Source organism: Streptomyces sp. NPDC056738, assembly GCF_042790435.1.
Lineage (GTDB): Bacteria > Actinomycetota > Actinomycetes > Streptomycetales > Streptomycetaceae > Streptomyces.
Window position 1 is genome coordinate 1 of record NZ_JBHTZF010000021.1, and the last position, 55,793, is coordinate 55,793.

Annotated in this window: 53 protein-coding genes and 2 pseudogenes (1 of these 55 running past the window's edge); 33 read left to right on the plus strand and 22 right to left on the minus strand. The window is 71.3% G+C overall.

Annotation, left to right across the window (positions count from 1 at the left end):
• The first annotated feature begins 181 nt into the window (after positions 1–181).
• Positions 182–916, plus strand: a complete 735-nt coding sequence (locus tag ACFRIC_RS37195) for a hypothetical protein (protein ID WP_382795719.1) — start codon at positions 182–184, stop codon at positions 914–916.
• Here ACFRIC_RS37195 and ACFRIC_RS37200 read toward each other — a convergent pair.
• Positions 837–1,691: a DUF4184 family protein gene (locus tag ACFRIC_RS37200; protein ID WP_382795722.1), complete on the minus strand. Its 855-nt coding sequence runs from the start codon at positions 1,689–1,691 to the stop codon at positions 837–839. The genes ACFRIC_RS37195 and ACFRIC_RS37200 overlap by 80 nt on opposite strands.
• 243 nt (positions 1,692–1,934) lie before the next feature.
• Here ACFRIC_RS37200 and ACFRIC_RS37205 point away from each other — a divergent pair, with 243 nt between their 5' ends.
• The 3 genes from ACFRIC_RS37205 to ACFRIC_RS37215 all read left to right on the plus strand — a co-directional run bounded on the left by ACFRIC_RS37205 (position 1,935) and on the right by ACFRIC_RS37215 (position 4,985).
• The gene (locus ACFRIC_RS37205; protein ID WP_382795724.1) at positions 1,935–3,665 is read left to right on the plus strand and encodes a lytic transglycosylase domain-containing protein; all 1,731 of its coding nucleotides are present in this window, start codon (positions 1,935–1,937) and stop codon (positions 3,663–3,665) included.
• Between the two features lie 167 nt (positions 3,666–3,832).
• Positions 3,833–3,967 carry an SPW_0924 family protein gene (locus tag ACFRIC_RS37210; RefSeq protein ID WP_382795727.1) on the plus strand — a complete coding sequence of 45 codons (135 nt, stop codon included), beginning with the start codon at positions 3,833–3,835 and terminating at the stop codon, positions 3,965–3,967.
• Positions 3,968–3,992: 25 nt separating this feature from the next.
• Positions 3,993–4,985 (plus strand): DUF3068 domain-containing protein, encoded by a 993-nt coding sequence (locus tag ACFRIC_RS37215; RefSeq protein ID WP_382795730.1) that lies wholly within the window; start codon positions 3,993–3,995, stop codon positions 4,983–4,985.
• Here ACFRIC_RS37215 and ACFRIC_RS37220 read toward each other — a convergent pair.
• Positions 4,975–7,692: an ATP-dependent RNA helicase gene (locus ACFRIC_RS37220; RefSeq protein WP_382795734.1), complete on the minus strand. Its 2,718-nt coding sequence runs from the start codon at positions 7,690–7,692 to the stop codon at positions 4,975–4,977. The two genes, ACFRIC_RS37215 and ACFRIC_RS37220, sit on opposite strands and share 11 nt — an antisense overlap.
• A gap of 36 nt (positions 7,693–7,728) precedes the next feature.
• On the minus strand, positions 7,729–8,589 hold the full coding sequence (locus ACFRIC_RS37225) for a class I SAM-dependent methyltransferase (RefSeq protein ID WP_382795736.1): 861 nt from the start codon (positions 8,587–8,589) through the stop codon (positions 7,729–7,731).
• 320 nt (positions 8,590–8,909) lie between these two features.
• Here ACFRIC_RS37225 and rpsA point away from each other — a divergent pair, with 320 nt between their 5' ends.
• A complete protein-coding gene (gene rpsA / locus ACFRIC_RS37230; RefSeq protein WP_382795739.1) occupies positions 8,910–10,412 on the plus strand; it encodes a 30S ribosomal protein S1 in 1,503 nt (500 codons plus the stop codon).
• A gap of 288 nt (positions 10,413–10,700) precedes the next feature.
• Here rpsA and ACFRIC_RS37235 read toward each other — a convergent pair whose 3' ends face one another.
• The gene (locus tag ACFRIC_RS37235; RefSeq protein ID WP_382795742.1) at positions 10,701–11,663 is read right to left on the minus strand and encodes a right-handed parallel beta-helix repeat-containing protein; all 963 of its coding nucleotides are present in this window, start codon (positions 11,661–11,663) and stop codon (positions 10,701–10,703) included.
• A gap of 298 nt (positions 11,664–11,961) precedes the next feature.
• Here ACFRIC_RS37235 and ACFRIC_RS37240 point away from each other — a divergent pair, with 298 nt between their 5' ends.
• From ACFRIC_RS37240 to ACFRIC_RS37255, 4 genes are all read left to right on the plus strand, one after another.
• Positions 11,962–13,488 carry a flavin monoamine oxidase family protein gene (locus tag ACFRIC_RS37240; RefSeq protein ID WP_382795984.1) on the plus strand — a complete coding sequence of 509 codons (1,527 nt, stop codon included), beginning with the start codon at positions 11,962–11,964 and terminating at the stop codon, positions 13,486–13,488.
• 177 nt (positions 13,489–13,665) lie between these two features.
• Positions 13,666–14,604, plus strand: a complete 939-nt coding sequence (locus ACFRIC_RS37245; RefSeq protein WP_382795745.1) for a PAC2 family protein — start codon at positions 13,666–13,668, stop codon at positions 14,602–14,604.
• A 77-nt stretch (positions 14,605–14,681) separates the two neighbouring features.
• Entirely contained in the window at positions 14,682–15,290 is a 609-nt protein-coding gene (coaE, locus tag ACFRIC_RS37250; protein ID WP_382795748.1) for a dephospho-CoA kinase, read from the plus strand.
• Positions 15,291–15,340: 50 nt separating this feature from the next.
• Positions 15,341–15,721 (plus strand): tetratricopeptide repeat protein, encoded by a 381-nt coding sequence (locus ACFRIC_RS37255; RefSeq protein ID WP_382795751.1) that lies wholly within the window; start codon positions 15,341–15,343, stop codon positions 15,719–15,721.
• A gap of 108 nt (positions 15,722–15,829) precedes the next feature.
• On the opposite strand, the gene ACFRIC_RS37260 is transcribed toward ACFRIC_RS37255, so the two are convergent.
• Positions 15,830–16,141 (minus strand): DUF6343 family protein, encoded by a 312-nt coding sequence (locus ACFRIC_RS37260; protein WP_382795754.1) that lies wholly within the window; start codon positions 16,139–16,141, stop codon positions 15,830–15,832.
• Between the two features lie 92 nt (positions 16,142–16,233).
• Here ACFRIC_RS37260 and ACFRIC_RS37265 point away from each other — a divergent pair, with 92 nt between their 5' ends.
• The 3 genes from ACFRIC_RS37265 to ACFRIC_RS37275 all read left to right on the plus strand — a co-directional run bounded on the left by ACFRIC_RS37265 (position 16,234) and on the right by ACFRIC_RS37275 (position 18,790).
• A complete protein-coding gene (locus tag ACFRIC_RS37265; RefSeq protein WP_382795757.1) occupies positions 16,234–17,220 on the plus strand; it encodes an acyltransferase domain-containing protein in 987 nt (328 codons plus the stop codon).
• A gap of 127 nt (positions 17,221–17,347) precedes the next feature.
• Positions 17,348–18,025, plus strand: a complete 678-nt coding sequence (locus ACFRIC_RS37270) for a class I SAM-dependent methyltransferase (protein ID WP_382795760.1) — start codon at positions 17,348–17,350, stop codon at positions 18,023–18,025.
• A 315-nt stretch (positions 18,026–18,340) separates the two neighbouring features.
• Complete coding sequence (locus ACFRIC_RS37275) at positions 18,341–18,790, plus strand: DoxX family protein (protein WP_382795762.1); 450 nt, start codon at positions 18,341–18,343, stop codon at positions 18,788–18,790.
• Between the two features lie 172 nt (positions 18,791–18,962).
• Here the strand turns inward: ACFRIC_RS37275 and ACFRIC_RS37280 are convergent, their stop codons facing one another.
• Positions 18,963–19,718, minus strand: coding sequence for an RNA-binding S4 domain-containing protein (locus tag ACFRIC_RS37280; protein WP_382795987.1), 756 nt, complete (start codon positions 19,716–19,718; stop codon positions 18,963–18,965).
• A gap of 266 nt (positions 19,719–19,984) precedes the next feature.
• On the opposite strand from ACFRIC_RS37280, the gene ACFRIC_RS37285 reads away from it, so the two are divergent.
• The 4 genes and pseudogenes from ACFRIC_RS37285 to ACFRIC_RS37300 all read left to right on the plus strand — a co-directional run.
• A complete protein-coding gene (locus ACFRIC_RS37285) occupies positions 19,985–21,343 on the plus strand; it encodes a M20/M25/M40 family metallo-hydrolase (RefSeq protein WP_382795764.1) in 1,359 nt (452 codons plus the stop codon).
• A gap of 19 nt (positions 21,344–21,362) precedes the next feature.
• Positions 21,363–22,895 carry a YfcC family protein gene (locus tag ACFRIC_RS37290; RefSeq protein ID WP_382795767.1) on the plus strand — a complete coding sequence of 511 codons (1,533 nt, stop codon included), beginning with the start codon at positions 21,363–21,365 and terminating at the stop codon, positions 22,893–22,895.
• A 65-nt stretch (positions 22,896–22,960) separates the two neighbouring features.
• Positions 22,961–23,560 (plus strand): annotated as a pseudogene (locus tag ACFRIC_RS37295) (uracil-DNA glycosylase); the annotation flags it as partial.
• A gap of 234 nt (positions 23,561–23,794) precedes the next feature.
• Positions 23,795–23,923: pseudogene (locus ACFRIC_RS37300) on the plus strand (uracil-DNA glycosylase); the annotation flags it as partial.
• A 14-nt stretch (positions 23,924–23,937) separates the two neighbouring features.
• Here the strand turns inward: ACFRIC_RS37300 and ACFRIC_RS37305 are convergent.
• Positions 23,938–24,375, minus strand: coding sequence for a RidA family protein (locus ACFRIC_RS37305; protein ID WP_382795770.1), 438 nt, complete (start codon positions 24,373–24,375; stop codon positions 23,938–23,940).
• Positions 24,376–24,532: 157 nt separating this feature from the next.
• Between ACFRIC_RS37305 and ACFRIC_RS37310 the strand changes: the two genes are divergently transcribed.
• The 3 genes from ACFRIC_RS37310 to ACFRIC_RS37320 all read left to right on the plus strand — a co-directional run bounded on the left by ACFRIC_RS37310 (position 24,533) and on the right by ACFRIC_RS37320 (position 28,057).
• A complete protein-coding gene (locus tag ACFRIC_RS37310; protein ID WP_382795773.1) occupies positions 24,533–25,270 on the plus strand; it encodes a hypothetical protein in 738 nt (245 codons plus the stop codon).
• Positions 25,271–25,866: 596 nt separating this feature from the next.
• Positions 25,867–27,753 (plus strand): FUSC family protein, encoded by a 1,887-nt coding sequence (locus ACFRIC_RS37315; RefSeq protein WP_382795775.1) that lies wholly within the window; start codon positions 25,867–25,869, stop codon positions 27,751–27,753.
• 130 nt (positions 27,754–27,883) lie between these two features.
• Entirely contained in the window at positions 27,884–28,057 is a 174-nt protein-coding gene (locus ACFRIC_RS37320; RefSeq protein WP_355765291.1) for a hypothetical protein, read from the plus strand.
• Between the two features lie 57 nt (positions 28,058–28,114).
• Here the strand turns inward: ACFRIC_RS37320 and ACFRIC_RS37325 are convergent, their stop codons facing one another.
• Positions 28,115–28,561: a hypothetical protein gene (locus ACFRIC_RS37325; RefSeq protein WP_382795779.1), complete on the minus strand. Its 447-nt coding sequence runs from the start codon at positions 28,559–28,561 to the stop codon at positions 28,115–28,117.
• Complete coding sequence (locus ACFRIC_RS37330; protein WP_382795782.1) at positions 28,558–29,217, minus strand: ATP-binding protein; 660 nt, start codon at positions 29,215–29,217, stop codon at positions 28,558–28,560. The genes ACFRIC_RS37325 and ACFRIC_RS37330 overlap by 4 nt, the downstream gene beginning before the upstream one ends.
• A 260-nt stretch (positions 29,218–29,477) precedes the next feature.
• Between ACFRIC_RS37330 and ACFRIC_RS37335 the strand changes: the two genes are divergently transcribed.
• Genes ACFRIC_RS37335 through ACFRIC_RS37345 form a run of 3 tightly spaced genes read left to right on the plus strand, consistent with a single transcriptional unit; the run spans position 29,478 to position 30,766 of the window.
• Positions 29,478–30,338: a helix-turn-helix transcriptional regulator gene (locus tag ACFRIC_RS37335; protein ID WP_382795784.1), complete on the plus strand. Its 861-nt coding sequence runs from the start codon at positions 29,478–29,480 to the stop codon at positions 30,336–30,338.
• Positions 30,339–30,617 (plus strand): DUF397 domain-containing protein, encoded by a 279-nt coding sequence (locus ACFRIC_RS37340; protein ID WP_355765303.1) that lies wholly within the window; start codon positions 30,339–30,341, stop codon positions 30,615–30,617.
• A 47-nt stretch (positions 30,618–30,664) separates the two neighbouring features.
• Positions 30,665–30,766 carry a pentapeptide repeat-containing protein gene (locus ACFRIC_RS37345; protein WP_382795990.1) on the plus strand — a complete coding sequence of 34 codons (102 nt, stop codon included), beginning with the start codon at positions 30,665–30,667 and terminating at the stop codon, positions 30,764–30,766.
• An 18-nt stretch (positions 30,767–30,784) separates the two neighbouring features.
• Here ACFRIC_RS37345 and ACFRIC_RS37350 read toward each other — a convergent pair whose 3' ends face one another.
• From ACFRIC_RS37350 to ACFRIC_RS37360, 3 genes are all read right to left on the minus strand, one after another.
• Entirely contained in the window at positions 30,785–32,278 is a 1,494-nt protein-coding gene (locus tag ACFRIC_RS37350; RefSeq protein ID WP_382795787.1) for a glutamate synthase subunit beta, read from the minus strand.
• 190 nt (positions 32,279–32,468) lie between these two features.
• Positions 32,469–32,948, minus strand: coding sequence for a DUF1772 domain-containing protein (locus ACFRIC_RS37355; RefSeq protein WP_382795992.1), 480 nt, complete (start codon positions 32,946–32,948; stop codon positions 32,469–32,471).
• 342 nt (positions 32,949–33,290) lie between these two features.
• Positions 33,291–33,986 (minus strand): DUF2293 domain-containing protein, encoded by a 696-nt coding sequence (locus tag ACFRIC_RS37360; RefSeq protein WP_382795789.1) that lies wholly within the window; start codon positions 33,984–33,986, stop codon positions 33,291–33,293.
• 141 nt (positions 33,987–34,127) lie between these two features.
• Here ACFRIC_RS37360 and ACFRIC_RS37365 point away from each other — a divergent pair, with 141 nt between their 5' ends.
• Positions 34,128–34,769 carry a uridine kinase gene (locus ACFRIC_RS37365; protein WP_382795995.1) on the plus strand — a complete coding sequence of 214 codons (642 nt, stop codon included), beginning with the start codon at positions 34,128–34,130 and terminating at the stop codon, positions 34,767–34,769.
• A gap of 123 nt (positions 34,770–34,892) precedes the next feature.
• Positions 34,893–35,333 (plus strand): CBS domain-containing protein, encoded by a 441-nt coding sequence (locus tag ACFRIC_RS37370; RefSeq protein ID WP_382795791.1) that lies wholly within the window; start codon positions 34,893–34,895, stop codon positions 35,331–35,333.
• 29 nt (positions 35,334–35,362) lie between these two features.
• Here the strand turns inward: ACFRIC_RS37370 and ACFRIC_RS37375 are convergent, their stop codons facing one another.
• On the minus strand, positions 35,363–36,490 hold the full coding sequence (locus tag ACFRIC_RS37375) for a magnesium and cobalt transport protein CorA (RefSeq protein ID WP_382795794.1): 1,128 nt from the start codon (positions 36,488–36,490) through the stop codon (positions 35,363–35,365).
• A gap of 224 nt (positions 36,491–36,714) precedes the next feature.
• On the opposite strand from ACFRIC_RS37375, the gene ACFRIC_RS37380 reads away from it, so the two are divergent.
• Positions 36,715–37,509, plus strand: a complete 795-nt coding sequence (locus tag ACFRIC_RS37380; protein WP_382795797.1) for a methyltransferase domain-containing protein — start codon at positions 36,715–36,717, stop codon at positions 37,507–37,509.
• 117 nt (positions 37,510–37,626) lie between these two features.
• Here ACFRIC_RS37380 and ACFRIC_RS37385 read toward each other — a convergent pair whose 3' ends face one another.
• Positions 37,627–38,526, minus strand: coding sequence for a carbohydrate kinase family protein (locus ACFRIC_RS37385; RefSeq protein ID WP_382795998.1), 900 nt, complete (start codon positions 38,524–38,526; stop codon positions 37,627–37,629).
• 86 nt (positions 38,527–38,612) lie between these two features.
• Complete coding sequence (locus ACFRIC_RS37390) at positions 38,613–39,518, minus strand: pseudouridine-5'-phosphate glycosidase (protein ID WP_382795800.1); 906 nt, start codon at positions 39,516–39,518, stop codon at positions 38,613–38,615.
• 151 nt (positions 39,519–39,669) lie between these two features.
• Between ACFRIC_RS37390 and ACFRIC_RS37395 the strand changes: the two genes are divergently transcribed.
• Entirely contained in the window at positions 39,670–40,032 is a 363-nt protein-coding gene (locus tag ACFRIC_RS37395) for a cupin domain-containing protein (protein WP_382795802.1), read from the plus strand.
• A 115-nt stretch (positions 40,033–40,147) separates the two neighbouring features.
• Here ACFRIC_RS37395 and ACFRIC_RS37400 read toward each other — a convergent pair whose 3' ends face one another.
• The gene (locus tag ACFRIC_RS37400; RefSeq protein ID WP_382795805.1) at positions 40,148–40,702 is read right to left on the minus strand and encodes a methylated-DNA--[protein]-cysteine S-methyltransferase; all 555 of its coding nucleotides are present in this window, start codon (positions 40,700–40,702) and stop codon (positions 40,148–40,150) included.
• Positions 40,703–40,777: 75 nt separating this feature from the next.
• Entirely contained in the window at positions 40,778–41,644 is an 867-nt protein-coding gene (locus ACFRIC_RS37405) for a glycerophosphodiester phosphodiesterase (RefSeq protein WP_382795807.1), read from the minus strand.
• A 278-nt stretch (positions 41,645–41,922) separates the two neighbouring features.
• Here ACFRIC_RS37405 and ACFRIC_RS37410 point away from each other — a divergent pair, with 278 nt between their 5' ends.
• The 6 genes from ACFRIC_RS37410 to ACFRIC_RS37435 all read left to right on the plus strand — a co-directional run bounded on the left by ACFRIC_RS37410 (position 41,923) and on the right by ACFRIC_RS37435 (position 50,508).
• The gene (locus ACFRIC_RS37410; protein WP_382795810.1) at positions 41,923–42,795 is read left to right on the plus strand and encodes an MHYT domain-containing protein; all 873 of its coding nucleotides are present in this window, start codon (positions 41,923–41,925) and stop codon (positions 42,793–42,795) included.
• A 39-nt stretch (positions 42,796–42,834) separates the two neighbouring features.
• On the plus strand, positions 42,835–44,967 hold the full coding sequence (uvrB, locus tag ACFRIC_RS37415) for an excinuclease ABC subunit UvrB (protein ID WP_382795813.1): 2,133 nt from the start codon (positions 42,835–42,837) through the stop codon (positions 44,965–44,967).
• Positions 44,968–45,128: 161 nt separating this feature from the next.
• On the plus strand, positions 45,129–45,707 hold the full coding sequence (locus ACFRIC_RS37420; protein ID WP_328453674.1) for a TerD family protein: 579 nt from the start codon (positions 45,129–45,131) through the stop codon (positions 45,705–45,707).
• 44 nt (positions 45,708–45,751) lie between these two features.
• Positions 45,752–47,776 carry a TerD family protein gene (locus tag ACFRIC_RS37425; RefSeq protein ID WP_382795817.1) on the plus strand — a complete coding sequence of 675 codons (2,025 nt, stop codon included), beginning with the start codon at positions 45,752–45,754 and terminating at the stop codon, positions 47,774–47,776.
• Between the two features lie 329 nt (positions 47,777–48,105).
• Positions 48,106–49,095 carry a TerC/Alx family metal homeostasis membrane protein gene (locus ACFRIC_RS37430; RefSeq protein WP_382795820.1) on the plus strand — a complete coding sequence of 330 codons (990 nt, stop codon included), beginning with the start codon at positions 48,106–48,108 and terminating at the stop codon, positions 49,093–49,095.
• Between the two features lie 312 nt (positions 49,096–49,407).
• Positions 49,408–50,508 carry a calcium:proton antiporter gene (locus ACFRIC_RS37435; RefSeq protein ID WP_382795823.1) on the plus strand — a complete coding sequence of 367 codons (1,101 nt, stop codon included), beginning with the start codon at positions 49,408–49,410 and terminating at the stop codon, positions 50,506–50,508.
• A 6-nt stretch (positions 50,509–50,514) separates the two neighbouring features.
• Here the strand turns inward: ACFRIC_RS37435 and ACFRIC_RS37440 are convergent, their stop codons facing one another.
• Complete coding sequence (locus tag ACFRIC_RS37440; RefSeq protein WP_382795825.1) at positions 50,515–51,816, minus strand: MFS transporter; 1,302 nt, start codon at positions 51,814–51,816, stop codon at positions 50,515–50,517.
• A 60-nt stretch (positions 51,817–51,876) separates the two neighbouring features.
• The gene (locus tag ACFRIC_RS37445; protein ID WP_382795828.1) at positions 51,877–52,923 is read right to left on the minus strand and encodes a S66 peptidase family protein; all 1,047 of its coding nucleotides are present in this window, start codon (positions 52,921–52,923) and stop codon (positions 51,877–51,879) included.
• A 101-nt stretch (positions 52,924–53,024) separates the two neighbouring features.
• Between ACFRIC_RS37445 and aroQ the strand changes: the two genes are divergently transcribed.
• The gene (gene aroQ / locus ACFRIC_RS37450) at positions 53,025–53,498 is read left to right on the plus strand and encodes a type II 3-dehydroquinate dehydratase (protein ID WP_382795831.1); all 474 of its coding nucleotides are present in this window, start codon (positions 53,025–53,027) and stop codon (positions 53,496–53,498) included.
• 79 nt (positions 53,499–53,577) lie between these two features.
• On the opposite strand, the gene ACFRIC_RS37455 is transcribed toward aroQ, so the two are convergent.
• The 3 genes from ACFRIC_RS37455 to ACFRIC_RS37465 form a co-directional block, all read right to left on the minus strand.
• Entirely contained in the window at positions 53,578–54,345 is a 768-nt protein-coding gene (locus ACFRIC_RS37455) for an amino acid ABC transporter ATP-binding protein (protein WP_382795834.1), read from the minus strand.
• Complete coding sequence (locus tag ACFRIC_RS37460) at positions 54,342–55,220, minus strand: amino acid ABC transporter permease (protein ID WP_382795837.1); 879 nt, start codon at positions 55,218–55,220, stop codon at positions 54,342–54,344. The genes ACFRIC_RS37455 and ACFRIC_RS37460 overlap by 4 nt, the downstream gene beginning before the upstream one ends.
• Before the next feature lie 119 nt (positions 55,221–55,339).
• A protein-coding gene (locus tag ACFRIC_RS37465) for an ABC transporter substrate-binding protein (RefSeq protein ID WP_382795839.1) crosses the window boundary here: on the minus strand, positions 55,340–55,793 show its 3' portion. 431 nt of this gene lie beyond the right edge of the window; the window shows 454 of its 885 coding nt (coding positions 432–885); its start codon lies off the right edge, out of view; its stop codon occupies positions 55,340–55,342.

Consider the following 55,793-nt stretch of genomic DNA (forward strand, 5'->3'; position numbering starts at 1 on the left):
CACCACGAGGTGCGGGACCCGCGGCCCTCGGGCGTCTCCGGCCTTGGCGCGGGCGGGCTCGGTGCGCCTGCCCGGGCGGCTCGGCATGCGTGTGCGGGCGGCTCGTGCGCCCGCGTGGGCTCGTCACTCGCGTGGCTCTCACAGGGAGCCCCGGGGCGGAGGGCGACGTAAGGATGCGGGCATGGGTATACGCACGCTGCACCGCCGTACGGCCATGGCCACGACCCTGGTGGTGGCGACCGCGACGGTGGCCGCGGCCGTCGTCCCGGTGCTGCTCGCGCCGGTGCCCGCGGTCGCGGCCGGAGCGGGCACCGCCCAGCTCCTGGGGTCGGGCGGTGCCTACCTGGAGGAGGATTTCGGGGCCCGGCTGTCCCGTGATCTCCAGGCGGCACTGTCGGCGCGTCCGGGCACGGTCCTGGTGTCGGTCCGCGACGACGACGCAGGCGGCCGTGGCCCCGGCACGGCCGGCGACCGGTCGTGGCGGTGGCCGGCGGTGGTGTCCGGCTCCCGCGCGTTCCTGCGGGCCGGCGCGCGGCGCCTGCGGGAGTTCACCCGGCTCCCTGACGGCCGGCCTCGCCGCGCGTTCCCCGACCTGACGCGCGCTGTGGGGGCGCACATCTCGACCGGCCTGCTGCCCCGGGCCGCGAACGGCGGCCGAGTCCACGGCATCGGTTCCTTCACCGGCCCGGCCCGCAGCTACCGGGTCATCGTCCTGTCGTACGACCATCCGACGACGCCGTACCGCGCCCGTGTCGTCGAGCGGGTCGCCCGAGCCGTGCACCGGGGACTTCGCCGGGGGCGCGGGCTGCTCGGGGGTCTCTCGGCGGGCGGGGTGGTCAGCGGGCCGCGGGCCGGCTCGGCTCCGTACGCGCCGCCTCGGGGCCGGGACGAGCCGGAGCGGGACGCCAGATCCTGACCGCCAGGACGTACAGGAACAGGCCGAGGACCAGTCCGGCGCCCCCGCCGAAGCACAGCGGCGGAATGAGCTCCCACGGCTTCGCGACGGACTTCCAGTACGCCCACCAGCGCACCGCCCGCTGCACCGCCGCCGCCAGCGCGAGGCCGCCGATCACCGTCGCGGCCAGCCACCGGTCGGCGGTGGACAGGACGGGCACGGCGACGACGGGGCCGTCCGGGGCGCGGCGCAGCGCGCGCACCACCCACGTCACGATCACGACGGCCGCGACCGCCGAAGTGCCGTACTGGACGTACCAGTAGAGCGGCGAGCCCGCGAGGGTGTGGCCGAGGACGGGGAAGAGCTCCACGCCCCACCGGTCGTGATGGGTGAACGCGTCCCAGACGACATGCGTCAGCGCGCCGAGCACGGCGGAGGCGTACCAGCGCAGAACGGTCGGCGCGCACACCGGCTCACGCGCGGCCCCGCAGCGCAGAAGCCGCGCCGTGCGCCCCTGTCGTGCCGTGGGCATCAAGGCCACCAGGGGTTCGCGCAGCACCAGCCAGGCACCCACCAGCACCCATGCGATGACCACATCGACCGTGAACACGCCGGTGAACGAGTGGGTGAAGGTGCCGAACTCCATCGCCCCGGGTACGACGCTCGCCGCGTAGTAGGTCATGTCGGGAGCGAAGGAACCCGCCACGAGAACGGCGGGAATCAGTCGCCCGCGGCCGTTTCCGTTCCCGCGGATCGCGGGCAGCACGGCGGCCGCGTGGCTGAGAGTGAAGGGCAAATCGTCCCCCTGCGTCTCCTGTTGACCGGCTATGTTCCGCCGGTTGATCACCGAAGGTCAGTATGCGGGACGACGGCTCATGGCCAACTGGTGAATATCGGGCGCGAACAGGTCTCTGGGCGACGGAAGTTGTCGTAGGGTCGCTTGGGTTGCCGTGCGGGGGAGCACGGCCGGAGACAGCGGCGGCGCAGGACTGAGAGGCGACGGGGTCACACCGGTCGTCCGTAGGAGGGGTTTCACTCGATGGCGGCGCAATTCGGCAGGAGGCTGCGCAAGGGCGCGGCAACCACCGCTGTGGCCGCGCTCGCGGTCGCGGCTCTGTCCGCCTCCCAGGGCCCGGGAGCGGTCACCGACGACCACGGCCGGCAGTCGGCGGGCGCCGATCTCGGCCTGGGCACCGGTGAGTCGGGCGACGGCGGCTCCGCGACCGGCAACGGGCGCTACTACACGGACCTTCCGCCGCTGCAGAGCCCCAACCCAGCGCCGACCACGGGAAGCGAGACGCCCGCCGCCACGGGCCCCGCCGAGGCGGGCATCCCCGCCACCGTGCTGGCCGCCTACAAGCAGGCCGAGGCGTCGCTGCGCGAGTCCAAGCCGACCTGCAACCTGCCCTGGCAGCTCCTCGCCGCCATCGGCAAGGTCGAGTCGGGCCAGGCCCGCGGCGGCCGTGTCGACGCGAAGGGCACGACGCTGTCGCCCATCCTCGGCCCGGTCCTGAACGGCTACGGATTCGCCAACATCAAGGACACCGACAACGGCGCGTACGACGGTGACAGCACCTTCGACCGCGCGGTCGGGCCCATGCAGTTCATCCCCTCCACCTGGGAGTGGGCGGGCCGCGACGGCAACGGCGACGGCAAGAAGGACCCGAACAACATCTACGACGCCGCCCTGGCGGCCGGGCATTACCTGTGCCGCTTCGACCACGACATGGCCGTCCAGGCGCAGATGAACGCGGCGATCCTCAGCTACAACAACTCGACGGCGTACCTCAACACCGTCCTGTCGTGGCTGGAGTACTACCGCAAGGGCACGCACGAGGTGCCGGACGGCACCGGCGCGCTGCCCTCGCACAACAGCGACGAGCCCGCCTCGCAGAGCCCCACTCCCACGGAGCCGTCCTCGCCGGGCACGCACGGCCCGGGCGGCGGCCCGTCGAGCCCCGCTCCGGAGCCGACCCCTCCCGCCACCCCGACCCCGCCGGCCACACAGCCCCCGACGACCCCGCCCACGTCCACGCCGACGCCCACCGAGACGGTGGACCACCTGACGAACGTGGGCGCGGGCAAGCTCACGGCGACCGCCGGGGACACGTTCGCGCAGAAGATCGCCGTGCGCACCGACGACAAGGCCGGCAAGGCCGTGGCGAAGGTCCGGGTCCGGTTCACCATCGTCGGCGACACCGACGCCACCTTCACCGGCGGCGAGAGCGTCGCCACCCAGGTCACCGACAAGCTCGGCATGGCCACCGCGCCCGCGCTCGTGGCCGGCGAGAAGACGGGCGACTTCACCGTCCGTGTCACCGTCGTGGGCCGCGTCGTGGCCGGCCTCGACTACACGGCGAGCGTCGCCGCGCGTCAGGCCGACGCCCTGGCCCGCACCACCGACACCGCGCTGACCTGCGTCCCGGGCGGCGAGTTCGCCGACCAGGTCGAGGTGAAGGCCACCTACAAGGGCGCCGTGGCGGGCAAGGTCGCCGCGACCGCCACCCTGGTCAAGTCCGCCGACGACGCAGGCGAGAACGACAAGGGCCCCTACTTCAAGGACGCGGACGGCAAGCCCGTACGCACCCTCGGCGCCCTGACCACCGACGCGGACGGCCTGCTCAAGCTGCCGAAGCTGTACGCCGACGACACCACCGGCACCTTCCTGCTCCGCATCACCACCACCGGCGGAGCGACCCTGACCGTCGAACTGACGGTGGCCGCCGCGCCCGCCACCGCCACCCCCACGGCCTCTCCCAGCGCCTCCTAGGACGCGGCCGCCACCGCGCGGCACCAGCCCGGCCTCCAGGGCGCCTCCCGGCTCACGCCGCGGGGGCGCCCTGATCCGTTGTGTGCGCGACGTGTTCTCATCTCGCCCCGCCGTTGCTACGGTGCCGGACCTGACGATGTATCAGCTCCTGGCCCCGGGAGGCCCGCATGCGTGCCCTCATCGCCGCAGCTATCGGTCTCGCCGCGGCACTCGCGCTGGTCCTGACCGTCACGGCCATGGGCTCGCCGGCCGGACACACCTCGCCGAAGCCGCTGCTCACCACCGTCCCCAAGCACCCCTGACGCACGCACCGGGAGGGCCGTCGAGATGCGCCGCAAGGCAAGCCTGATCCTGCTCGCGCTCGCCGTGTTCTTCGCGGCGCTGTCCCCGCTGCTGCGCTGGTACGCCTTCCCGCGCCTGGCCAAGATCCCCGCCGGCCAGTACCAGGACATGGTCCTCGAGGCGAAGGACGCGACCCTCCTCGACTACGGCACCATGACGGCCAAGAAGGTCTCCAAGGTCACCGTCGTCCAGACCCTCAAGGGCAACGTCGAGGCCTCCGAGAGGATCGAGCGGACCGCGGGCCGTGACGTCGTCGTCTGGGACTCCCTCTCCTACGTCCAGGGACCCGACGGGAAGATGGTCTCCAAGCTCCCCGAGCGCTACATCTTCGACGCGCACAGCCAGGAACCCGTCCACGCCACCGGCGAGTCCGTCGACGGCGACCCCGTCACCCGCCAGGGCATCGAGTTCAAGTGGCCCTTCAGGACCGAGAAACGCGATTACGAGTACTTCGACGCGCAGACCCGCACCTCGGCGCCCATCCACTACAAGCGCACCACGACCTTCAGGGGCGTCAAGGTCTACTACTTCGAGCAGACCATCCCCTGGACCAAGGTGCAGTTCCCCAAGGTCATGCCCGTCCAGGGCGTCACCCCCGAGTCCCTCGCCAAGACCGGCACCACCCGCTGGTACACCACCGTCCGCAAGTTCTGGGTGGAACCGGTCACCGGGGCACCCGTCTTCGGCGAGGAGATCCACAAGGAGGAACTGCGCGGCGGCACACTCCTCGGCGGCAGGGACAAGGTGACCGCCTTCTCCGGGGACGTGAAGATGCGCGAGGACTACATCCGGCACACCGTCGACCTCATCAAGGCCAACCGCACCCTCGTCCTGATGATGACCTCGTACCTCCCCTGGGGCTTCCTGCTCCTGGGCGCGGTCCTGCTGTCGCTCTCGCTGTACCTGGAGGCCAGAGGCCGCAGGCCGGGCGAACCCGCGCCCGCACCCGCCGCCGACCCCGAGCCCGTCAGCGCCTGAGCCGCGCGTTCGTGTGACGCGTCGCCTCGGCGGTCGCCGGGTCCTCGGGCCACGGGTGCTTGGGATAGCGGCCGCGCAGCTCGGCCCGGACACCCTTGTAGCCGTCCTTCCAGAACGACGCGAGATCGGCGGTCACCGCTGCGGGCCGCCCCGCGGGAGACAGGAGATGCACGAGTACGGGCACACCGGCCACTGCGGGAGACGCCTGGAGCCCGAACATCTCCTGCAGCTTCACGGCGAGCACCGGCTGCCCCGGATCGGTGTAGTCGACCCGGATCCTCGACCCGCTCGGCACCTCGATCCGCTCGGGCGCCAGCTCGTCCAGCCGGGCCGCCTCCCCGGTGGCCCAGGGCAGCAGCCGGTTCAGCGCCTGCCCGGCGTCGATCCGCGCCAGGTCCGCGCGCCGCCGCGCACGGCTCAGCTCCGGCTCCAGCCATTCGCCCACGCGCGCGTGGAGGGCGTCCGCGGATACGTCCGGCCACGGGTCGCCGAGCCGCCGGCGCAGGAACGCGAGCCGCTGCCGCAGCACCTCGGCGTCCGCCGACCACCGCAGCAGACCGAAGCCCTCCTCCCGCAGCCCTTCGAGCAGCGCCTCCCGTACGAGACCGGGGTCCGCGTCGCGCAGCGGCCGCACCGCCAGCTCCACCGCTCCCAGCCGTTCCACCCGCCGCGCGACGACGTCGCCCCCGGCCCAGTGGACCTCCTCGCCCTCGTCGTACAGGCCGGCGGCGGCCCGCCGCGCCGTCGGTTCGTCGATCACCGCCGCGAGCCGCACGCGTGCGTGCCCCCTGCCGACGGGACGGTCGGCGACGGCGACCGCGAGCCAGGGAGCACCGCGCAGGACGGAACCCTCACCGGCCTCGGCGCGGGTCCCGCCGACCATGAGATGGGAGCCGCCCCGCAGCTGCGCGACCCGCTCGGGGAACGCCAGAGCGGCGACCAGCCCGACCACCCGATCGTCCCCGAGCTCAGGGCCACCGGCACGCCCGCCCGGAGAAGAGGGAGAGGCGGGGGAGGCGGACGAGGCGGAGGTGACGGGGGAGTTGGAGGAGGAGCCGGGCGAAGGGGATCCCGAAGGGGACGCGGTCCCGGTGCCGGATGCGGAGGCCGAAGCCGAAGCGGCGGAGGTCGGACCCGAGGAGTCAGAGGTGTCCGTGACGGCGCCGGAGTCCGTACCGGGGGAGACCGCGGTGTCCGAGACCGCGGGTGCCGACGAGCGCAGGCGGCGGGACTCGGCGCGCCAGCGGGCCGCGTAGGCGTCGCCGCCGCGCCGGGCGGTGCGCCAGGCCGCGGCCAGGTCGTCGCCGTACTCGCGCGGAGGCTCCTCGCTCAGCAGGGCGACCACGTCGGCGGCCCGGGCCGCGCCCACGAGCGGGGTCGCGTCCAGCAGGGCGCGCGCCAGCCGGGGGTGCAGGCCGAGGCGGGACATGCGCACACCGCGTTCCGTGGCCCGCCCCGCGGCGTCGACCGCGCCCACGGCCGCGAGGACGGTCCGCGCCGCCGCCATCGCACCCGCCGGCGGCGGATCCAGCAGGGCGAGCCCCGTCGCCCCGGGATCGCCCCAGCAGGCCGCCTGGAGCGCGAACGCCGTCAGGTCGGCCACCTTGATCTCGGGGTCCGGGAACCGGATCAGACGTCCGTCCTCCGCCTCCGTCCAGCAGCGGTAGACCGCGCCCGGCGCCTCACGGCCCGCGCGCCCCGCCCGCTGCCGGCCGGCCGCCTGCGAGGCCCGTACGGTCGCCAGGGCGCTCAGCCCGCGCGCGTGGTCGACCCTCGGCTCCCGCGCGAGCCCTGAGTCCACGACCACCCGCACTCCCGGAACGGTCAGCGACGACTCGGCGACCGAGGTCGCCAGGACCACCCGGCGCCGCGTACCGGCCGTGAGCACCGCGTCCTGCACGGCGGCCGGAGCCCGTCCGTGCACCTGAAGGACGTCGACGTCCCCGATGCCGCCGATTTGTCCGGCGACCCGCGCGATCTCCCCGACCCCGGGAAGGAAGCACAGGACGTCACCCGGGCGCTCGGCCAGCGCCCGCCGCACGGTGGACGCCACGTGCGTCAGCAGGGCCGGATCGACCCGCATCCCGTGCGGGGGCCGTACGGGGCGCGCGGGCGGCGCCCAGACCGTCTCGACCGGATACGAGACCCCCGCCGCCTCGACGACCGGCGCGTCGCCCAGGAGCCGGGCCCAGCCCCCGGCGTCCGTCGTCGCGGACGCGGCGACGAGCCGCAGTTCAGGACGGAGCGCGGCCCGCACGTCGAGCAGGAACGCGGCCACCGTGTCGGCGTCCAGGTGCCGCTCGTGACATTCGTCGAGCACGACCACGTCGACGCCCGCGAGCTCCTGGTCCCGCTGGAGCCGCTGGAGCAGGACCCCGGTCGTGACGACCTCCACGCGCGCGTGCGGGCCGACCACGCGTTCCCCGCGCACGGTGAAGCCGACGCTCTCCCCGACCTTCTCGCCCAGCAGCCACGCCATCCGCCGGGCGGCCGCCCGCGCGGCGATCCGGCGCGGCTCGGCCACCACCACCCGGCGCGCCTGGCGCCCGTCGTCCAGAAGACCGGCCAGGGCCAGCGGCACCAGCGTCGTCTTGCCGGTGCCGGGCGGCGCCACCAGCACCGCGGCGCCGTGTCCCTCCAGGGCGTCGTCCACGGAGGGCAGGGCACCGCGCACGGGCAGCGCGTCCAGGGCTTCGTAACGGATCACGACCCCAGTCTCGTACGAGCGCCGAACGGGCGTACGTCAGTCCCGTTCGCAGACGAAGATCGCCGTACCCGGGATGAGGTTCCCGCGCAGCGGGGACCAGCCGCCCCACTCCTGGGTGTTCCAGGCGGGCCACTCGGGCTCGACGACGTCCAGCAGGCGGAAGCCGCCGGCCACCACGTCACGCACCCGGTCGCCGAGCGTCCTGTGGTGCTCGACGTAGACCGCGCGGCCCTCCTCGTCCTGCTCCACGTACGGGGTGCGGTCGAAGTAGGACGCGGACAGCGACAGGCCCTCGGGGCCCGGCTCGTCCGGGAACGCCCAGCGGACCGGGTGCGTGACGGAGAAGACGAACCGGCCGCCGGGGCGCAGCACGCGGTGGATCTCCCTCAGCACCAGCACCGGGTCGGCGACGAACGGCAGCGCGCCGTACGCCGAGCACGCGAGGTCGAAGGAGCCGTCCGCGAAGGGCAGCGCGCTCGCGTCCGCCTCCACGAGGGGGACGGAGCCCCCGATGCGCAGCGCGTGCTGGAGCTGGCGGTGGGAGAGGTCGAGGGCCACGGGGCGGGCGCCCTGTCCGGCCAGCCAGCGCGAGCACTGGGCCGCGCCGGCGCCGATCTCCAGGACGTCCTTGTCCTTGAGGTCTTCGGCGGGGCCCAGCAGCTCGGCCTCCACCTCGTCGAGACCCTCGGGACACCACACGAACCGGTCGTCGCCGAGGAACGTGCCGTGCTCGATCTGGTAGTCGTCCGCGTTCCGGTCCCACCAGCCCCGATTCGCCCGCGAACTCTCGATGAGGTCAGCGTCACGCCGGGTGGCTTCCGGTTCGAACGGTTCGGGCTCTTGGATGATCGGCTCCCTCGTCGTACTCTTCCGTCCAACCCGTCTCGGGCGTGTCACGACAGAGGCGTCCTACTGCCCGCGTGGCCTTGTGAGACAGGTCTTGTGCCGGGATTGCGGCGATCCGCCCCGGGTGTGCGCCTTCGCGCATTGACCCTGCCCGGCTGCCCCCGTATGCTACAAGTTGCGCTGCGGGCCTGCGCTCCTCAGACATAGCAGGCTGTGCTCGCATCTGTATGTATGTCCCCTCGGTTTTCGAGGCGCCTTCCGGCTTGGCCGGGTCGGGCGCTTCCTTGGCTGTCCGGCTTCTACAGGGCGAAACGGGCTCCCGGCGTAAGCAGTACCTACGACTCACTGTCCGTACCGGAGCCCTTTCCCACATGACGAGCAGCACCGAGACCACCGCCACCACCCCGCAGGTTGCGGTCAACGACATCGGTAACGAGGAAGCTTTCCTCGCCGCGATCGACGAGACGATCAAGTACTTCAACGACGGCGACATCGTCGACGGCGTCATCGTGAAGGTCGACCGGGACGAGGTCCTGCTCGACATCGGTTACAAGACCGAAGGTGTCATCCCGAGCCGCGAGCTCTCGATCAAGCACGACGTCGACCCGAACGAGGTCGTCAAGGTCGGCGACGAGATCGAGGCCCTGGTCCTCCAGAAGGAGGACAAGGAAGGCCGCCTGATCCTCTCGAAGAAGCGCGCCCAGTACGAGCGCGCCTGGGGCACCATCGAGAAGATCAAGGAAGAGGACGGCATCGTCACCGGCACCGTCATCGAGGTCGTCAAGGGTGGTCTCATCCTCGACATCGGCCTCCGTGGCTTCCTGCCGGCTTCCCTCGTCGAGATGCGCCGTGTCCGCGACCTCCAGCCCTACGTGGGCAAGGAGCTCGAGGCCAAGATCATCGAGCTGGACAAGAACCGCAACAACGTGGTCCTGTCCCGCCGCGCCTGGCTGGAGCAGACCCAGTCCGAGGTTCGCCAGACGTTCCTCACGACCCTCCAGAAGGGTCAGGTCCGCTCCGGCGTCGTCTCCTCGATCGTCAACTTCGGTGCCTTCGTGGACCTGGGTGGCGTCGACGGTCTGGTGCACGTCTCCGAGCTTTCCTGGAAGCACATCGACCACCCCTCCGAGGTTGTCGAGGTCGGCCAGGAAGTCACCGTCGAGGTCCTCGACGTCGACATGGACCGCGAGCGCGTCTCCCTGTCGCTCAAGGCGACGCAGGAAGACCCGTGGCAGCAGTTCGCCCGTACGCACCAGATCGGTCAGGTCGTCCCGGGTAAGGTCACCAAGCTCGTTCCGTTCGGTGCGTTCGTCCGCGTGGACGAGGGCATCGAGGGTCTGGTCCACATCTCCGAGCTGGCCGAGCGCCACGTGGAGATCCCGGAGCAGGTCGTCCAGGTCAACGACGAGATCTTCGTCAAGGTCATCGACATCGACCTCGAGCGTCGTCGCATCAGCCTCTCGCTGAAGCAGGCCAACGAGTCCTTCGGTGCCGACCCGGCCTCGGTCGAGTTCGACCCGACCCTGTACGGCATGGCCGCGTCGTACGACGACCAGGGCAACTACATCTACCCCGAGGGCTTCGACCCCGAGACCAACGACTGGCTCGAGGGCTTCGAATCCCAGCGTGAGGTGTGGGAGAACCAGTACGCCGAGGCGCAGCAGCGCTTCGAGCAGCACCAGGCTCAGGTCATCAAGTCCCGCGAGGCCGACGCGCAGGCCGAGGCTGAGGGTGCCAGCACCTCCAGCGCGGCTCCGGCTGCCTCCGGTGGCGGCGGTTCGTACTCCTCGGAGTCGGACGACAACTCCGGCGCCCTGGCGTCGGACGAGGCGCTCGCCGCCCTCCGCGAGAAGCTCGCCGGCGGCCAGAGCTGAAAGCTCACCGCTAGCAAGTAGCTGACAGAAGTGGGGGCGCCCCCCGGGGGGGGGGGGGCCCCGAGGGTGGGCGCAGCGGGGCGGGGGGGGGGGGCGGTGCGCGTGCTGGGGCGGCTGCACCTGCGGGGCGTGGGGGGGGGGGTGCGGGATCCGGGGTCGGTGCCCGCCTGCGCGGGGGGCGCCCCGGCCTCGGCGGGGGTGCGCCGGCCGGGGGGCTGCCCGCGCCCGCCCCCCCCCCCGGGGGGGGGCCCCCCCCACTTCCATGGGGGGTCGTTCTCCGGGAGGGAGTCAGGGCGTCACCGGGATGTTGGTGAGCCCCTTGCCGCCCGTCCTCGTGTTCGAGGCGTACACGGTGGTCCGGCAGTCGGTGCCGTAGTTGGTGACGTTGACCGCCAGTTGCTTGTCGCCCGAGGCGCCCCGCAGGTCGGAGGTGTTGCCCCGGAACACCGTGCCGCAGCCCCAGCCGGACTGCTGGGTGTGGGTCTCGTAGCCGTTGTTCGTCGTGGCCGTGCCCTTGTTGTTCTCCACGAGGACGTCGTTGCCCTTCACGTCGACCCAGGAGTCGTCGTAGTTGGCGCCGGTCAGGCCGCTGCCGTCGAAGGTGTTGCCGGTGATGCGCGCCCCCGTCGTGCCCTCCTTGATGTCGACGTTCTCGCCGCCCACGTCCGGTCCGATCGTGTTGCCGGTGATCTGGACGCGGTCGCTCCTGTCCGAGGTCCCGCCGGCCGAGCCCACGTACACGCCCTCGCCCATGCCGCGGCCGTCGTTGCCGGTGTCGTAGATCTTCGAGTTGCTGATCACGCCGTCCGTGCTGGAGTTGCGGAAGTGGACGCCCTCCATGTCGAGGCCGTGGACGGTGACCCTGTCGACGACGACACCCTTCGCCGAGTCGATCATGATGCCCTTCTGGCCGCCGGTGACGGTGAGGCCCTGCACCGTCCAGTACGAGGCGCCGTCGAGGTGCAGCCCGTAGCCGCCGCCCGCCGTGAGGACGGCCTTCGAGGAGCCGCTGAGGGTGATGCGGGAGCCCGCGCCCGCGGCCTTCGTCGTTTTGAAGTTGCCGGTGTACGTGCCGTCCGCGAGGTGGATCGTGTCGCCGGGGGCGGCCGAGGCGAGGGCGGACTTCAACTGGGCGGCGGTGGATACCTCGATGACCTGCGCCGCGTTCGCCGTGAGGGCCGCCGCAGGCGCCACGACCGTGACCGCCGTCGCGCCGAGCAGGGGGATGAGAAGCGTGCGATGGATGCGCATGTGGGGGGTGACCTTCCCGTCGGTTCGCAAGAATTGTTCTTGTACATGAACTTCGGGTGCCCATCTGAACGTAGAGAGGTTGCGGGTACGCGTCAAGGTCTGGACCGGAGCGGTGTGCGGGGAGAGAAACGTGCCGGATACACGAGTAATTGCGTGGCCGTAACGGGCCGTTGCCAGGATCCCCGGGTCATTCAAGATCGTGAGGGGAGTCGAAGGCATGGCAGCACACGAGCGATCGACGGCGGCGAGCCGGCGGGCATTTCTGCGCAACGTCGGTCTGACCGGCGGCGCGGGCGCGATGTTCGCCACCATGGGGGCCCTCGGCCTTGCGCCCACCGCGCAGGCCGCCCAGCGCGAACACCCCTTCCGCGCACCGAAGCCGGGCGATTTCACGCTCTCCGGGAAAGGGGCCGCGAAGGTCGTGATCGTAGGCGGCGGCATCGCGGGTCTCGCCTCCGCCTACGAGCTCGGCAAGGCGGGCTACGACTGTACGGTCCTGGAGGCGAGAGACCGCACCGGCGGCCGCAACTTCACCGTGCGCGGCGGTGACAGGACCACCGACCTGTACGGCAACACGCAGACGGCCCGCTTCAGCGAGGGCCAGTACATGAACGCGGGTCCGGCCCGCCTCCCGCAGTGGATGGTCACCCTCGACTACTGCCGGGAGCTCGGCGTCCCCGTCGAGGTGTTCACGAATACGAACGCCGACGCGTACATGTACAACGAGTCGGCCGGTATGACCAAGCCGATGCGCCACCGGACCGCGAAGGCCGATGTCTACGGCTACGTCTCCGAGTTGCTGGCCAAGGTCACCGACAAGGGTGCCCTGGACAAGGAACTGACAGCCGCCGACCAGGAGAGGCTCGTCGAGTTCCTCAAGGACTTCGGCGAACTCGGCGACAAGCTCACCTACGAGGGAGGTCCGCGCCGCGGCTACACCACCGTCCCCGCCGCCGCCGGGACCCCGGGCGTGCTCCTCGGCGACGTCCCGAGCGCATCCGAGGTCTTCGCCTCCGGAGTCGGCCGCTACTTCTCCTTCGAGTTCGAATTCGACCAGGCGATGCTGATGTTCCAGCCGGTCGGCGGCATGGACCAGATACCCAAGGCGCTCACCAGGGCCATCGGGGCCCACCGCATCCGTACCGGAGCGGCGGTCTCCCGGATCACCGACAAGGGAAACGGCGTCACCGTCACGTACACCCAGGGCGGCCGCACCAGGACCCTGGACGCCGACTTCTGCATCGGCGCCCTGCCGCCCAACATCCTCGCCAAGATCCCGCACAACCTCGGCTCCGGAGTCCAGAGCGCCCTGGAGGCGATCACCCCGCAGTCCGCGGGCAAGATCGGCCTCGAATACCGGTCCCGCTGGTGGGAGCTGGACCACCGGATCTACGGCGGCATCACCGAGACCGACATGGACGTCACCCACATCTGGCACCCCTCGTACGGCTTCCACGGCCGACGCGGAGTCATGATCGGCTACTACAACTACGGCTCCGACGCGGACTCGTACGCGAAGCTCACCCCCAAGGAGCGCGAGAAGCGCGCGGTGGCCGCCGGCGTGAAGATCTACGGCGAGAAGTACCGCACCGAACTCGACTCGTCCTTCTCCCACCACTGGCGCCAGACGCCGCACCTCGAAGGAGCCTGGCACAACACCCCCGGCGGGCCCGACGACGTCCGGTACAAGCCCCTGAACCGGCCCACCGGGCGGGTCTACTTCGCGGGCGACTGGCTCAGCTACGCCGACGCCTGGCAGCACGGCGCCTTCACGTCGGCCCGCAACGCCGTCACCGCGCTCCACGCACGCGTGCTGTCCTCGTAACGCCCGTGTGCTGTGCTGGTGGCGGTCCGCCGAGGGTGCCCTCACCCTCCCCTGAACGCCTCCGGCCGCCGGCGGCGGCCGACGGACCGGCATGAGGCGGTGGTGCGGAGCACGGGACGGGAATGTCCGTGCTCCGCACCACGTTGTGCAGTACGAACACGAGGAGGAGCGGTCACAGTGCTTGATCCGCAGGGTTTGTACGCATGGGAGCCGAAGGGGCTGGCCGTGGTCGACATGGCGCTCGCCCAGGAGTCGGCCGGTCTTGTCATGCTCTACCACTTCGACGGATACATCGACGCGGGCGAGACCGGCGAGCAGATCGTCGACCGGGTGCTCGACTCGCTGCCCCACCAGGTCGTGGCCCGTTTCGACCACGACCGGCTCGTGGACTACCGCGCCCGCCGTCCGCTGCTGACGTTCAAGCGCGACCGCTGGGCCGACTACGAGGAGCCGACCCTGGAGGTACGGCTCGTCCAGGACGCCACCGGCGCCCCCTTCCTGCTGCTGTCGGGCCCCGAGCCGGACACCGAGTGGGAGCGCTTCGCCGCCGCCGTCCAGCAGATCGTGGAACGGCTCGGGGTCCGCCTCCTGGTCAACTTCCACGGCATCCCCATGGGCGTCCCGCACACCCGCCCGGTGGGCCTCACCCCCCACGGCAACCGCACCGACCTGGTACCCGGCCACCGCAGCCCCTTCGACGAGGCGCAGGTCCCCGGAAGCGCCGAGTCGCTCATCGAGTACCGCCTCATGGAGGCCGGCCACGACGTCCTCGGCGTCGCCGCCCATGTGCCGCACTACATCGCGCGCTCCGCTTACCCGGACGCGGCGCTGACCGTCCTGGAGTCCATCACGGCCGCGACCGGCCTGGTCCTTCCCGGGATAGCGCACGCCCTGCGGACCGAGGCGCACCGCACCCAGACCGAGATCGACCGCCAGATCCAGGAGGGCGACGAGGAACTCGTCGCGCTCGTCCAGGGCCTTGAGCACCAGTACGACGCCGCCGCGGGCGCCGAGAGCCGCGGCAACATGCTCGCGGAACCGGTGGACATCCCCTCGGCGGACGAGATCGGCCAGGAGTTCGAGCGGTTCCTGGCGGAACGCGAAGGCGAGGCCTGATCCCTCCTCACCGGACCTGGGAGCTCGCGGGCTCCCGGCCGGAGGGGTTGTCGGTGGCAGGGCCTAAGCTGCGAGGCATGCTGAAGGTGGGCCTGACCGGTGGTATCGGCGCCGGCAAGAGCGAAGTGTCGCGGCTGCTCGTCGAGCACGGCGCAGTGCTGATCGACGCGGACAGGATCGCGCGGGAGGTCGTCGCGCCCGGAACTCCCGGGCTGGCGGCGGTCGTCGACGCCTTCGGCGAGGACGTCCTAGCCGCCGACGGCGCCCTGGACCGGCCCAGGCTCGGCTCGATCGTCTTCGCCGACCCGCAGAGGCTCGCCGTCCTGAACGCGATCGTGCACCCCCTGGTCGGCGCCCGCTCGCGCGACCTGGAGGAGGCCGCCCCCAAGGACGCAGTCGTCGTCCACGACGTGCCCCTGCTCGCGGAGAACGGCCTGGCCGCGCTGTACGACCTCGTGATCGTCGTCGACGCCCGCCCCGAGACCCAGCTCGACCGCCTCGTCCGCCTGCGCGGCATGACCGAGGAGGACGCCGGCGCCCGCATGGCCGCGCAGGCCTCGCGCGACAAGCGTCTGGCGATCGCGGACATCGTCATCGACAACGACGTGCCCCTGGACGCGCTGGAGCGCCGCGTGGCGGACGTATGGGCCGATCTCACCCACAGGGCCCGCACGCCCCAGGAATAGGGCCCCTCCCGAGGGGCGTTGAACCCTTGCAGCGAGGGAAGGACTCTGCCGTGCCCGAGACCAGCGGATCGATCGGACGAACTCCCGAGACGCACGTCATCGACTTCCGCGCCGCCGAGCAACTGCTCGCCGCGCGCGACCCGAGGGGTGCGGTGAAGCTGCTCGACCCCGTCATCGCCGCCCACCCGGAGAACACGGCGGCCCGGCTGCTGCGCGCGCGTGCCTTCTTCGCCGCCGCGCAACTACGGCCCGCCGAGCTGGAGTTCACCATCGTCCTGGAGCGCGAGCCGGACAACGCGTTCGCGCATTTCGCGCTCGCCCGCACCTACGAGCGCCAGCGGCGCCCCGAGCAGGCGAAGCGGCACTTCAGACTGGCGGCCGCGCTCGACCCGAAGCCGCAGTATCTGCAAGCCGCACGGTTCGACCTGTAGCGGCGGCTCGCCGGGCGCCGTACCTCGCGGGGCGCTGCATGGATGGTGTGAGAGGACGGGGCCTCGACGGCCGGGGACCAGAGGTCTGAGGATCTCGACGGCCGCGCATCAAGGGTGTGACGGTCTCGACGGCCGGGGGCGCTCCGGCGGACGGTAGGCGCGCCGGTCGTCCACGGGCTCGTACGGCGGGACGTCACGGCCCGGCTGGTAGTGCGGGCCCTGCCTGATGTGCCGAAGGATCATGGTCATGTCGACCGTGACGACCACCCACAGCGCGGCGCACGCCGCGGCCCAGCCCGGCCGCCCGACCAGGATGAACGCGACCGTCCCGAAAATGGCCCAGATCAGGCCCCAGACGCTCAGGCACAAGCGCATCCGCAGAGCACTGCGCGCTGTCACCGGTTCACTGCCCGTACGCATCAGGATCACCACTCCTACGAGGAAACGTACTCTTCGTGGTGCACGTTCACCAAGGGAGAGCGGTCGGACCACGGCCGCCGGGGGAGGCGACGGTGCTGCTGACAGCGCTGCGGGCGGACGCGAGGACCGCCGAGTGGCTCAGGGACCTGGAGAGCGAGTCCTCCGGCCTGCGCGAAGCCGCGCTCCCGGACGCCGACGAGCTGCCCGACATCCTGCTCGACCTGTCCGTGCCCCACGAACACATCAACGAACTCGTCGCACTGCGCGCCCGGTTGGCCGCCGACCCCGAGGCCATGACCCTCCTCGCGCGCTGCGTCACCCGCTTCGTGCGGGACATGGGAGACATAGGGAAGGGCTGGGAGCCCCCCGCCTTCCCCGAGACGACGGGACTTCTCGGACGCTGCTTCCACCTGTACGTCTTCATCGCCGCGCTTCCCCACGTCCGCGCCCATCACCGGGAGCGCGGAGTGCCCGAGGATGTGTCGCGGCGCACGCTCGCCGACCTCGGCCGTCATGTGTCCGTGCACCACAGACGAGCGGGCGGCCCCGGACTGCTGTTCCCCTGGTGGATCGCCCTGCACTTCCACGGCGAGCTGTTCCAGCTCGGCCGGCTCCAGTTCCAGCGGGCCCTGCTGGGGCGGCGCACGGCCGAGGCCGCCGAGGCGGCGGGGTGGGCCCTGGAACCCGGCACGCCGTGTCTGAGCCTGCACATCACCGACTTCCGCGGCCCGCTCTCCCCAGCCGCCTGCGACCGTTCGCTCGACGCGGCGCGGGACTTCTTCGCCCGCCACTACCCCGAGGAGCGCCACGGGATCGCCGTCTGCGACTCCTGGCTGCTCGACCCGCAGCTCAAGCGGTATCTGCCGGCCGACTCCAACATCATCCGCTTCCAGGACCGCTTCCACCTGGTCCCCGAGGACAGGATCCCGGACGACACGATGCCTGTCGGCTTCGTCTTCGGCGACCCGGAGCTCCCGCTCGGCGAACTGCCGCGGCGCAACAGCGTCGAGCGCGCGGTGGTCGATCATCTGCACGGGGGCGGGCACTGGTACGGAGGGCGGGGCTGGTTCGCGCTGTAGCCGCCCGCAGCCGGGCCCGCCGGATCCGCACTCTGACGCACGCCCCTGGAGCACATCACTCGAACGAGTGATGGGGGAGGGGAACGGGCTTGCGAAGGCCGTCCGTTGGACGGGCATGAGGATCGAAATGCGTCAGGGATACGAGGGCACGGGACCGGGTGCGATCACGCCGGACGGCTGCGCGGTCGAGCTCTACACCCGTCTGCCCGTCGGAACGGAACCGGACATCATCAACGCGGCCGTGCCCGCCGCCGCGCAGATCCTGGAGCTGGGCAGCGGGGTCGGGCGGATGACCCATCCGCTCCTGGAGCTCGGCTTCGCGGTCACGGCGGTGGACGAGTCCGCCGAGATGCTGGAGCACGTCCGAGGAGCGCGCCGGATACGCAGCAGCATCGAGGACCTCGACCTCGGTGAGACGTTCGACGTCGTGCTGCTGGCGTCGTTCCTGGTGCACGCCGGGGACGTCCGGGTGCGGCGGGCGCTCCTGGACACCTGCGCCCGCCATGTCGCCGACGACGGGTGCGTGTTGATCCAGCGCGAGGGCGAGAACTACCACACCGATGTGCCCCGCGAGCGCACCGACCCTTCGGGCTTCGTCGTGCGCATCCTGTCCGCCGAGCCGATGGGGGACGGGGTCGACTCGGTGCGCGCGGAGTACACGTTCCCGGACGCCACGTGGACCCAGACGTTCCTGTCCCGCCCATTGACGAAGGACGCCTTCGAGGAGGCGCTGGCGGAGTCGGGATTCAAGGTCGACCGCTATCTGACGGACGACGGGATGTGGGTGAGGGCCGTGAAGGGGTGAGGGAGGGCGCCGAAGTGCGAGATGGCCAGGGAGGGAGGGGTGGGCGATGGCTGTTGGGGGGGGGGGGGGGCGAGATGGGCGGCGGAGGTGAGCTATGGCCATTGAGGGGGTGCGTGATGGCCGCTGGGGGTGAGCAACGGTCGTCGGAAGGTGAGTGGTGGCCGGCGGAGGTGAGTGGTGGCCGCCGGGGACGATGGTTGCCAGGGTGAGCGGTGGCCGGTCCGCGGAACAAATCCCGGCCGGGACCGATGAGTTCTCTGCCGTGCCCAGGTCTGACTCTGTGAAAGCAACCACCGCTTCCCACAGGAGACCACCGTGTCCGAGACCACCTTCCCCCTCACCACCACCCGCGCAGCCGTCACCCCCCGCTCCCGTGCGGCCCGGATCTCCCTGACCGCCCTGCAGGTCGTCCTCGGCCTCTTCTACGCGTTCGCGAGCGCCCTTCCCAAGCTGATCGCCCACCCCTCGGCGACGGAGGCGTTCGACAAGCTGGGCTGGGGCCACGGCGGCATGTACGTCATCGGCGCGCTCGAACTCGCCGGAGGCCTCGCCCTGTTGATCCCGCTGCTGGACTCGGTGGCCGCGGTGGCGCTCAGCGCGCTGATGGTCGGGGCGTTCATCGTCAACGTCACCGTCGTCCACGGCCCGTACGTGGCGACCCCGCTCATCCTGATGCTGCCGCTGGGGCTGATCGCCTGGGCCAGGCGCGGCCACACGACCGAACTGCTCCGTCTGGTACGGCGACGGGTGGGACGCCAGGCGTGACGGCGCTCCACGGACGCAGGGCTCCTCCGGGACCGGGGGAGCCCTCGACCGGCACGTCCGGGACCGGCCGGTCCGGCCGGGAACCCTGGCGAGGGGCGAGGGGCGAGGGGCGAGGGGCGGGCGGGCGGGGAGGGGGAGGGGCCCCGGGGGAGGAAACGGTGGGGGAGCGGGCTCAGCGGCCGGAGGAGCCCTTGGACCCGGCCGTGCCCCTGGACCCGGCCCTGCCGTCCGCGCCGGCCGATCCTGTGGTTCCGTTCGCGCCCGAAGACCCTGTGCTGCCCTTGGCCCCGCCGGTGCCCGAACCCCTGGTTGTGCCCTTGGTCGTGCCCTTGGACCCGGTGGAGCCCGTCGGGCCCGTGGAGGGGCCCGCGGTCCGGACGGGGCCGGACGAGCCCGTCTGCATGCCCCGCAGGCGATCCATCTCGCGGCGGTCCCGCTTGGTCGGGCGCCCCGCGCCCCGGTCCCGGACACCCGCCGGGGCCACGGCCTCGCGCGGCGGAGGCGGTGGGCTGTTGTCGACGTAGCACTCGGCGGCGACGGGTGCTCCGACCCGCTTGCGGATCACACGCTTCACGATGACGACCCGTTCACGGCCCTCATGCCAGACGCGTACCTCGTCGCCGACGCGGACGGAGTACGCCGGCTTGACGCGCTCCCCGTTGACCCGGACATGGCCGCCCTTGCAGGCTGTCGCACCGATCGAGCGGGTCTTGACGAGACGGACGGACCAGATCCAGGCGTCGACCCGCACGCTCTCGCCGCCGGCGGGCCCCGCGGCGACGGCGGCCTTGACGGCGGCAGCGTTCGCCGAGGCGGCCGGCGCATCGGCTTCATGGTCGTTTCCGGAGCCGGTGCCGGAGTCGCCGGCTGAGTCGGCCCCGGAGTCGGTTTCCGGGCCGTTCCAGGAGTCGGTTCCGGACGCGGTCAGGGAGTCGGTTCCGGAGGCCGTCCGGGACCCGGACCTCGAGCCGGACCCGCCGGCGGTCCGCCCGGAGTCCGCGCCGCGCTCGCCTTCGGTCCTCGCGTCCTTCATCTCCCCGTCAGCACCCTGAGAAGCCATGACCCGACTCTAATGCCCCCGGCCCGGGACACCGCATGCCTTTTCCGTCGCACGGACCACACCGGATGCGTGGCCCCCGGGGCGGGCGGAGGCTGTCGGTGAAGCCGTCCGGGGAACAGGAGAGGGGACCGAGGGTGACGACAGCAGCGAAGGTCGACGCGTTGATGGACGGCCTCCGCGCCGATCTGGAGCGCCTCGCCGCCATCCCCTCCGTCGCGTTCCCCGGATTCCCGCCCGAGCCGGTTCGAGAGGCCCACGACCTCCTCGTAGGCCTTCTGCGGGATACCGGCGTGGAGCGGGTCGAGAGCATCGATCTTCCCGGCACCGCCCCCGTGATCTTCGGGGAGATCCCGCCGCCGCACCCGGACGCGCCGACCGTCCTGCTCTACTCGCACTACGACGTCCAGCCCCCCGGTGACGAGAAGCTGTGGCTGTCGCCGCCCTTCGAGCCGACGCCCGTCGAGGGCGGTCTGCGGGCCCGCGGGATCGCGGACGACAAGTCCAACGTGATCGCTCATTTGGGGATGCTCCGGGCGTACGAGGGACGGCCGCCGGTCGGGGTGAAGATCGTCTTCGAGGGGCAGGAGGAGTACGGCAGCCCCTTCGACGACTATCCACCGAGTGATCCCGAGCGGTTCGCGTGCGACGCGATGGTCATCGCCGACCTGGGCAATCTCCGCCCCGGCACCCCCACGCTGACCACCGCGCTGCGCGGTGCGGCCGAGGTCCAGATCGAGGTGCGCACGCTCGACGAGCCGCGGCACAGCGGGGAGTTCGGCGGTGCCGCGCCGGACGCCCTGATCGTGCTGCTGACCGCTCTGTCCACGCTGCACGACGTGCAGGGCGACGTGGCCGTGGCGGGGCTGCGCCGCGAGGAGTGGCGCGGAACGACGTACACCGAGGACGAGTTCCGCGAACTCGCCGGGGTCCGCGACGGGATCCCGCTGATCGGCAGCGGGAGTCTCGGCGAACGGCTCTGGAGCGGGCCCGCGATCACGGTGATCGGCCTGGACGCCCCGAGCGTCGACCACGCGGCCTCCGCCGTCGTCCCGTACGCGCGTGCCAAGCTCAACCTCCGCTTCCATCCGCGTCAGGACGCGAAGGAGGCGCAGGCCGCGCTGGTCGATCATCTGCGCTCGCTGCGGCCCCTCGGCGTCCCGCTCACCGTCACCCCGGGCGACACGGGCCCCGGCTACCGGGCCTCGACCGGTGGTCCCGCCTACCGCGCCGCGCTCACCGCGCTGCGCGAGGCCTGGGGCGAGGAGGCCTCGTACATCGCGACCGGTGGTTCGATCCCGCTGGTCAACGGCCTCGCACGGGCCGCACCCGACGCCGAGGTGCTGCTCTTCGGGGCGCAGGACAGCATGTGCAACCTGCACGCCCCCAACGAGCGCGTCCTCTTCTCGGAGCTGCGCAACACGGTGGTGGCGATGTGCGCCTTCGTACGGGAGTACGCGGCCGGATTCCGCGCGGGAGCGGGGGAGAGCACGTGAGCGCGGACGGGACGGTCCGGTGACCACCCCGGCCGGCACCGAGGCGCCCGGCACCGAAGAACCGCCGCCCCAGCGCAAGTTCACGTTCCCGAGCGCGCTGACCGTCCTCGCGATCGTCACGATCGCCGTGTGGGCCCTGGCGTTCCTGATCCCGGCGGGGCAGTACGACCGCACGCCCGAGGGCCGGCCGATCCAGGGCACGTATCACCGCGTCGACTCCGGCCAGAGCTTCGTCGACCGCCTCAACGACCTCTTCCTGTCGCCCGTCAACGGCCTCTACGGGATCCTGGACGAGAAGACCGCGCAGGTTGGGCCGGACTTCGCCGGCGAACTGTACGGCAGCGCGGGCGTGTTCCTGTTCGTGCTCGCCATCGGGGCGTTCATCACGGTGGTGTTCGCGACGGGCGCGCTCGACCGGGGGATCGGCCTCCTCGCCCACCGGCTGAGGAACCGCGGCGCGCTGCTCATCGCGGGCATCATGCTGGTGTTCTCGGTGCTCGGCACGGTGGAGGGCTTCGCCGAGGAGACACTGGGGTTCTACGGGCTGATCGTGCCGTTGATGCTGGCGCTCGGCTACGACCGGATGGTGGCGGTCGGCACGATCATCCTCGGCGCCGGCATCGGGGTGCTGTGCTCGACGGTGAACCCGTTCGCCACGGGGGTGGCCTCGTCCGCCGCGGGCATCTCGCTCGGCGACGGCATCGTGCTGCGGTTCGTGATGTGGGTCGTGCTGACGGCGGTCACGATCGGGTACGTCATCCGCTACGCGCGCCGGGTGCAGCGGAGCCCCGACCGTTCGATCACCGGGTTCCTGCCCGGGGACCGCGAGCACGCCGAGGACGCGGCCGGCGAGGTTCCCGAGCTGACCGGGCTGCACAAGGCGGTCCTCGTCACCACGACGCTGGTCTTCGCCTTCATGATCTTCTCCGTCGTGCCGTGGTCGAGCGCGCTCACCGGCAAGGCGGACGCGCGGCCGTACGGGTTCGAGCTCGGCTGGTCCTTCCCCGAGCTCGCGGCGCTGTTCCTGTGCGCCGCGGTGCTGGTCGGGGTGGTGGCGCGGATGGGCGAGCAGAAGCTGAGCGCGACGATCGTCCAGGGCGCCGCGGACTTCATCTCGCCTGCGCTCGTGATCGTGCTGGCCCGCGGAGTCACCGTGATCATGAACAACTCGAAGATCACCGACACGGTTCTGCACTCCATCGAGGGCATCGTGGAGGGCACGTCCTCCAGCCTGTTCGCGATCATCGTCTTCATCGTGAACCTGCCGCTGGCCTTCCTCATCCCCTCCACCTCGGGCCACGCGACCCTCGCCATGCCGATCCTCGCCCCGCTCGCCGACTTCGCGGGCGTCTCCCGTGCCGTCGTCGTGACCGCCTGGCAGGCCGCGAGCGGCTGGATGAACCTCTGGGTCCCCACCACCGCCGTCACCATCGGAGGCGTCGCCCTGGCCAAGGTCGGCTACGACAAGTACCTCCGCTTCATCTGGCCCCTCCTCGCGATCCTCTTCCTGCTGATCTGTGGGTTCCTGGCGCTGGGCGCGGAGATGACCTAGCACCCGGCGACGTGGGGGTCCGCACGGCGGATCCGGCGTGGGCGGGCCGGTCGTACGGTGGTGGTGTGCACAGCAGCGCTCCGGCGGAGGACGCGGCCCGCTCCGCCGATCTCACCGTGCTCGACGAGCGGATCGCCGGCTGCCGGGCCTGCCCGCGGCTCGTCGCGTGGCGCGAGGAGGTGGCCGCGACCAAGCGTGCCGCGTTCACCGGCCAGTCGTACTGGGGGCGTCCGGTGCCCGGGTTCGGGCCGCCCGACGCGTCCCTTCTGATCATCGGACTCGCCCCCGCTGCGCACGGCGGCAACCGGACCGGCCGGATGTTCACCGGGGACCGGTCGGGCGACGTGCTGTACGCGGCGCTGCACGACGTCGGGCTCGCCTCGCGGGGCACCTAGGTCGGCATGGACGACGGACTGGAGCTGTACGGGGTCCGCGTCACCTCTCCGGTGCACTGCGCGCCACCCGCCAACAAGCCCACGCCCGAGGAGCGGGACACCTGCCGGCCCTGGCTCGTCAGGGAGCTGCGACTGCTGCGGCCCACGTTGCGCGCGGTGGTCGTCCTCGGGGCCTTCGGCTGGCAGGCCGCCCTGCCGGCCTTCGCCGAGGCGGGGTGGACGGTGCCCCGGCCGCGTCCGGCGTTCGCGCACGGGGCGCGGGTCACGCTCGTACGGCGTCCGGAACAGGACGAACCGGGGACCGGCTACGAGCAGCCCGCCTCGGCGACCGCTTCCGAGCCCGCCTCCAGTCCCGGTGCACATGGTTCCGGCCCCGCTTCCGACTCCGCTCCCGGTCCCGACTCCCGTCCGGGTCCCGACTCCGGTCCCGGTTCCGGTCTCGGCCCCGACGGTGCCAGCCCCAGCCCCAGCCCCAGCCCCAGCCTTGGCCTCGGCCCCGCTTCCGTTGAGCTCTTCGGGTGCTTCCACGTCAGCCAGCGGAACACCTTCACCGGGCGGCTCACACCGGAGATGCTGAGGCAGGTCCTGGCCATGGCGGCGGAGTCCGCGGGGCGGGCGACGCGCTCCCCGTAGGCACCGCGGGCGGGTCAGGCGTGTTCGGGGCCGCTCGCGGCCGACGGATCGGCGTCGGGGACGACGGCGGTCGCCGTGATCTCCACGAGCTGCCCGGTGTACCCGAGACAGACCACGCCGAGCAGGGTCGAGGAGTGCGGGCCGATGCTCAGTCCTGAAGCCTCGACGACGTTCCAGACCGCGGACAGCACCGCGGTCTGACCACTGACCACGTACACGTCGGTCGACACGACATGGGCCATGTCGCTTCCCACGGCACGCAGTTGTTCCTCGAGGTTGGCCAGCACCTGCTCGGCCTGACGCACGTGATCGCCCGGGCCGACCAGCTTCCCGTCGGCGTCGAGCGGTACGGACCCGGCGAGGAAGGCCAGTTTCGTCCCCGCCTCGACGACGGACGCGTGCGCGTAGACGGGCGGCGTGAAGAGGCTGGGAACGGTGACGCGCTGGACCATGGGGGCTCCCTGTGGACGGGGTCAGTCGGCGGGTGACGGACAACCTGCCGATGATGCGGGACCGACGCGGGCCCGCGCACCCCCATTACCGCCCCCGGCGTGGCGGGCGCGAAAAACCTTTCGAACGACTCCCGCACTCGCTGCTACGGTCACCGACGTGGCGAAACTCAATCAGATCATCGCAGTGGAGAAGGGCATCAAGTCCAAGTCCCACCAGGACCTGACGGCTGCTCATCATGGCCTGCAGAAGCCCGCGTTGCTCGCGGGCATCTCGCGGACGTACCAGCCGAAGGACGAGGAGGGCGAGCAGCTCCCGCCCGAGTCGACCCGGGTCCAGGTTCAGGCCGAGGACGTGCTGCGGGACACCGCGGCGACCCTGACGCGGCTGTTCGACGTGACCGCCACCAAGGACTGGGCCAACTGCACGGCGCGGGCCGACGTGGTGGTGGACGGTCGTGTGATCGTCGCCGAGGCGCCGGTGTCCTATCTGCTCTTCCTCGAGAAGCAGCTCACCGATCTCAACACCTTCGTCCGGAAGCTGCCCGTCCTCGACGCCTCCGAGTCCTGGGTGCGGGACCCGTCCACCGACGCCTGGAAGACGGAGCCGGTGCGGACCCTTCGTACGAAGAAGGTCCCGCGGAACCACGTCAAGGCCGAGGCCACCGAGAAGCACCCGGCCCAGGTCGAGGTGTACTACGAGGACATCCCCGTCGGCTACTGGACGACCGTCAAGTTCTCCGGGGCCCTGCCCGCGCGGCGCGTGAACGAACTCCTCGACCGGGTCGAGAAGCTGCAGCAGGCGGTCAAGTTCGCCCGCGAGGAGGCCAATGGCGTGGACGTCGTCGACCAGCGCGTCGGCGACGCTGTTTTCGGCTACCTGTTCGCACAGGGGTAGCCTCTGAACTCCCCGGCCACAACGCACCACGGCCGGGGTGCGCGAGGAGCGCAAGCTGAACCTGAGGCTTGTCGTGAATGCGCGGTTCCAGTGGAGGTTCGAGTCCTCCCCGCGGCACCAGAGAGCACTCCCGCCCAGGGAGTGCCACGCGCCGCGGTAGCCCAAGTCGGCAGAGGCAGACCGCGATCAATCTCAGACTATTGCTCCAGACTCAGCATTCGCCGCCGATCGCCGGATCGACCGGGCCCAGGCCCCAGTACGCCGAGATGCTGGTTCAAGTCCAGTCCGCGCAGCTCGATGCGTGGTGGTCCAAAGGCAGGACGCGGCGACATAACGACTGACCTGGGTCCTCAAGCGTGCCGGCGTGCGACATGGTGGCATCTCAGGGTCCGGGGGCCGGCTACGCCCTCGGACCCGCTCCTCCTCCTCATTTCATGGGGCTTGCTCCCGTATTTCATGGGGCTTGCTCCCGTGAGATGTCACACCGTGGAAATCCGCGCGTTCGTCGTCCGCCGCCGACGCGCACTACCCTGAGTACGACACGAGCCCGGCCGACGTCGCCCGAAGGCACCCCGCCCTCGCCCGACAGGAGCCCTGTGCGTCTCACCCCGCTCGCCGTACCTCCCTGGCTCGCCCATGCCCTGCGCGCCCAGCGCGGACCCGTCCCCTGGAACGCGGTCGTGCGCGGAGCGCTGGCCTCCGGGCCGCTGCTGCTCGCGGCCGTGCTGTGCGGCCGTACCTCCCTCGGAGTGATCGCGGCGCTCGGCGCCATGCTGACGGGGATCAACGACCGCCCCGGCAGCCGGCGGGTCGCCGTCGAACGGCTCGGGGTACCGGCCCTCGCCGGTGCCGCCGGCCTGATCATCGGTTCGTACGCCGGACAGCACGCCGGCGCCGTGGCGCTCACCCTCGTCCTCACCGGGCTCGGACTGCTCGCCGGAGCCGTCAGCGCCGTAGGACCCGTGGCCTCGGGTGCCGGGACCCAGTTCCTGGTCGCCTCGGCCATCGGGGCCGGCATGCCGCTGCCCGAACCGGGGTGGATGCGCGCCCTGTTCTTCCTCGGCGGCGCCGGCTGGCTGCTCGCGCTCAGACTGGCGCTGCCGACGACCGCGGTGAACACCGGCGACTACCGCTTCGACGGGGAGCGGGACGCGGTCGCCGGGGTGTACGAAGCCGTCGCCCTGCTGCTGCTCGCCGTGGGCGGACCCGACGCGGCCCGGCGGCGCGTCGCGCTGACCGCGGCCCTCGACCACGCGCAGGACGCGCTCGACGGACCCCGGCTGCGGCGGTACGCCAGTTCCGCGGCCGAGCGGCGACTGCACGCGCAGTACGCGGCCGCCCTGCCGCTCGCCGAGGCCGCGACCGCGCTCGCCTGGGCCGGCGAGGCCGTGCCGGAACGGGCCGCGGAAGGCCCCCGGCGGCTCGCGGCAGCCGTCCGCACCGGCGCACCCACCGGGCCGCTGCCGGCGCCCGCCGTCCCCGGCACCCGGTCCGGCCCGACGGAGAGCGCACCCGTCGTCCCCGCGCTGCGCGCCCTCCACGACGCCCTGCTGGGCGCCGCCGAGACCTTCGACCGGGGTTCTGGGAACGCGCTGCACACCAGACGGCGTACCGCTGCCTCGCTCGTGGGCACCGCGCTCGGTGCGGCCGGGCGGGAGTACGGCATCAGGGTCGCCCTCTGCTTCGGCGCCAGCGTCGCCGTGGCACAGGCACTGCACCACGCGCGCTGGTACGGCAACCACCCGCACTGGTACTGGCTCCCCGCGACCGCCGTCTTCCTCGTCAAGCCCGATCTCGGACCGCTCGCCTCGCGCGTCCTGTGCCGTGCGGCGGGAACCGTCCTGGGCGCGGTCGCCTTCGCGGGGCTCGCCCTCGTGCTGCCGAGGCCGGAGGGGTTCGTCGCCCTGGTCGCGGTCAGTGGCGCGCTCATCCCTGTCGCCACCCGGCACTTCGCCGCGCAGACCGCCGTCGTGACGGTCCTCGTGCTGGCTCTCGTGATGGTCGGCGGTGAGCCGCAGGCTTCCTGGAACCGCATCCTGGAGACCTTGCTGGCCTGCGCGATCGTGTTGCTCGTCGGGCATCTGCCGCCCCTCGGCCAGCGCGGTGGGACCGTGCGGGCGAGGCTCACCCGGGCCGGTGAGGCCGCGGACGTGTATCTCGCCCATGTGCTGAGCGACGGCACGGCCCGCGACCGTACGGGCCGCTGGGTCCTGCGCCGGGAGGCCTATCGGGCGCTCGCCGAGGCCCGTGCCGCGATCGATCTCGCCGCGGCCGAACTCCCGGCCCTGGCACGGCACTCCGAGGGAACCGACGCGGTCGCGGCCACCCTGGAACGGCTCGTCGACACGACCACGGCGTGCGCGGTGCAACTCGACGACACCGGCCGGCTCACCCCCCGGCACACCGAGCGGATCGCCGAACTCCTCGGCGAACTGGCCGAACGGCGCGAGCGCGCGGGACTGCGCGTGGCCGCTGCCTGCTGAAACGGAACCTCGGGGTCCCGCGCGGCCGTTCCGTTGCCGGTGTCGACTTCGTCTCAGTACCGTCACTGCCAGAGCCGTTCACCCCATTGCAGGCGTTTAACTCTCCACAGGCACGACATGGAGGTTGAACGTGAACGGGCGAAGGGTTCTGGAGCGTTTCCCCGCCGGAGGACCACGCGGGTCGTGGCCCGCGGAGGAGTTCGCGCAGGCGCGCCGTCAGGAGGGCCAGGCGGCGGAGGTCGTCATGGACCTCGCCTCCGACGCGTTCCTGGTCGTCGTGGGCGGCGTCGACGGCGTGGAGTGAGCGCGGGACCGGCCGCCCTCGCTCAGGGGCGGGGATGCATCGGTCGCGGAACGAGGCTCAGGCGCTGATCGGGCGGGACCAGGCGGGCGTCGTGCCCGTGACCTGGCACAGGGCCAGATACAGGGGGATCGGCGGCGTATACGGAAGCGTGCCATCCGGTTTGTGGATGAGCCCGGGAATCCGAGGCGCGTCCGGCACGACCGCCCCCGTGACGTAGTGGGCGGGTGTCGGCCACTCCAGGGCCACGTCGGAGTCGGAAGGAACGATCCACCACCAGTGCGCCCCGTCGGCGTAGACGCAGCCCACACGAGGCAGCCGCGACAGCAGCAGCGGTCCGAAGGCGGCGGGCACCGACACCGCGTCGCAGCCCAGCGGCACGGTCATGTCCTCGGGGACGGGCAGACGCCTCGGCGGCCCGGGCCGCCGCCGGCCGCGGTTCACCCGGACCAGCGTGTCCAGGCTCAGGACCCGCGCCGCGGGCCCCGCCGCGGACGTACGGCTCACAGGCTCTCCCGATCCCGGTCCCGGTCTTGATCCCGTACGAGATCCTGCTGCGGACCCCGGTCCTCGCCGCCGCCCGGGGCGGAGGGAAGTCGGGGGTTCCCCACGATTCCCGCCCCCCAGGATCCCTCCGCCCCCGTGCCCCGACCGTCGTTCGGGGGCTTCTTCGCGCTCCAGCCGAGGTCCGCCCGCGGACCGGTGTCCGCCTCGGGCGCCCCCGCTTCGCGCCAGGTGTTTTCGGCCCGGTCTGCCGAGCGGGCGATCTCCGCCCACACCAGCAGACCGGGCCCGGTGTCCTGGGCCCCCCAGCCCCTGGACACTGCCGCGACGAGAAGCAATCCCCTCCCGTGCTCCTCGTCGGGCCGCTGTGCCGAGGGGTGCGGCTCGCCCGGAGCGCACCCCTCGTCGCACACGATGACGCGCACCACGTCGCCGGCGTCCTGCAGTTCGCAGACGACACGTTGCCCGGCGGCATGGACGATCGCGTTGGTGACCAGTTCCGACACCACGAGCGTCGCCGTCTCACAGGCGTCCTCGCTCACCGCCCAGCCGGACAGGCGGGACCGGGTCAGGCGTCTCGCCTGAGCCACGGAGCCCGGGTGTGCGGCCAACTCGAAGCGGAACCGGCGCTCGGCGGCCGCCCCGGGGTCGTGCCCCATGGCGGCTCGGAGACCGAACCGGTCTTCGACGGCGTCTGTTCCTAACGGCGCGGACGGAATCACGCTTGCCACTATCGCGTCGCCGCGAACACTTGGCAAGACTCACTCTGAAAAATGCAGAGTGCCGTGTGACGCTGTGGGGGCGCGTGGCACACTGCTGGCAACAGCTAGCCGAGCGGCGCCAGTTGGGATCGTCGAGGTGGACGAGGAAGAACCCGGACGGCGCCGAACGGGCTGCCCGGACTCAGGGGAGGTGGGACGTGAGCGAACCGCGGTCCGCGCCGACGGTCGGCCAGGTCGTTCTCGGACGGCGCCTGCTGGACCTGCGGGAACGCGCGGGTCTCAAGCGTGAGGAGGCCGCGCGGATCCTGCGTGTCGCCCCCGCGACGGTCCGCCGGATGGAGATGGCGGAGGTCTCCCTCAAAATCCCGTACCTCCAGCTCCTGTTGAAGTCGTACGGCGTCGGCGACCAGGAGGCCGAAGCCTTCGTCCAGCTCGCGGAGGACGCCAACAAGCCGGGCTGGTGGCAGCGGTTCCACGACATCCTGCCCGACTGGTTCTCCATGCACGTCAGCCTGGAAGGCGCCGCCTCCCTGCTGCGTTCCTACGAACCGCACTTCATCCCCGGCCTGTTGCAGACCGAGGACTACGCTCGCGGCGTCCTGAAGGCGGGCGCCATCGGCCAGACCAGGCCCGAGGACATCGAGCGCCATGTGGCCCTGCGCATGCAGCGCCAGGCTCTGCTCACGCGCGAGGACGCGCCCCGGATCTGGGTGGTGATGGACGAGACGGTGCTGCGCCGCACCATCGGCGGCCCCGAGGTGATGCGCGCGCAGATCGACAAGTTGCTTCAGGCCACGAAGCTGCCCCATGTGACGTTGCAGGTGATCCCGTTCTCCTCGGGCCCGCACCCCGGCACGTACGGGCCCTTCGTGCTGTTCCGATTTGCCATGCCGGAACTCCCGGACATGGTCTACAGCGAGTACCTGACCGGCGCCGTCTACCTGGACGCGCGTTCCGAGGTGGCGACCCACCTGGAGGTCATGGACCGCATGGCGGCCCAAGCCGCCACGGCACATCGCACGAAGGAGATCCTCCGGGATCTCCGCAAGGAGCTGTGAATGGAACGCATCACGCCGGAACGCATCAACCCGCGAATAGGCGACGTGCGCATCTACAACGGAATGCCCGCCCGTGAACTGGGCAGCGAGGGCTGGCACAAGCCGTGGAGCGGCGGCAACGGCGGCAACTGCCTGGAGGCGATGAAACTCGCCGACGGCCGCATCGCCGTACGTCAGTCCGCGGACCCGGACGGTCCCGCCCTCATCTACACGCCCGGCGAGATGACCGCCTTCATCGAAGGCGCGAAAGCGGGAGAGGCGGACTTCCTTCTCTCCTGAACGATTTGTTTGCTCTTTTCCACGACTTTCCTGAATTTGGTTCCGAGTTGATCACTTACCACGGCGCTGACTTACACGGCGCTCACTTACACGGCGCGGACCTTGACGGCGCTGACTCACACGGCACGGACTCGCGGAGAACGGCGTGACAGGGCAGGGCCCGACCGCTAGGCGGTCATCGGGCGGTCGTACGGCCCGATCGGTGCCGGCAGAGGGGAGCGGGCCGCCCCGCTGAGCGCCCGGTCCACCGCGGCGGCGACCGACCGGCCCTCGGCGATCGCCCACACGACCAGCGACTGCCCGCGCGCCGCGTCCCCGGCGGCGTACACCCCGGGAACGTTCGTGCCGAAGTCGGCGCCACGGGCGAGCGTGCCGCGCGGCTCGACCTCCAGTCCCAGTTGGTCCACCAGTCCGTCGTGCAGGTCCGGGCCGGAGAAGCCGAGCGCGAGCAGGACGAGGTCGGCGGGCAGGGTCCGTCCGGAGCCGGGGACCGGGCGGCGCCGCTCGTCGACCTTCACGAGATGCAGTGAGCGCACCCGGCCCTCGGCGTCCCCCTCGAACCGGAGCGTGGACGCGGCGAACAGCCGGGCGTCCGCGTCCGCCGCGGGCGCCGTGCCCAGCGCGCCGGCCTCCTCGTGCGCGGCGGAGAGCCGGTAGATCTTCGGATACGTCGGCCACGGCTCGGCGTCCTCGTCGCGCTCGTCCTCCGGCTGCCCGTAGATGTCGAGCTGCGTCACGGACGCGGCCCCCTCGCGCACGGCCGTCCCCAGACAGTCGGCACCGGTGTCACCACCCCCGACGATCACCACATGCCTGCCCGCCGCCGACAACGGCGAGACCTCCAGATCCCCCTCGCACACCCGGTCGGCCAGCGGAAGGTACTCCATCGCCTGATGGATGCCGGACAACCCCCGTCCCGGGACGTCCAGTTCACGCCACGAGGTGGCGCCGAGCGCCAGGATCACCGCGTCGTAGCGGGCCTTGAGCTCGGCCGCCCCGATGTCGCTGCCGATCGCCGTCGACGTACGGAACTTGGTCCCCTCCGCCCGCATCTGGGCCAGCCGGCGGTCGAGCTGCCGCTTCTCCATCTTGAACGCGGGGATTCCGTACCGCAGCAGACCGCCGATCCGGTCCGCCCGTTCGAACACGGCCACCGTGTGACCGGCCCGGGTCAACTGCTGGGCCGCGGCGAGCCCGGTGGGCCCCGACCCGACGATCGCGACCGTCCGGCCCGAAAGACGGTCCGGGGGACGCGGCGGTGTGAGCCCGTCCTCCCAGGCCCTGTCGGCGATGGCGACCTCGACGTTCTTGATGGTCACCGCCGGCTGGTTGATCGCCAGTACACAGCCCGCCTCGCACGGGGCGGGGCACAACCGCCCCGTGAACTCGGGGAAGTTGTTCGTGGCGTGCAGCCGGTCGCTCGCCGCCCGCCAGTCGTCCCGCGAGACGAGGTCGTTCCACTCGGGGATCAGATTGCCGAGGGGACACGCGTCGTGGCAGAAGGGGATGCCGCAGTCCATGCAGCGGTCGGCCTGTTTCTCGATGATCGGCAACAGGCCCCCGGGAACGTACACCTCGTCCCAGTCCCGCACCCGCTCCCGGATCGGCCGGCGCGGATACTCCTGGCGGGGTGTGTTCATGAAACCCTTGGGATCGGCCATGGCCGTCTCCCTCGTGTACGCGTACGAGAGGGCGCGACCACGCGGACATCGACCCTGGTCGGCCACGGAATCCGGGCAACACCCCTTTCCCGCCACGATACGTCTCCCGCGCACCCGTCGCCGCTCCGGACGACCACGACCCGAGAACCCGGGCCGGGCGGCCACGTGCAGGGCGAAGGCGCGTACCGGCTCAGGTGAGGGCGAGCGCGTACGACACCGCCGCCGCGGACGCCGCAGCGGTGCGGACGTGATTCCACGTCGTCCACTGGCGCACGAATATGGGCCAGTAGGCGGCCGCCTCCGGGGTTCCGGGATCCAGCTTCAGCAGCGCGTCGTTGCGCGGCACGTTCGCCGCGATGGTCACCCCGAACGCACCGAACAGATACAGCGCGCTGCCGAGCAGCAGCTCCACCGTCCCCTCGTCCGGCAGCAGCACGAACGTCACCACCGCCAGCACCGAGCACAGCACCGCCGACCCGACGAACGCGAGCATGAACGGGGGCCGGACCGCGGCGACGTTGATCGCGTTCATCGCGGCGACGCCCTGCGCCGGCGGCAACGTTGCGAGGGCTCTCATCACGAAGGTCGAGAAGCCGAGGAACACACCGGCCACCAGCCCGCAGCCGAGCACCCCCAGCAGGGTCAGCACGAAATACGGTCCATCGATCATGTCCACTCCCGTGTCGATCAGGCCGGACCCAAGATCCTGCACAGCGCCGGCCGTCATCTCAAGCCAAATCCCCCACGGCGCCGGCGGCCATGGCCGAGCGGCGCGCCCTCATGCGTGACCGTCTTCGCCCGCCCCGCCGTCCACCCTCACGCCCCTGACAGCATCAGCCGCCACCCTCCCCACACCCCTGACACCATCCGCCGTCCGACCCTCACACCCCTGGCGTCACATCCCGGCGTCGACCCTTCACGCTCGCGCCGTCCGCCCCGCGTATCCCTTGCGCCCGCTCTCACGCGCCCCGTGCGACCGCCGCCCCGGCAGCCTTCTCCGGCCCCCCTTCGCTCAGGCCTGCGCGGTGATGTCCTCGCGCCATTCCCGGAGCCTCGCGTCCACCGTGGCCGCGATCCGGCGGCGTGCCTCGTACCGCGAGACGCCGTTCATCAGCAGTTGGTCGTACGGAGTCTCGGTGTGCCGTACCGACGCGCGGACCGCCGCGGTCACCGCCGCCTCGGAGAGCGCGCGGCCCGCCGAGCTCCGCCCGACCCGTCCGCTGCCACGCACCGAGGCGTGTGCGGCGATCGCCCGTGCCCGGTCGGCCGGACAGGCCGGGTACAGCCGGGATATCTCCCGCGCGAACGCCTCCGTGAAGCGGACGTCCTCCGCCTCCCGGCGCCGCGCGTCCCGTGCCCGGCGGCGGCGCCGCGACTCCGCGTCCGCCAGGCACCGCTCCTCGGCCAGGGCGAGCGCCGCTTCCTCGACCAGAACGCCCTGCCGCTCGTAACGCCCCTGGCGCCGGTTGAACCGCACCACCACGGCCGACAGCGAGCTGCCCTCCCGCGATCTGCGCGTCAGCGCGGTGTCTCCGCGTGGCAGGAACACCAGGTGTCCGAGATCCACGCAGTCCAGGCACCGAGGCGCCCCCTCCTCCAGCATCACCAGGGGGAGCGGCCCGCTCCGGCACTCGACGCAGTGCCGCTTCCTGAGCGGCTGGACGACGAGAAGTCCGTTCCGGTGCGGGGGATCAGCGATCGGTGCCATACGCGGTTCATTCCCCGGACCGGAGCCACATCTACGTCGCCGGCCGACGCCCCCACGCGAACTCCGGGCCGGCCGCCCGACGCCCTCGGCGCCGGCCCGCGGCCCGAGGCACCGGCCGGGTCCCCTCACGCGCGCGGCATGATGGGACCTGTGCGACTCGAAGCGATCACCTGGGAACGGCTCGGCGACCGGCTCGCGGATCGGCTGCTCGACCTGAAGCCGCAGGACGGCGGCTCCTGGCCCCGCGTCGCCTTCGACGGAGCACCGGCCGCCCGCCCCGGCGAACTCGCGCAGCGCGTCTTCGAGGCACTGCGGGTACGCGGCCGTCCCGCGCTGGTCGTGGGCACGCAGGGCTTCCTGCGCCCCGCCTCCCTCCGGCTCGAATACGGCCACCAGGACGTCGACGCCTATTACGACGGCTGGTTCGACACGGGCGCCCTCTGGCGCGAGGTCTTCGGCCCGCTCGAACCCGGCGGCGACGGCAGAGTCCTGCCCGACCTCCTGGATCCCGTCACCGACCGGGCCACCCGAAGTCCCTACGTCCAACTCCCGCCCGGCGGAATCCTGTTGCTCCACGGCCCCCTCCTCCTGCGGCACTGGTTCCCGTTCGACCTCAGCGTTCACGTCCTCCTGTCTCCCGGCGCCCTCCGTCGCCGTACTCCCGAGGCGGAGCACTGGACCCTCCCCGCCTTCTCCCGGTACGAGAGCGAGGTGGGTCCCGACACCGCCGCCGACCTCCTCGTACGGGCGGACGACCCCCGCCACCCGGCCTGGAACGGCTGACCGGGGGCGCCTGATCCACGGATCTCCGGGTGCGTGGCTCAGGGGGCGCGGCAAGAATGAAGGGCGCCGGGACTAGCGGTGTGTTCCGCGCCGCGCCGGCCGTCCGGCATCAGGAGGTACTTCATGACCACCGCCGGAGACATCATGCACCGGGGTGCCCAGTGGATCCCCGCCCACGAGACCCTGGACCGCGCCGCCCAGCTCATGCGCGAGCTCAACGTGGGTGCACTGCCCATCAGCGATCAGGACGAACGCCTCTGCGGCATTCTCACGGACCGCGACATCGTCGTCGGCTGCGTGGCCATGGGCCATGACCCCGCACACATCACCGCGGGCGAGATGGCCCAGGGCACACCGCGCTGGATCGACGCCGACGCCGATGTCGGCGAAGTGCTCCAGGAGATGAAGGGGCACCAGATCCGCCGGCTTCCGGTGATCGAGGACAAACGGCTGGTCGGCATGATCAGCGAGGCCGACCTCGCCCAGCACCTCAGCGACGAACAACTCGCCGGCTGGGTCGAGAGCGTCTACGCGAGGGGCGGCGCGGGCGGCATGACGGCCTGACCCGCCGGACGCGCCCGGCGAGGGTCGTGTCAGAGCCAGCCGTTGCGCCGGAACCCGCGGTACAGGACGAGACAGCCGATGGATATGGCGCCGATGACGATGGGGTAGCCGAACCTCCAGTGCAGTTCGGGCATGTTGTCGAAGTTCATCCCGTAGACGCCGCAGACCATGGTGGGGACGGCGATGACCGCCGCCCACGCCGTGATCTTCCGCATGTCCTCGTTCTGCGCCACCGTCACCTGCGCGAGATGCGCCTGCAGGATCGAGTTGAGCAGTTCGTCGAAGGCGGCTATCTGCTCGGTGACCCGTAGGAGATGGTCGGAGACGTCACGGAAGTACGCCTGTATCTCCGGTGCGAGCACCCGCGTCGGCCGGGTCGCCAGCTCCTGGACGGGCCGGGCGAGCGGGATCACCGCCCGCTTCAGTTCGAGGAGTTCCCGCTTGAGCTGGTAGATGCGGCCGGCGTCGGTGCGTGCGCCGTTCTCGGCGAACACGTCGGCCTCCACCTGGTCGATGTCCGCCTGGACCGAGTCCGCCACGCTCACGAATTCGTCGACCACATGGTCCGCGATCGCGTGCAGGACCGCGGCCGGCCCCTTGGACAACTGCTGCGTGTCGGACTCGAGTTCCTCGCGCAGCGGGCCCAGGGATCCGTGCCGTCCGTGCCGCACGGTGATGACGAAGTCCGGACCGACGAACACCATGATCTCGCCCGTGTTCACCACCTCGCTGGTGGCCGTCAGCTCCTTGTGCTCCACGTAGCAGACCGTTTTGAACACGGCGAACAGTGTGTCGCCGTACCACTCCAGCTTCGGACGCTGATGCGCCTCGACCGCGTCCTCGACGGCCAGCGGATGCAGGTCGAATAGTTCCGCGATGCCCGCGAACTCCACGTCGGTCGGTTCGTGCAGCCCCAGCCAGACGAATCCGTCGTCGCGCTTGCGGATCCGCCGCACGGTTTCGACCAGATCGCTGCTCTCGGGGAGCCGCACGCCGTCCCGGTACGCCACGCAGTTCACCACCGAGGAGCCCAGCGGCGACCGGGCGGGGTGACTCAGGTCGACACGACGGCTCCGCCGTGTCAGCCGCGCCACTCTGCGGAGGCCGTCGACCGCGCCGAGAGCCGTCACCTTCCGCAAATTCCCTGCCATGGACATCTGGATCTCCTCGCGTGGATCTCCTCGGGCCGCACTTTGCGCCTGGCGGGCCAGTCTGCCAGGCCTGGTCGGACACCGGAAAAGGCTGTGGGAACGGAGCATTCCGTTCCGTGGTGTGGGTCACTCGGCCGGGCGGGGCGGGACCGGTCCCTCGCACGACCTCCGTGCCGACGACGGGAGCGTCGACCATCGGCGATGGGCGGGTCAACTGGGATGATCTCCCCATGACGCGAGCCGACGGGTATCTCCTCGACAACCAGCAGACGGAGGCGGGCCGGCGTTTCGAGGCCCTCGCCACTCTCTTCGACCCCACGACGTTCCGGCACATGGAGCGCTTCGGCGTCGGGTCCGGCTGGCGCTGCTGGGAGGTCGGGGCGGGCGGCACGTCCGTCGTGTCCTGGCTCGCCAAGAAGGTGGGTCCGACGGGGAAGGTCGTCGCGACCGACATCGACACCTCGTGGGCGGCGTCCGTGGCCCGCTCGCCCGTCGAGGTCCGCGTCCACGACGTGGGTGCCGAGGAACCGCCGGGGGAGGGCTTCGACCTCGTGCACGCCCGGCTCGTCCTGGTCCACGTGCCGGACCGGGAGCGCGCGTTGCAGTCGATGATCAAGTCGCTGCGGCCGGGCGGCAGACTCCTCGTCGAAGACGCCGATCCCGCCCTCCAGCCGCTGCTCTGCCCCGAGGAGTACGGTCCCGAGCAGCAGCTCGCGAACCGGCTGCGCCAGGGCTTCCGCAAACTGCTCGCCGATCGCGGCGCCGACCTCGCCTACGGACGCAAGCTCCCGCGGCTGCTCAGGGACGCGGGCCTGCGGGGCGTCGAGGCCGACGCGTACTTTCCCGTCACCTCGCCCGCGTGCGCCGAGCTGGAGGCCGCCACGGTCCGGCAGATCCGCGACCAGCTCGTCACCGCCGGCCTGGCCACCCACGAGGAGATCGACCGGCACCTCGCGAACGTCGCCACCGGGTCCATGGACCTGGCGACCGCTCCGATGATCTCGGCCTGGGGGCGCAAGAACTGACCGGGCGTGAGGGGAGGAGAACCTGATCGGCCGTCCCCTGCCTACGTCGTCGCTCCGCCGGGGGGCTCGACGGGCCCGCCGTCCTCCCTCGCCCCGCCGGATGCTCTCCGTGGGAGGTCAGCCGCCGGTACGCTCCGCGGGCGGTCTCCCGCCGATCCGTTCCACGGCCCTGGCCCCGGCCGAGCACCCCGCCCCGGCGGCCTCTTCGGGACCGGCGCCCCTGAGCAGTGCGGCGAGGAACGCGCCGGTGAACGCGTCACCGGCGCCCGTCGTGTCCCGCGGCGCCGCCCGCAGCGCCGGGACCCGGGCCCGGACGGATCCGGAACGGGCGACCAGGGCGCCGTCCCTGCCCAGCTTGGCGACGACCAGGGGGAAGTGGCGGCTCAGTTTGGCGGCCGCGTCGGCCGGATCGGGCAGCCCGGTCAGCAGACACGCCTCGTCACGGCTCGGCAGCAGGATGTCGACGCCCGCGCACAGGCCGAGAAAGCGGTCCACACCCAGCTCGGTGAGAAATCCGGCCGACGCCGGATCGAGGCTCACCGGCACACCGCGCGCGCGTGCCGACTCCAGCACCGTCGACACCAGCGCCCGGCTCGATCCGGAGAAGAGCAGATAGCCCGACAGATGCAGTCGCCCGACCCCGTCGAGCAGCGCCGGTGACCAGTCCTCCGGTGCCAACCGCAGGGACGCGCCGCTGTCCGTGAGGAACGTACGCTCCGCCGACGCGCCACTGTCCACCAGGCAGATCACCGTCCCGGTCGGCGCCTGCGGATCCCGCACCAGCAGGGGCCGTACGCCGCTCGCCGTGAGTTCGCGTTCGTGCCACTCCGCGGCGTCCAGGCCCACCCGGCCGAGCAGCCGTACGTCGGCGCAGCCCGCGTGCACGGCCCAGCAGGCGACATTGGCGCCCGCGCCGCCGGGCACGGTCCGGATGGCGGCGACCGTGTCGGTGCCGGCCGCCAGCGGGCCGCGATGCCGGGCGACGACATCCGTGACCACGTCCCCGACGACGAGCAGGGCGCCTTCGGCCGGACCCCCCGGCCCGGCGGCCTCGGGCCCTCCGGCATCGGCCCCCTCGGCCTCGACACGCCTGCCCGCGTCGCTCACGCCCCCGCCCAGGCCGCCGCGATCTTTCCTGCGAGGCGCACGTTGCCCCGTACCGCCGCCAGATTGGCCGCCAGCGAGGCACCGTCCGTGTGCTGAACCAGATAGGAGAGCAGGAACGGCGTCACCGCCTGTCCGGTCACACCCTCCGCCTCGCACGCCTGCAGTGCCTCGGCGAGCACACGCGCGTGCAGCGCGGGATCGAGCTGTTCCTCCTCGGGGACGGGGTTCGCGACGACGAGCGACGAGTCCGGGGCGCGCAGCGCGTCCTGGGCCCGCATCACCGCCGCGACCTGCTCGGGGGAGTCGAGGGTCCAGTCCACGGGATGCCCCGAGTCGGAGAGGTAGAAGCCGGGGAAACGGTCCGTTCCGTACCCGGCAACGGCCACGCCCAGCGTCTCCAGGCGCTGCAGTGTCGCGGGCACGTCCAGGATCGACTTGACGCCGGCGCACACCACCGTGATCCGGGTGCGGGCCAACAGGCCCAGGTCGGCGGACTCGTCCTGGGTGACGGTCCACTCCCGGTGCACGCCACCGAGGCCACCCGTCGCGAACACCCGTACCCCCGCGCGGGCCGCCAGCAGCGCGGTTGCGGACACCGTCGTCGCCCCGCTGGCTCCCGAGGCCACCGCGAGCGGCAGGTCGCGGTGGCCGAGCTTGCGGATGCCGTCCTCGTTCGCGACCCGTTCGAGCTGCCCCTTGTCCAGGCCGACGTGCGGCCGGCCGTCGAGCACGGCGATCGTCGCGGGGACGGCGCCCTCCGCTCGGACGACCTCCTCCAGTTCGAGGGCGACCTGCAGATTGCGCGGGCGCGGCAGCCCGTGGGCGATGATCGTGGACTCCAGGGCCACCACCGGCCGGTCCGCGTCGAGCGCCTCCCGCACCTCTTCGGACGTCACGATCACGCGCCTGCCTCCTGTCGTCGGTCGACGTTCCCCTCCCTGATCTCTGGCGAGAGGCGCGCCCGGCCAAACCCTTGCGCAGCGGCTTCGGCATCTCCGGGCAGGGGGACCCTCGGTGCCCCGGGTGGAGGACGAGCCCTTAGGGTGTCCGCTCATGACCATGAACTCCCAGGCCACGCCGTCGTTCGCCGTCCACATTCCCGACGCCGAGCTCGATCCCGAGCCGCTGGACCCGGCCCAGATCGTCTCCGGCGACCCCGTCGTGACGGGCAAGGTGCTGTGGGAGTCCGCCGACGGCAAGCAGTTGCGAGGCATCTGGCAGATCACGCCCGGCGTGGTGACCGACACCGAGGCGAACGAACTCTTCGTCGTCGTCAGCGGGCGCGCCACCATCGAGGTGGAGGGCGGCGACGTCATCGAGGTCGGTCCGGGCGACGCGGCGTTCCTGCGCGAGGGCGACCGCACCACGTGGACCGTCCACGAGACGCTGCGCAAGGCGTACCACATCAGCCTTTGAGGATCACCGGACCGGACACCTGGCGGGACACCCGACCGAACCCCGGGCCGGTCTCCGGCCCGGGGTCCGGCCCGGTCACGCCACCGCACGTACGGACGGTGGCCCAGTCACGGCCTCAGAACAGCGGCTCCGGGAGGACGCCTTCGAGGGCCAGCAGTTTGCGCTTGGTCTCCAGGCCGCCCCCGAAACCGCCGATGCCGCCGTCGCTCTCGACCACCCGGTGGCAGGGCACCACGACCGGCAGCGGGTTCGAGCCCATGGCCACCCCCACGGCCTGGGCCGCCCCCGGCGCGCCGACCCGTCCGGCCAGGTCGCCGTAGGCCACGACGGATCCGAACGGGACGCCCGAGTTCAGCTCGCGCAGCACCTGGCGGTTGAACCCCGAGATCAGCGACCAGTCGAGCGGCAGGTCGAAGTCCTGCCGCTCGACCGCGAAGTACGCCTGGACCTGGCGTATCGCCTCGGCCAGCAGCGGGGACCCGGGCGCCTCGACGGGCTCGCCGCCCAGACGGGACGCGAGGCGGTCGAGCGCTTTGTCGCGCACGCTGTCCGAGGCGTGAAAGACGACGTTGACCAGGCCGTGGGGCGTCGCGGCGAGGAGCAGCGGACCGATGTCCGTGCCGACGACGGACCACACGATCTGCTGCTCGTACCGCCCGTGGCTGTTCATGCGATCCACCGTACGGCCCGCCACTGACAATGCCCGGGGCGCGGACCCGGAACCGTCCGCGCCCCGGGGGGCCGGCTAGGGCAGAGCGGCGCGGATCACGTCGGGCGTGTTCGTGATGACGCCGTCCGTGCCGAAGTCCGCCAGGTTCCGCGCGGTCGCCGCGTCGTCCACGGTCCAGGCGAAGACCCTCATCGGGCCGTGCGGACCGTGGAGCGCGTGGACCGCGGCGACGTAGTCGGGCGACAGGGACCGATGATCGGAGTTGATCTGGTCGGCGAACCGCGCGTACCAGGGCAGCCGTGCGACCGGAGGCGTCCCCAGGAAGGCCGTCGTGACGCCGGGCCGCAGCCGGTGCACGGTCCGTACGCTGTTCGCGCTGAAGCTCTGGACGATCAGTCTGTCCCGCAGATGCACCGGATCCAGCCAACCCTGGTTGTTCAGAAGCCGCAGTGTTTGCCGCTCGATGCCCGGATACAGCTCGGGATTCTTGATCTCCAGGACGAGTTTCTGGTGATTGCGCGACACGCGTTCCATGTACTCCCGCAGCGTCGGAACCTTCGCGCCCGCGAACCGCGGGCCGAACCAGCTCCCGGCGTCCAGACGGGCGATCTCCGCCGCGGTGAAATCCTTGACGTCCCAAGGGCCTCGGCCGGGATAGACCGTCTCGGCGTCGGTCGTGCGGGCCAGCGAGGCGTCGTGGAGGACGACCAACTGGCCGTCGCGGGTGCGCTGGACGTCGTTCTCGACCCAGTCGAAGCCCAGCTCGGCCGCCCGGTCGACGGCTGCCAGGGTGTTCTCCGGAGCGTACGTGGAGGCGCCGCGGTGGGCGACGACCAGCGGTGCCGTGATCCGGCCGCCGGCCTTGGCGTGCGGGCTGGGCAGTATCAAAACGGCTCCCCCAAGAAGCGCGGCGGTCGTGGCGGCGGCAACGCGCGCGTGCATGCGTTCTCCTCGCGTCGGACGATCACGGACAGCACAAGACTGACAGCAGAGAGTCGACGGAGGGGGGAAGGGAGATGGCCGTGGATTGAATGGAGTTGTCCAAGTCCGCCTGCCGCCACCGCACAACTGGGGAGAGGTCGTGATTGTTTGCAGGATTATCGTTCGACCATTCCGGTGGGGTCGTACGCTCAGCCTCGACCAGGTCCGCTCCGGCGGTCCGGGCCGCGGGGGTGTTTCGGACAGTTCCAGGCTTAACAGGGCGGGAAAGGCAGCCGCGCATGCGAGGCACGGTCGACGGCTTCACCTACGGACTCGTCACGCCGCTGGTGGCGTATTTCATGGCCTGCCTGGGCGGGGCGCTGGGTCTTCGCTGCACCGCCAGATCCATGCTCGTCGGCGGCTCCTGGCGGGCCGGCTGGCTCGCGCTCGGCTCGGTCGCGATCGCCTCCGGCATCTGGACGATGCACTTCATCGCGATGATGGGCTTCACCGTCGAGGAGAGCCCCGTCCACTACGACCGGCCCACGACCTTCGCGAGCCTGGGCGTCGCCGTCCTGATGGTCGGCGCCGGGATCTTCATCGTCGGCTACCAGGGAGCCACCGGGAGAGCGCTGTTCACCGGCGGGACCGTCACCGGGCTGGGCATCGCCTCGATGCACTACCTGGGCATGGCCGGGATGCGGCTCAACGGCAAGCTCACGTACAACACCCTCACCGTCTCCGCCTCGGTCGTCATCGCCGTCGTGGCCGCCATCGCCGCCCTCTGGGCCGCCGGGCAGGTACGGGGATTCCTCTGGAGCGTCGGCGCGAGCCTCGTCATGGGGCTCGCCGTCAGCGGCATGCACTACACCGGCATGGCGGCGCTCAGCGTCCACCTGCACGGCCCGGCCGACGGCACCCCCGCCGGGGACTCGGCTGCCGCCCTCCTCGCCCCCATGATGATCGGCCCCCTGGCCCTCCTCTGTCTGGCGGGCGTCGTCGTCATGTTCGATCCGCAGATGGTCGTGGGCAAGCCCGACCGGCGCCCCGCGGAGATCAGAAGGCCGGGCGTCCCGGCCCATACCGTCCCCCTGCGCAACGGCCGCCGCCCGGCCGTCCGCCCCGTGCGGGAACGCGCCTACCGCCGCTCCCGCACCCCGCAGAGCAGGTGAACCGGCCCGGTTGTCAGTGCGGGGTCGTACGGTGGATCCATGCGGCCCGTATCCAAGATCGAACGTTCGGTGGCGCCCTTCGAGGTCGTCAGCCACTTCCAGCCGAGCGGTGACCAGCCCACGGCCATCGCCGACCTGGAGAAGCGCATCCGCGCAGGTGAGAAGGACGTCGTCCTGCTGGGCGCGACCGGCACCGGCAAGTCCGCCACCACCGCGTGGATGATCGAGAAGCTCCAGCGCCCCACACTCGTCATGGCGCCGAACAAGACGCTGGCCGCCCAGCTCGCCAACGAGTTCCGCGAGCTGCTGCCGAACAACGCGGTCGAATACTTCGTCTCGTACTACGACTACTACCAGCCCGAGGCCTACGTCCCGCAGTCGGACACCTACATCGAGAAGGACTCCTCGATCAACGAGGAGGTGGAGCGCCTGCGCCACTCCGCGACCAACTCGCTGCTGACCCGCCGGGACGTCGTCGTGGTCGCGTCGGTGTCCTGCATCTACGGCCTCGGTACTCCGCAGGAGTACGTGGACCGCATGGTCAGCCTCAAGGTCGGCGACGAGATCGACCGCGACGACCTGCTGCGCCGCTTCGTCGACATCCAGTACACCCGCAACGACGTCGCCTTCGCCCGCGGCACTTTCCGGGTCCGCGGCGACACCATCGAGATCTTCCCGGTCTACGAGGAGCTCGCGGTCCGCATCGAGATGTTCGGCGACGAGATCGAGGCCCTGTCCACGCTGCACCCGCTCACCGGCGAGGTCATCAGCGACGACAACCAGGTCTACGTCTTCCCCGCCTCCCACTACGTGGCCGGTCCCGAGCGCATGGAACGCGCCGTCAACGACATCGAGAAGGAACTGGGGGAGCGCCTCGCCGAGCTGGAGAAGCAGAGCAAGCTCCTGGAGGCCCAGCGCCTGCGCATGCGGACGACGTACGACATCGAGATGCTCCGCCAGATCGGCTCCTGCTCCGGGGTCGAGAACTACTCGATGCACTTCGACGGCCGTGAACCCGGCTCCGCGCCGAACACGCTGATCGACTACTTCCCGGACGACTTCCTGCTCGTCATCGACGAGTCCCACGTCACCGTTCCGCAGATCGGCGCGATGTACGAGGGCGACGCCTCCCGCAAGCGCACCCTCGTCGACCACGGCTTCCGGCTGCCGTCCGCCCTGGACAACCGCCCCCTGAAGTGGGAGGAGTTCCAGCAGCGCATCGGCCAGACGGTCTACCTCTCCGCGACGCCGGGGAACTACGAGCTCTCCCGCTCGGACGGCTACGTCGAACAGATCATCCGCCCCACCGGCCTGATCGACCCCCAGGTGGTCGTCAAGTCCACCGAAGGCCAGATCGACGACCTGGTCCACGAGATCCGGCAGCGCACCGAGAAGGACGAGCGCGTCCTGGTCACCACGCTCACCAAGAAGATGGCCGAGGACCTCACCGACTACTTCCTGGAACTGGGCATCCAGGTGCGCTATCTGCACAGCGACGTCGACACCCTGCGCCGCGTCGAGCTGCTGCGCGAACTGCGCGCCGGCGAGTTCGACGTCCTGGTCGGCATCAACCTCCTGCGCGAGGGCCTCGACCTTCCCGAGGTCTCCCTCGTGGCGATCCTCGACGCCGACAAGGAGGGCTTCCTGCGCTCGGGCACCTCCCTGATCCAGACCATCGGCCGCGCGGCGCGCAACGTCTCCGGCCAGGTCCACATGTACGCGGACAGGATCACCCCGGCGATGGAGAAGGCCATCGAGGAGACCAACCGCCGCCGGGAGAAGCAGATCGCGTACAACAAGGAGCGCGGCATCGACCCGCAGCCCCTCCGCAAGAAGATCAACGACATCGTCGCCCAGATCGCCCGCGAGGACGTCGACACCGAGGAGCTGCTCGGCTCCGGCTACCGCAAGACCAAGGACGGCAAGGGAGCCAAGGCCCCCGTGCCCGCGCTGGGCGCCAAGGCGACCCGAGCCGCCAAGTCCGGCAAGGCCAAGGACAGCGTGCCGACCGACCGTCCCGCGGCCGAACTCGCGCAGCAGATCGAGGACCTGACGGAACGGATGCGCGCCGCCGCGGCCGACCTCCAGTTCGAGATCGCGGCACGGCTGCGCGACGAGGTGTCCGAGATGAAGAAGGAGCTGCGGCAGATGAAGGAGGCGGGAATCGCCTGACGGTCCCCCTGAGGGCGCCGACCCCCGGCACGCCGGGCGGTGTGTTGCAAGACCGACACAAAGTCCGCCCCAGGGTTCGGCGCTGTCAGTGCCGCTGCGTAGGGTTCTGTTCATCCGCGGACTCCGCGGCAACAGGGGACAGTTCGAGAGGGGAACAGCGCGTGACGGTCAACATGACCAAGGGTCAGGCCATCAGTCTGCAGAAGAACGACGGGGGCACGCTGACCGCGGTCCGTATGGGACTCGGCTGGCAGGCGGCCCCCCGGCGCGGCCTGTTCGGCTCGCGCACCCGGGAGATCGACCTCGACGCGTCCGCCGTGCTCTTCGCGGACAAGCAGCCTGTCGACGTGGTGTTCTTCCGCCACCTCGTCAGCGACGACGGCTCGGTGCGCCACACCGGTGACAACCTCGTCGGCGGCGTGGGCCAGGGCGGCGACGACGAGGCCATCCTCGTCGACCTGCAGCGCGTCCCGGTCCACATCGACCAGATCATCTTCACCGTGAACTCCTTCACGGGCCAGACCTTCCAGGAAGTGCAGAACGCGTTCTGCCGCCTGGTCGACGAGACCAACGGCCAGGAACTGGCCCGCTACACGCTGGCGGGCGGCGGCCAGTACACGGCCCAGATCATGGCGAAGGTGCACCGCTCCGGAACCGGCTGGCAGATGACGGCCCTCGGCACTCCGGCCAACGGCCGCACGTTCCAGGACCTGATGCCCGCCATCCTGCCGCACCTCTGAGCGGCCGGCGCACACTGCACACAGCGACATAGGGGGACAAGACGATGACGGCCGAGCTGGTCAGGGGGCAGAACCACCCGCTCCCTCAGGTCCGTCTCGAGGTCCGTGTCTCGGCCGGGAAGCCGATCGTGGCCGGAGCCACGCTCAGCGACGAACAGGGCAGAGTCCGGGGCGTCGAGTGGGTGGCCCACCCGGGCGCGCCCACGCTTCCCGGACTCGAGGTGTCCAAGCAGGCGGCGGCCGACCACCGGCTGGCCTTCGACCTGGACGCCCTGCCCCAGGCCGTGCACCGGGTCAGCGTGCTGCTCGCGCTGCCCACCGGCGTGGGCGGACCCGTCCGGTTCGGCGCCGTCGCCGCCCCCTTCGTCGCGGTCACCGGCCTCGACGGTCACGAGGTCGCCAGCTACACCGTCACCGGACTGGACACGGAGTCCGCCGTCGTGGCCCTGGAGGTCTACCGCAGGCAGGGCGCCTGGAAGGTGCGCGCTGTCGGCCAGGGCTACGCGGGCGGACTCGCCGAACTCCTCACCGACCAGGGGCTTCCCGAGGCCCGGCAGCTCGCGGGCAGCATCAACGAAGCGGTGGCCCAGGGCCTGGCGCGGTCGGTCGCGGCACCTCCGCCGCGCACCGCCGAGGCGGACCGGTCCCGACAGGCCGCCGCCTCGGCGCCGGGACCGGACCAGCCCTACCCCGGGCCCGGTACCCAGGGCGCCTCGGGAGCGGTGCCGCCGCAGCAGAGCCCGTACACGCCCGGACCGCAGGGAGCCACGAATCCGGGGACCGGTCACCAGGGCCCCGCACCGGCCGACCCCTCCCAGGTCACCCAGTCGCCGTCGCCCGGCGCCGGTGGCCCGGTCGACTACAGCCACCCCCGGCGGCAGACCTCCGCTCCGCCGCCGCCCCCGCCCACTGCTCCACCGGCCCAGCCCGGACAGCCCGCGCAGCCGGTCGCGGGAGACGCGACCGGCTGGTCCATGGAGGAGCGGCTGTACAACCAGGTATGGGGGATGTTCGAGGACCTGGCCAGGACCGTCGCCGCCTACCGCAGCGCCGTCGACTTCGCCGACTCCCGCATGGAGAAGGAGCTCGACCAGGTTCTCTCCGACCCGCGCAGCCGGATCGGGGGCCAGGGCGACGCGGCCCGTGAGACCGCCCGCGCCAAGCACGCGCAGCTCGTCGACCAGGCCAGGGCCGCTCTCGACCGTGACCTCGCCCAGCTCACCGCCGAGGCCGAGGTCGTGGAGCCCGCGTTGCCGATGGCCTACGCGCGCTGGGACAACCCCGTCTGGCACGGCTACCGCGCCCCCATGGAGATACCCATGGCGCTGAGGCTCGGCGACCTCCGTCTGCCCGAGACGGAGAACCTGAGCATTCCCATGCTGGTGCGTCTGCCGCTGGAGCGCGGCCTGTGGATCGACAGTGGGCGCAGCTCCCTGGAGGGCACACTGGCCGACTCCGACCAGGTGCGCCGCCTCGCCATGGACACCGCCGTGGCGCACGCGGCCCGGCTGCTCGCCGTGTACCCCCCGGGCGAGTTCGCCGTGCACGTCATCGACCCGGCCGGCACGGGAGCCTCGTCCCTGGCTCCCCTCACCCAGTCCGGGGTGCTCGCCACCCCTCCGGCCGCCGGTGCCACGGGCGTGGCGGACGTGCTGCAGCGTCTCACCCAGCGCGTCGACCTGGTGCAGATGGCGGTGCGCGGGGGAGCGGCCGACTCGCTGCCGCCCGGTCTCGACACCGCCGAGCAGCTCCTGATCGTCAACGACTTCCCGCACGGCTTCGACGACCGCGCCGTCACCCAGCTCCGCTACCTGGCGGACGAGGGTCCGGCCGTCGGCGTCCATCTGATGATGGTGGCCGACCGGGAGGACGCGGCGGCGTACGGACCACTGCTCGATCCGCTGTGGCGGTCGTTGCTGAGGATCACGCCGGTGCCCGACGACCATCTCGCCGATCCGTGGGTCGGGCACGCGTGGACGTACGAGCCCTCGCTCGTCCCCGCGAACAGCCAGGTGCTCCATCAGGTCCTCGCGGCGGTCGCGGCAGCCCGCCGGTCGTGGAACCGCTGACCTGATCCGGGCCCTCCCGCCCCTCGCGAGGCGTCGGGCCTGAGGTGTCGAAGGGCTTCCCCAAGCAACAGTAAAGCCTCCTGACCAGGGCACTTGGACCTTCTTTTACTTTCCTCTTTACCTTTCCTTGGTGATTCGGGTACTCTTTTTCCATTCGGAGGGGAGTACTCCCTATCTGCTGCGGCGCACCCGTCAATACGGATCGAGTCAGATCCCGGGGCGTCGGCCCGTGCACCGCGGGGCGTATCCAGCGCCTCTGTGGACCCGGGTGGAAGAGACCTCCGGTGGCGAACGACTGAAATCTGCCGTTACGTACTGCCGGAGGCGCAGTGGATGTTTCCCTGACCCTGTGGGTCCTGACCATCGTGGGGCTGGCCGCACTGATCGCGGTCGACTTCTTCATCGGCCGCAAGCCGCACGACGTATCGATCAAGGAAGCCGGAATCTGGACCGTCGTCTGGATCGCCCTCGCCGGGCTGTTCGGACTCGGACTGCTCCTCTTCGCCGGCGGACAGCCGGCCGGAGAGTTCTTCGCCGGCTTCATCACCGAGAAGTCGCTGAGCGTCGACAACCTCTTCGTCTTCGTCCTCATCATGGCGAAGTTCGCCGTGCCCTCGAAGTACCAGCAGCGCGTGCTCCTCGTGGGCGTGCTGATAGCCCTAGTCCTGCGCGCGGTGTTCATCGCCGCCGGCGCCGCGATCATCGCCAACTTCGCCTGGGTCTTCTACATCTTCGGCGCCTTCCTCATCTACACCGCCTGGAAGCTGATCCAGGAGGCCAGGGCCGACGAGGACGAGGAGGAGTTCGAGGAGAACAGGCTGCTCAAGGCCGCCGAGCGACGGTTCGGCGTCGCCGACCGCTACCACGGCACCAAGCTGTGGATCCGCCGGAACGGCAAGCGCGTCATGACGCCGATGCTGGTCGTGATGCTGGCGATCGGCACCACCGACGTGCTCTTCGCCCTCGACTCGATCCCCGCGATCTTCGGCCTGACCCAGGACCCGTACATCGTCTTCACGGCCAACGCCTTCGCGCTGATGGGTCTGCGACAGCTCTACTTCCTCATCGGCGGCCTGCTCAAGAAGCTGGTCCACCTCAGCTACGGCCTGTCGGTCATCCTCGGATTCATCGGCGTCAAGCTCGTCCTGCACGCGCTGCACGAGTCCGGCGTCCATGTCCCCGAGATATCCATCCCGGTCTCGCTCGGCGTGATCTGCGCGGTCCTCGTGGTCACCACCATCACCAGTCTGTTCGCCACCAGGAAGCAGGCGGCACGTGAGGCGGCCGAGAGCGCTTCGAAGGAGAGCGTTGACGTCTGACCGTGCCGGACGCGGCGACGGCCACCCCCGGCGCGCGGAGCACCGGCCGCCACCGCTCCCGGCGCCCCTTGGGGCCCGACCGCCGCGATCCCGGACCGCGCTCCATGCCGGGACGGCGCCCCACGCCGGGAATGCGCCTCGCGCCGGGACGGCGCCCTGTGCCAGGACAACGCCCCACGCCGGGACCGCGCTCCACGCCGGGACCGCACCCCATCCCGTCACCGTGCCCCGCGCCCGCATCGTGCCCCGCGTCATGAGCGCGGGGCGCGCCGCCGGAGTGCGGGGCGCGCCTTCCACTGCGACGATCGCGGCATGATCGTTCGGCTCAGGTCACTCGTGACGCGGTGGACCGTCGTGGTGCCCGTGATCGCGGTGGTGCTGCTGGCCTTCACCTGGGGACGCGACCTGCCGGGCGCTGTCGTCGGCCTGGTCACCCTGGTCCTCGCGGGTTCCGTGCTCGCCGCGGTCCATCACGCCGAGGTGGTCGCCCACCGGGTGGGGGAACCCTTCGGATCCCTCGTCCTCGCCGTCGCCGTCACGATCATCGAAGTCGCCCTCATCGTCACCCTGATGGCGGACGGCGGTGACAAGAGTTCGACGCTGGCACGCGACACGGTGTTCGCGGCCGTGATGATCACCTGCAACGGGATCGTCGGCGTGTGTCTGCTCGTCGCGTCACTGCGCCACGGGCTGGCCGTGTTCAACGCCGAGGGAACCGGGGCCGCCCTGGCCACCGTCGCGACGCTCGCCACGCTCAGCCTCGTCTTCCCGACCTTCACCACCAGCAAGCCGGGCCCGGAGTTCTCCGGCGCTCAGCTCACCTTCGCCGCGGTCGCCTCGCTGGTGCTGTACGGCCTGTTCGTGGCCACGCAGACCGTCCGGCACCGGGACTACTTCCTGCCGATCACCCAGCAGGGCAAGGTCATCGACGTGGACGAGCACGCCGACGCGCCGTCCGCCCGCGAGGCCGGCGTCAGTCTGGGGCTTCTCGGGCTAGCGCTGGTCGGTGTCGTCGGCCTGGCCAAGGGCGTCTCGCCCACCATCGAGTCCGGGGTCGAGGCGGCCGGCATGCCGCACTCCGTGGTCGGTGTGATCATCGCGCTTCTCGTGCTGCTCCCCGAGACCATCGCCGCGCTGCGTTCCGCCCGCCGGGACCGGGTGCAGACCAGTCTGAACCTCGCTCTCGGCTCCGCGATGGCGAGCATCGGGCTGACCATCCCCGCCGTCGCCCTGGCCTCGATCTGGCTCTCCGGGCCACTCGTCCTCGGCCTGGGCCCCACCGAGATGGTGCTGCTCGCGCTGACCGTGGTCGTCAGCTCCCTGACGGTCGTACCCGGGCGGGCCACTCCGCTTCAGGGAGGCGTTCACCTGGTCGTGTTCGCCGCCTACCTGGAACTGGCCATCAACCCCTGACCGGCATCAGTCCGTGACGGGGACGACGGTCAGCCTCGGCACCGGCCGGGTCTCCGGCAGCAGCGCGAAGCATCCGAGGCTCAGCACCGCGATCCCCGTCAGATAGGCGGCCACACCCCACGGCACGCGTTCCCCGCTCGCCACCGCCGTCGCCACGAGCGGAGTGAGCGCGCCGCCGAGGACGCCGCCCAGGTTGTAGCCGACGGAGGCGCCCGTGCAGCGCACCCGCGGCTCGTACAGCTCCGGCAGATACGCGGCGATCACCGCGAACATGGTGACGAAGGCGATCAGCGCGACCAGGAAGCCGAAGAACATCAGCAGGGGTTCGCCGGTCGACAGCAGCCCGATCATCGGGAACATCCACAGCGCGGCGCCCGCGCAGCCCGCCATGCACAGCGGCCGCCGTCCGTAACGATCCCCCAGCAGGGCCACCAGGGGAGTCAGCGAGCCTTTCACCACGACCGCGGCCATGATGCAGGTCAGCATGACCGTGCGGCTCACGCCGAGCCGGTCGACACCGTAGGCGAGCGCCCACGTCGTCACCGTGTAGAAGACGGCGTAGCCGACGGAGAGCCCGCCGGCCGTCAGCAGGACGAGCCGCCAGTGGTCGCGCACCACCTCGGCGAGCGGCACGCGCGCGCGGTCGTCCAGGGCGAGGAATCCCGGGGTCTCCTCGACGCAGCGGCGGAGCCACAGCCCCGCCACCGCGAGCACTCCCGCCGCCCAGAACGGCACCCGCCAGCCCCACTGCGCGAACTGCGTGTCGGACAGCGTCGACGACAGCACCAGGATCACGCCGTTGGCCAGCACGAATCCCAGGGACGGACCGATCTGAGGGAAGCTCGACCACAGCCCGCGCCGCCCGGCGGGCGCGTGCTCGGCGGTCAGCAGCACCGCCCCGCCCCACTCGCCGCCGAGTCCGAGTCCCTGAAGGAAGCGCAGCACCAGCAGCAGTACGGGAGCCGCGGCGCCGATGCGGTCGTACGTCGGGACACAGCCGACGGCGACGGTCGCCGCGCCCGTCAGCAGCAGCGAGCCCAGCAGCACCGGCCGTCGCCCGTGCCGGTCCCCGATGTGCCCGAACAGCATCGAGCCGAGCGGTCGGGCCACGAATCCGACGCCGAACGTCCCGAAGGCCGCCAGCGTCCCGGCCAGCGGGGAGAACGTCGGGAAGAACAGCGGTCCGAGAACCAGCGCCGCCGCGGTGCCGTAGACGAAGAAGTCGTAGAACTCGATGGCCGTCCCGGTGAGGGAGGCGGCGGCGAGCCGCAGCATGGAGGGCGCCCTTACGGTGCGTACGTCGTGCATGCCGGATCAACTACCCACAGTGATCGCCGGTTACGGGGGCGTGCGGGAGCGCGGTATGTGTCAGTAGGTGACAGTGATGCGCCGGGCCGGGCCGTCGACGCGGACCGTCCCTCCGTAGGGGATGACGATCTGCGGATCGGTATGACCGAGATCCACATCGAAGACGACCATCATGTCCGGGGCGTATGTGCCGACGGCACGGAGAACCGCTTCGCGCTGCTCCTGGGCGTAGCGGACCCTGTCCTCCGGTTCGAGGGGTCGTCGGAACGACCACGCCTTGGGGCGGCCCATGAGGAGCGCCGGGAACTGCCGCAGCAGTCCGCGCTCGCCCATGGAGCGCAGGATCCAGAAGACGTCGTCGGCCCCGGGCATGTCCTCCGAGGTCTCCAGGAACAGCACGTGACCCTCGTACACGGAAGGATCACGGGCGATCTCGCGGTCGGCCATCAGCAGCCACGACAGGATCTCGATGTTGCCGCCCCAGGAACGGCCCTCGACGACCCGGTCCGGGCGGATCCACGTCCAGCCCGTGCCCGGCTCGGTCCTCGGCTCGGTGAGGAAGCTCTCCGGCAGTTCCCAGGGCGCGTCGACCTGGCGGAAGCGGTCGGCGGGACGCAGCTCGTAGGGCCCGGACGTGAACAGGGCGGCCCGCAGGGACTCCGCGGTCAGCGGGTCCATGGCGCCCGGCCGGCCGAGCTCGCACATCACCGTGGCGCCGTGGTAGCCGACGATTCCGGTGTTCCACAGGTGGACCAGGAGGTTCGTGTTGTCGCTGTATCCGAAGAACGGCTTCGGATGCGCGCGGATCAACTCACGGTCCAGCAGCGGCAGTACGGTGATCTGGTCGTCGCCGCCGATGGAGGCGAGGATCGCCTTGATCGTGGGGTCGGCGAACGCCGCGTGGATGTCGTCGGCCCGTTCCCGCGGAGTCGACCCCATCCTCCGGGTCGCCGGGTACTCGACCGGTTCCAGGCCGAACTCCTTGCGCAGCCGCTCCAGACCCAGTTCGTACGGGAGGGGCAGGAGGCCGGGCAGTCCGCTGGACGGCGAGATCACGGCTATCCGGTCACCGGGTACGGGCTTGGGCGGGTACGCGGGTGTCGTCATGGCGAGAGCGTACGAGCGCTCCCGCTCTCGGCGCACCGTGATAAACCGGTTCCGAGCAGCGGTCCTTGACGGACCGGCAGACCCGATGGACCGGAGGAAACGTGCCCCGCACCCTCGACGACGCCCCGATCATGGTTCTCAACGGCCCCAACCTGAATCTTCTCGGGCAGAGGCAGCCGGAGATCTACGGTTCCGACACGCTGGCGGACGTCGAGGCGCTGTGCGTCAAGGCGGCGGCCGCGCACGGCGGAACGGTGGACTTCCGACAGTCCAACCACGAGGGCGAGCTGGTGGACTGGATCCACGAGGCCCGGCTGAACCACGCGGGGATCGTCATCAATCCGGCCGCGTACTCGCACACTTCTGTGGCCATCCTGGATGCGCTCAACACCTGTGACGGACTTCCGGTGGTGGAGGTCCACATCTCCAACATCCACCAGCGCGAGGAGTTCCGGCACCACTCGTATGTCTCGCTGCGGGCCGACGGGGTCATCGCGGGCTGCGGCGTACAGGGGTACGCGTTCGCGGTGGAGCGGGTGGCGGCGCTCGCGGGAACGGGGCGGGCGGACACCTGAGCGGGGGGATCCGGTCGGAGACCCGGCCGTTTCCACCACCGCGGAGGCGGCACCGCTCTGATGCGCCGACGCCCCGGGATCACCCGCGTCCCGCGTCCACGATCCGCTTGAGGAAGTGCCGCGTGCGCTCCTGCCGCGGGTCGCCGAAGACCTGTTCGGGTGTGCCGCGCTCCAGGATCACGCCGTCCTCCAGGAAACAGACCTGGTCCGAGACCTCGCGTGCGAAGCCCATCTCGTGGGTGGCCAGGACCATGGTCATGCCGTCCTCCTTCACATCGCGGACGACGTCCAGGACCTCACCCACGAGTTCGGGGTCGAGTGCGGCGGTGATCTCGTCGAGGAGCAGCAGCCTGGGACGTACGGCCAAGGCGCGGACGATCGCGGTCCGTTGCTGCTGGCCACCGCTCAACCGGTCCGGGTACTCGGCCGCCTTGGCACCGAGCCCGAGCCGTTCGAGCAGCTCACGCGCGTGCGCCTCGGCGTCCGCACGGCTCACCCCGTGGACGCGGCGCGGGGCGAGGGTGATGTTCTCCAGCACGGTCATGTGCGGGAACAGGTTGTAGGCCTGGAAGACGGCGCCGATCCGCCGGCGCACCCGGTCCTGGTCGGTCCGCGGGTCGGTGATCTCCTCGCCGTCCAGCCAGATCGCTCCGTCGTCCACCTCCTCCAGGAGGTTCACGCAGCGCAGCAGCGTGGACTTCCCCGAGCCCGAGGCGCCGATCAGCGTGGTGACCGTGTGCGGGGCGACCTCCAGATCGACGTCCCGCAGGACGACCGAGTCGCCGAAGGTCTTGCGGACGGACTCCATCCGCAACAGCGGACCGCCGGGTGCCGGTGCCGTGCTCATACGATGCCTCCCTGGCCGCGGCGCCGGTCCATGCGGGCGGTGACCCAGTCGGTGAAACGCGTCATGGGAATGGTCAGGGCCACGAAGAGCAGCGCCGCCACGATGTAGGCCGTGTAGTTGAGGCTGCGGCCGACGATGATGTCCGAGGAACGCATCGCCTCCACCGCGCCGCCGATCGAGACGAGGCTGGTGTCCTTCTGGAGGGACACCAGGTCGTTCAGGAGCGGCGGGACCTGACGGCGGACGGCCTGGGGCAGCACCACATGGCGAAGGGTCTGCCGTGCGGTGAGGCCCAGCGAGCGGGCCGCGGCCCGTTGCGAGGGATGCACGGACTCGATGCCGGCGCGGACGACCTCCGCGACGTACGCCCCGTACGTCAGCACCAGGCCCGCGCCACCGAGGAGGACGGGGTCCGTGGTGACGCCCTGCAACTGGAGCGCGGGTACGCCGAATACGACGATCGACAGACAGATGATCAGCGGCAGGCCGCGGAAGAAGTCGGTGTACGCCGTGGCGAGGGCGCGCACCGGCCAGTACACCGGCCCGCGCAGCGTGCGCGCCACGGCCGTCAGGGTGCCCAGCAGGAGCACCAGGACGCCGCACACCGCGAACAGCCGGAGGTTGAGCCAGAGTCCGTCGAGGACCTTGGGCAGGGCCTCACGCGCCAGCGACGCGTCGAAGAACGTCTCCTTCGTGCGCGGCCAGCCCGGGGCGTTGACCACGACGAGGTACAGCACGACGGCCGTGACGAGGGTGGAGAACGCGGCCACGGCCGCCGACCGGCGGGCCCGGCCGCGCTTGTGGCGCTCGCGTTCGATCCGCCGCCGCGACGGGACGTACACCTCGCTCCGCCCGGGCACCGTTCCCCCGGGCATTTCCCGTTCGGGCGGGCTCCCTTGGGGTATCCCGGCTCCGAGCACGCCAACGTCGCGCGCGCCTTGGGACGACGCCTCGTCTTCGGAAGCGTCCTCTCCCGGCTGCTCCGTCCTCGCCGTCACTTGAGCACCGGGGCGTCGACCGCTTCGGACAGCCACTGCTCCTCGATCTTCGCGAGCGTGCCGTCCGCTCGCAGGGCGTCCACCGCCTTCGTCACGCAGGAGGTCAGCGCGCTCCCCTTGTCGAGGACGAGCCCGAACTGCTCCGGCGTGCCACCCCTGTTCTCGAACTGCCCGACGATCCTCGCGTCGGTCACCTCGGCGGCCGTGATGTAGAAGGCCGTCGGCAGATCGGTGACGATGGCGTCTACCTGGCCGTTCTTCAGGGCGGACTTGGCCTGGTCGTTCTTCGCGTACGCGGCCGGTTGCCGGGCCGGCTTCACCACGTCGTCGATGTAGTCCAGGCTGGTGGTGCCGACCTGCGCGCCCAGCTTCAGATCCTTCAGGTCCGCGAGACTCGTCGCCTTCGCGGCCTTGGAGCCCTTCAGCGCGATGACCGCCTGGCGCACGTCG

Bases quoted from the DNA above. Each gene is read 5' to 3' on its own strand.
- ACFRIC_RS37435 (WP_382795823.1), top strand. From the start codon at position 49,408: ATGATCGTTCGGCTCAGGTCACTCGTGACGCGGTGGACCGTCGTGGTG.
- ACFRIC_RS37410 (WP_382795810.1), top strand. From the start codon at position 41,923: ATGCGAGGCACGGTCGACGGCTTCACCTACGGACTCGTCACGCCGCTG.
- ACFRIC_RS37330 (WP_382795782.1), bottom strand. From the start codon at position 29,217: ATGGGGCACGACCCCGGGGCGGCCGCCGAGCGCCGGTTCCGCTTCGAG.
- ACFRIC_RS37360 (WP_382795789.1), bottom strand. From the start codon at position 33,986: ATGGCACCGATCGCTGATCCCCCGCACCGGAACGGACTTCTCGTCGTC.
- ACFRIC_RS37460 (WP_382795837.1), bottom strand. From the start codon at position 55,220: ATGCCCGGGGGAACGGTGCCCGGGCGGAGCGAGGTGTACGTCCCGTCG.
- ACFRIC_RS37205 (WP_382795724.1), top strand. From the start codon at position 1,935: ATGGCGGCGCAATTCGGCAGGAGGCTGCGCAAGGGCGCGGCAACCACC.
- ACFRIC_RS37370 (WP_382795791.1), top strand. From the start codon at position 34,893: ATGACCACCGCCGGAGACATCATGCACCGGGGTGCCCAGTGGATCCCC.
- ACFRIC_RS37440 (WP_382795825.1), bottom strand. From the start codon at position 51,816: ATGCACGACGTACGCACCGTAAGGGCGCCCTCCATGCTGCGGCTCGCC.
- rpsA (WP_382795739.1), top strand. From the start codon at position 8,910: ATGACGAGCAGCACCGAGACCACCGCCACCACCCCGCAGGTTGCGGTC.
- ACFRIC_RS37405 (WP_382795807.1), bottom strand. From the start codon at position 41,644: ATGCACGCGCGCGTTGCCGCCGCCACGACCGCCGCGCTTCTTGGGGGA.
- ACFRIC_RS37380 (WP_382795797.1), top strand. From the start codon at position 36,715: ATGACGCGAGCCGACGGGTATCTCCTCGACAACCAGCAGACGGAGGCG.
- ACFRIC_RS37425 (WP_382795817.1), top strand. From the start codon at position 45,752: ATGACGGCCGAGCTGGTCAGGGGGCAGAACCACCCGCTCCCTCAGGTC.
- ACFRIC_RS37235 (WP_382795742.1), bottom strand. From the start codon at position 11,663: ATGCGCATCCATCGCACGCTTCTCATCCCCCTGCTCGGCGCGACGGCG.
- ACFRIC_RS37355 (WP_382795992.1), bottom strand. From the start codon at position 32,948: ATGATCGATGGACCGTATTTCGTGCTGACCCTGCTGGGGGTGCTCGGC.
- ACFRIC_RS37375 (WP_382795794.1), bottom strand. From the start codon at position 36,490: ATGTCCATGGCAGGGAATTTGCGGAAGGTGACGGCTCTCGGCGCGGTC.
- ACFRIC_RS37240 (WP_382795984.1), top strand. From the start codon at position 11,962: ATGTTCGCCACCATGGGGGCCCTCGGCCTTGCGCCCACCGCGCAGGCC.
- ACFRIC_RS37215 (WP_382795730.1), top strand. From the start codon at position 3,993: ATGCGCCGCAAGGCAAGCCTGATCCTGCTCGCGCTCGCCGTGTTCTTC.
- ACFRIC_RS37340 (WP_355765303.1), top strand. From the start codon at position 30,339: ATGGAACGCATCACGCCGGAACGCATCAACCCGCGAATAGGCGACGTG.
- ACFRIC_RS37350 (WP_382795787.1), bottom strand. From the start codon at position 32,278: ATGGCCGATCCCAAGGGTTTCATGAACACACCCCGCCAGGAGTATCCG.
- ACFRIC_RS37270 (WP_382795760.1), top strand. From the start codon at position 17,348: ATGCGTCAGGGATACGAGGGCACGGGACCGGGTGCGATCACGCCGGAC.
- ACFRIC_RS37260 (WP_382795754.1), bottom strand. From the start codon at position 16,141: ATGCGTACGGGCAGTGAACCGGTGACAGCGCGCAGTGCTCTGCGGATG.
- ACFRIC_RS37365 (WP_382795995.1), top strand. From the start codon at position 34,128: ATGGGACCTGTGCGACTCGAAGCGATCACCTGGGAACGGCTCGGCGAC.
- uvrB (WP_382795813.1), top strand. From the start codon at position 42,835: ATGCGGCCCGTATCCAAGATCGAACGTTCGGTGGCGCCCTTCGAGGTC.
- ACFRIC_RS37400 (WP_382795805.1), bottom strand. From the start codon at position 40,702: ATGAACAGCCACGGGCGGTACGAGCAGCAGATCGTGTGGTCCGTCGTC.
- coaE (WP_382795748.1), top strand. From the start codon at position 14,682: ATGCTGAAGGTGGGCCTGACCGGTGGTATCGGCGCCGGCAAGAGCGAA.
- ACFRIC_RS37445 (WP_382795828.1), bottom strand. From the start codon at position 52,923: ATGACGACACCCGCGTACCCGCCCAAGCCCGTACCCGGTGACCGGATA.
- ACFRIC_RS37195 (WP_382795719.1), top strand. From the start codon at position 182: ATGGGTATACGCACGCTGCACCGCCGTACGGCCATGGCCACGACCCTG.
- ACFRIC_RS37210 (WP_382795727.1), top strand. From the start codon at position 3,833: ATGCGTGCCCTCATCGCCGCAGCTATCGGTCTCGCCGCGGCACTCGCG.
- ACFRIC_RS37395 (WP_382795802.1), top strand. From the start codon at position 39,670: ATGACCATGAACTCCCAGGCCACGCCGTCGTTCGCCGTCCACATTCCC.
- ACFRIC_RS37305 (WP_382795770.1), bottom strand. From the start codon at position 24,375: ATGGTCCAGCGCGTCACCGTTCCCAGCCTCTTCACGCCGCCCGTCTAC.
- ACFRIC_RS37455 (WP_382795834.1), bottom strand. From the start codon at position 54,345: ATGAGCACGGCACCGGCACCCGGCGGTCCGCTGTTGCGGATGGAGTCC.